This is a genomic window from Hominiventricola filiformis, from assembly GCF_020686965.1.
Classification (GTDB): Bacteria; Bacillota; Clostridia; order Lachnospirales; family Lachnospiraceae; genus Hominiventricola; species Hominiventricola filiformis.
This window is the reverse complement of sequence record NZ_JAJEPS010000008.1, coordinates 57672-115342: the sequence shown is the minus strand read 5'-3', so window position 1 is coordinate 115342 and position 57671 is coordinate 57672. Positions and strand designations below refer to the sequence as shown.

The 57671-nt window shown below is 42.6% G+C and carries 63 protein-coding genes (2 of these 63 cut by a window edge); 4 read left to right on the top strand and 59 right to left on the bottom strand.

Annotated features, from left to right (window positions below):
- The 4 genes from rplC to LKD36_RS09715 form a co-directional block, all read right to left on the bottom strand.
- On the bottom strand, positions 1-314 hold the 5' portion of the coding sequence (rplC, locus tag LKD36_RS09730) for a 50S ribosomal protein L3 (protein WP_118770720.1). 322 nt of this gene lie to the left of the window's left edge; 314 of the gene's 636 nt are visible here — the first part of the coding sequence; it begins with the start codon at positions 312-314; its stop codon lies off the left edge, out of view.
- Positions 315-384: 70 nt separating this feature from the next.
- The gene (gene rpsJ / locus LKD36_RS09725; RefSeq protein ID WP_118770721.1) at positions 385-702 is read right to left on the bottom strand and encodes a 30S ribosomal protein S10; all 318 of its coding nucleotides are present in this window, start codon (positions 700-702) and stop codon (positions 385-387) included.
- 409 nt (positions 703-1111) lie between these two features.
- Complete coding sequence (locus LKD36_RS09720; RefSeq protein WP_308459488.1) at positions 1112-1339, bottom strand: purine biosynthesis protein PurH; 228 nt, start codon at positions 1337-1339, stop codon at positions 1112-1114.
- A gap of 492 nt (positions 1340-1831) precedes the next feature.
- Complete coding sequence (locus LKD36_RS09715; protein WP_308459487.1) at positions 1832-2704, bottom strand: class I SAM-dependent methyltransferase; 873 nt, start codon at positions 2702-2704, stop codon at positions 1832-1834.
- Between the two features lie 230 nt (positions 2705-2934).
- On the opposite strand from LKD36_RS09715, the gene LKD36_RS09710 reads away from it, so the two are divergent.
- Positions 2935-4530, top strand: coding sequence for an MBL fold metallo-hydrolase (locus LKD36_RS09710; protein WP_308459486.1), 1596 nt, complete (start codon positions 2935-2937; stop codon positions 4528-4530).
- A gap of 67 nt (positions 4531-4597) precedes the next feature.
- Here the strand turns inward: LKD36_RS09710 and LKD36_RS09705 are convergent, their stop codons facing one another.
- The 7 genes from LKD36_RS09705 to LKD36_RS09675 form a co-directional block, all read right to left on the bottom strand.
- Positions 4598-5968, bottom strand: coding sequence for a homoserine dehydrogenase (locus LKD36_RS09705; protein ID WP_308459485.1), 1371 nt, complete (start codon positions 5966-5968; stop codon positions 4598-4600).
- Positions 5969-5991: 23 nt separating this feature from the next.
- Positions 5992-6594 (bottom strand): class II aldolase/adducin family protein, encoded by a 603-nt coding sequence (locus LKD36_RS09700; protein ID WP_308459484.1) that lies wholly within the window; start codon positions 6592-6594, stop codon positions 5992-5994.
- A gap of 2 nt (positions 6595-6596) precedes the next feature.
- A complete protein-coding gene (otnK, locus tag LKD36_RS09695; protein WP_308459483.1) occupies positions 6597-7865 on the bottom strand; it encodes a 3-oxo-tetronate kinase in 1269 nt (422 codons plus the stop codon).
- Positions 7866-7988: 123 nt separating this feature from the next.
- Entirely contained in the window at positions 7989-8867 is an 879-nt protein-coding gene (locus LKD36_RS09690) for a hypothetical protein (RefSeq protein WP_117919234.1), read from the bottom strand.
- A 17-nt stretch (positions 8868-8884) separates the two neighbouring features.
- Complete coding sequence (locus tag LKD36_RS09685; RefSeq protein ID WP_118030373.1) at positions 8885-9718, bottom strand: hypothetical protein; 834 nt, start codon at positions 9716-9718, stop codon at positions 8885-8887.
- Positions 9719-9829: 111 nt separating this feature from the next.
- Positions 9830-10276, bottom strand: coding sequence for a recombinase family protein (locus tag LKD36_RS09680; RefSeq protein WP_182382504.1), 447 nt, complete (start codon positions 10274-10276; stop codon positions 9830-9832).
- Positions 10277-10308: 32 nt separating this feature from the next.
- Positions 10309-11937, bottom strand: a complete 1629-nt coding sequence (locus tag LKD36_RS09675; protein WP_118030371.1) for a recombinase family protein — start codon at positions 11935-11937, stop codon at positions 10309-10311.
- A gap of 118 nt (positions 11938-12055) precedes the next feature.
- Between LKD36_RS09675 and LKD36_RS09670 the strand changes: the two genes are divergently transcribed.
- From LKD36_RS09670 to LKD36_RS09660, 3 genes are all read left to right on the top strand, one after another.
- The gene (locus LKD36_RS09670; protein WP_070104501.1) at positions 12056-12811 is read left to right on the top strand and encodes a LytR/AlgR family response regulator transcription factor; all 756 of its coding nucleotides are present in this window, start codon (positions 12056-12058) and stop codon (positions 12809-12811) included.
- Positions 12804-14108, top strand: coding sequence for a sensor histidine kinase (locus LKD36_RS09665; RefSeq protein ID WP_308459482.1), 1305 nt, complete (start codon positions 12804-12806; stop codon positions 14106-14108). The genes LKD36_RS09670 and LKD36_RS09665 overlap by 8 nt, the downstream gene beginning before the upstream one ends.
- Before the next feature lie 99 nt (positions 14109-14207).
- On the top strand, positions 14208-14369 hold the full coding sequence (locus tag LKD36_RS09660; protein WP_118583240.1) for a cyclic lactone autoinducer peptide: 162 nt from the start codon (positions 14208-14210) through the stop codon (positions 14367-14369).
- Between the two features lie 125 nt (positions 14370-14494).
- Here LKD36_RS09660 and LKD36_RS09655 read toward each other — a convergent pair whose 3' ends face one another.
- From LKD36_RS09655 to LKD36_RS09420, 48 genes are all read right to left on the bottom strand, one after another.
- Positions 14495-15079 (bottom strand): helix-turn-helix domain-containing protein, encoded by a 585-nt coding sequence (locus LKD36_RS09655; RefSeq protein WP_055163325.1) that lies wholly within the window; start codon positions 15077-15079, stop codon positions 14495-14497.
- Positions 15080-15125: 46 nt separating this feature from the next.
- Positions 15126-16112: a hypothetical protein gene (locus LKD36_RS09650; RefSeq protein ID WP_055163326.1), complete on the bottom strand. Its 987-nt coding sequence runs from the start codon at positions 16110-16112 to the stop codon at positions 15126-15128.
- A gap of 37 nt (positions 16113-16149) precedes the next feature.
- A complete protein-coding gene (locus tag LKD36_RS09645) occupies positions 16150-16971 on the bottom strand; it encodes a C39 family peptidase (protein ID WP_055163327.1) in 822 nt (273 codons plus the stop codon).
- A 95-nt stretch (positions 16972-17066) separates the two neighbouring features.
- A complete protein-coding gene (locus LKD36_RS09640) occupies positions 17067-17423 on the bottom strand; it encodes a hypothetical protein (protein WP_055163328.1) in 357 nt (118 codons plus the stop codon).
- Complete coding sequence (locus LKD36_RS09635) at positions 17411-17635, bottom strand: hypothetical protein (RefSeq protein WP_118583244.1); 225 nt, start codon at positions 17633-17635, stop codon at positions 17411-17413. Before LKD36_RS09635 ends, LKD36_RS09640 begins: the two co-directional genes overlap by 13 nt.
- 133 nt (positions 17636-17768) lie before the next feature.
- The gene (locus LKD36_RS09630) at positions 17769-19598 is read right to left on the bottom strand and encodes a VirB4 family type IV secretion system protein (RefSeq protein ID WP_308459481.1); all 1830 of its coding nucleotides are present in this window, start codon (positions 19596-19598) and stop codon (positions 17769-17771) included.
- Positions 19599-19601: 3 nt separating this feature from the next.
- Positions 19602-20291: a hypothetical protein gene (locus LKD36_RS09625; protein ID WP_118030288.1), complete on the bottom strand. Its 690-nt coding sequence runs from the start codon at positions 20289-20291 to the stop codon at positions 19602-19604.
- 17 nt (positions 20292-20308) lie between these two features.
- A complete protein-coding gene (locus tag LKD36_RS09620; RefSeq protein ID WP_308459480.1) occupies positions 20309-22072 on the bottom strand; it encodes a hypothetical protein in 1764 nt (587 codons plus the stop codon).
- An 85-nt stretch (positions 22073-22157) separates the two neighbouring features.
- Complete coding sequence (locus LKD36_RS09615) at positions 22158-22712, bottom strand: DUF6550 family protein (protein ID WP_055163333.1); 555 nt, start codon at positions 22710-22712, stop codon at positions 22158-22160.
- A 108-nt stretch (positions 22713-22820) separates the two neighbouring features.
- On the bottom strand, positions 22821-23360 hold the full coding sequence (locus LKD36_RS09610) for a hypothetical protein (protein WP_118030287.1): 540 nt from the start codon (positions 23358-23360) through the stop codon (positions 22821-22823).
- 11 nt (positions 23361-23371) lie between these two features.
- Entirely contained in the window at positions 23372-23782 is a 411-nt protein-coding gene (locus LKD36_RS09605; protein WP_118030286.1) for a DUF4320 family protein, read from the bottom strand.
- 9 nt (positions 23783-23791) lie between these two features.
- The gene (locus LKD36_RS09600) at positions 23792-24667 is read right to left on the bottom strand and encodes a hypothetical protein (RefSeq protein WP_055163335.1); all 876 of its coding nucleotides are present in this window, start codon (positions 24665-24667) and stop codon (positions 23792-23794) included.
- 15 nt (positions 24668-24682) lie between these two features.
- Positions 24683-25615 (bottom strand): type II secretion system F family protein, encoded by a 933-nt coding sequence (locus tag LKD36_RS09595; RefSeq protein WP_308459479.1) that lies wholly within the window; start codon positions 25613-25615, stop codon positions 24683-24685.
- A 13-nt stretch (positions 25616-25628) separates the two neighbouring features.
- A complete protein-coding gene (locus LKD36_RS09590) occupies positions 25629-26996 on the bottom strand; it encodes an ATPase, T2SS/T4P/T4SS family (protein WP_243086206.1) in 1368 nt (455 codons plus the stop codon).
- Between the two features lie 11 nt (positions 26997-27007).
- Positions 27008-27838: a zeta toxin family protein gene (locus LKD36_RS09585; protein WP_055163337.1), complete on the bottom strand. Its 831-nt coding sequence runs from the start codon at positions 27836-27838 to the stop codon at positions 27008-27010.
- 19 nt (positions 27839-27857) lie between these two features.
- On the bottom strand, positions 27858-28664 hold the full coding sequence (gene cpaB / locus LKD36_RS09580) for a Flp pilus assembly protein CpaB (protein WP_055163338.1): 807 nt from the start codon (positions 28662-28664) through the stop codon (positions 27858-27860).
- 23 nt (positions 28665-28687) lie between these two features.
- Positions 28688-29257, bottom strand: coding sequence for a prepilin peptidase (locus LKD36_RS09575; RefSeq protein WP_055163339.1), 570 nt, complete (start codon positions 29255-29257; stop codon positions 28688-28690).
- On the bottom strand, positions 29241-29843 hold the full coding sequence (locus LKD36_RS09570) for an MT-A70 family methyltransferase (RefSeq protein WP_055163340.1): 603 nt from the start codon (positions 29841-29843) through the stop codon (positions 29241-29243). The genes LKD36_RS09575 and LKD36_RS09570 overlap by 17 nt, the downstream gene beginning before the upstream one ends.
- Entirely contained in the window at positions 29833-31326 is a 1494-nt protein-coding gene (gene dcm, locus LKD36_RS09565; protein WP_055163341.1) for a DNA (cytosine-5-)-methyltransferase, read from the bottom strand. Before dcm ends, LKD36_RS09570 begins: the two co-directional genes overlap by 11 nt.
- A gap of 90 nt (positions 31327-31416) precedes the next feature.
- Positions 31417-31761, bottom strand: a complete 345-nt coding sequence (locus tag LKD36_RS09560; protein WP_055163342.1) for a hypothetical protein — start codon at positions 31759-31761, stop codon at positions 31417-31419.
- Positions 31758-31964 carry a hypothetical protein gene (locus LKD36_RS09555; protein ID WP_055163344.1) on the bottom strand — a complete coding sequence of 69 codons (207 nt, stop codon included), beginning with the start codon at positions 31962-31964 and terminating at the stop codon, positions 31758-31760. Before LKD36_RS09555 ends, LKD36_RS09560 begins: the two co-directional genes overlap by 4 nt.
- Before the next feature lie 9 nt (positions 31965-31973).
- On the bottom strand, positions 31974-32810 hold the full coding sequence (locus tag LKD36_RS09550; protein ID WP_330429052.1) for a conjugal transfer protein TrbL family protein: 837 nt from the start codon (positions 32808-32810) through the stop codon (positions 31974-31976).
- A 42-nt stretch (positions 32811-32852) separates the two neighbouring features.
- On the bottom strand, positions 32853-33131 hold the full coding sequence (locus LKD36_RS09545; protein WP_055163348.1) for a SpoVG family protein: 279 nt from the start codon (positions 33129-33131) through the stop codon (positions 32853-32855).
- A gap of 76 nt (positions 33132-33207) precedes the next feature.
- Positions 33208-33396, bottom strand: coding sequence for a DUF6133 family protein (locus LKD36_RS09540; RefSeq protein ID WP_334294492.1), 189 nt, complete (start codon positions 33394-33396; stop codon positions 33208-33210).
- Positions 33397-33503: 107 nt separating this feature from the next.
- Positions 33504-33821, bottom strand: coding sequence for a hypothetical protein (locus tag LKD36_RS09535; RefSeq protein ID WP_055163350.1), 318 nt, complete (start codon positions 33819-33821; stop codon positions 33504-33506).
- Between the two features lie 33 nt (positions 33822-33854).
- Entirely contained in the window at positions 33855-34202 is a 348-nt protein-coding gene (locus tag LKD36_RS09530) for an Mbov_0395 family pilin-like conjugal transfer protein (RefSeq protein WP_118030282.1), read from the bottom strand.
- The gene (locus LKD36_RS09525; protein WP_308459478.1) at positions 34189-36456 is read right to left on the bottom strand and encodes a VirD4-like conjugal transfer protein, CD1115 family; all 2268 of its coding nucleotides are present in this window, start codon (positions 36454-36456) and stop codon (positions 34189-34191) included. Before LKD36_RS09525 ends, LKD36_RS09530 begins: the two co-directional genes overlap by 14 nt.
- A 20-nt stretch (positions 36457-36476) precedes the next feature.
- Positions 36477-37166 (bottom strand): DUF7768 domain-containing protein, encoded by a 690-nt coding sequence (locus LKD36_RS09520; protein WP_118763615.1) that lies wholly within the window; start codon positions 37164-37166, stop codon positions 36477-36479.
- Between the two features lie 17 nt (positions 37167-37183).
- The gene (locus tag LKD36_RS09515) at positions 37184-38026 is read right to left on the bottom strand and encodes a hypothetical protein (protein WP_055163356.1); all 843 of its coding nucleotides are present in this window, start codon (positions 38024-38026) and stop codon (positions 37184-37186) included.
- A 12-nt stretch (positions 38027-38038) separates the two neighbouring features.
- Positions 38039-38740, bottom strand: coding sequence for a hypothetical protein (locus LKD36_RS09510; protein ID WP_055163358.1), 702 nt, complete (start codon positions 38738-38740; stop codon positions 38039-38041).
- A 6-nt stretch (positions 38741-38746) separates the two neighbouring features.
- Entirely contained in the window at positions 38747-39301 is a 555-nt protein-coding gene (locus tag LKD36_RS09505; RefSeq protein ID WP_055163360.1) for a hypothetical protein, read from the bottom strand.
- Positions 39298-39618 (bottom strand): hypothetical protein, encoded by a 321-nt coding sequence (locus tag LKD36_RS09500; RefSeq protein ID WP_308459477.1) that lies wholly within the window; start codon positions 39616-39618, stop codon positions 39298-39300. The genes LKD36_RS09505 and LKD36_RS09500 overlap by 4 nt, the downstream gene beginning before the upstream one ends.
- Complete coding sequence (gene mobP3, locus LKD36_RS09495) at positions 39608-40819, bottom strand: MobP3 family relaxase (protein WP_308459476.1); 1212 nt, start codon at positions 40817-40819, stop codon at positions 39608-39610. The genes LKD36_RS09500 and mobP3 overlap by 11 nt, the downstream gene beginning before the upstream one ends.
- 18 nt (positions 40820-40837) lie before the next feature.
- A complete protein-coding gene (locus tag LKD36_RS09490) occupies positions 40838-41320 on the bottom strand; it encodes a hypothetical protein (protein WP_308459475.1) in 483 nt (160 codons plus the stop codon).
- Positions 41321-41323: 3 nt separating this feature from the next.
- Complete coding sequence (locus tag LKD36_RS09485; RefSeq protein ID WP_055163368.1) at positions 41324-41830, bottom strand: hypothetical protein; 507 nt, start codon at positions 41828-41830, stop codon at positions 41324-41326.
- Complete coding sequence (locus LKD36_RS09480) at positions 41814-42617, bottom strand: DUF5688 family protein (protein WP_055163370.1); 804 nt, start codon at positions 42615-42617, stop codon at positions 41814-41816. The genes LKD36_RS09485 and LKD36_RS09480 overlap by 17 nt, the downstream gene beginning before the upstream one ends.
- A complete protein-coding gene (locus tag LKD36_RS09475) occupies positions 42601-43602 on the bottom strand; it encodes a DUF5688 family protein (protein ID WP_055163372.1) in 1002 nt (333 codons plus the stop codon). The genes LKD36_RS09480 and LKD36_RS09475 overlap by 17 nt, the downstream gene beginning before the upstream one ends.
- Before the next feature lie 29 nt (positions 43603-43631).
- The gene (locus LKD36_RS09470; protein WP_055163374.1) at positions 43632-44102 is read right to left on the bottom strand and encodes a hypothetical protein; all 471 of its coding nucleotides are present in this window, start codon (positions 44100-44102) and stop codon (positions 43632-43634) included.
- Between the two features lie 9 nt (positions 44103-44111).
- Positions 44112-45134 carry a hypothetical protein gene (locus LKD36_RS09465; protein ID WP_055163376.1) on the bottom strand — a complete coding sequence of 341 codons (1023 nt, stop codon included), beginning with the start codon at positions 45132-45134 and terminating at the stop codon, positions 44112-44114.
- A 227-nt stretch (positions 45135-45361) separates the two neighbouring features.
- Positions 45362-45970, bottom strand: a complete 609-nt coding sequence (locus LKD36_RS09460; protein ID WP_055163378.1) for a hypothetical protein — start codon at positions 45968-45970, stop codon at positions 45362-45364.
- A gap of 8 nt (positions 45971-45978) precedes the next feature.
- Positions 45979-46695, bottom strand: a complete 717-nt coding sequence (locus tag LKD36_RS09455; protein ID WP_118583254.1) for a hypothetical protein — start codon at positions 46693-46695, stop codon at positions 45979-45981.
- Positions 46696-46803: 108 nt separating this feature from the next.
- The gene (locus tag LKD36_RS09450) at positions 46804-46980 is read right to left on the bottom strand and encodes a hypothetical protein (RefSeq protein ID WP_182382492.1); all 177 of its coding nucleotides are present in this window, start codon (positions 46978-46980) and stop codon (positions 46804-46806) included.
- A 55-nt stretch (positions 46981-47035) separates the two neighbouring features.
- The gene (locus LKD36_RS09445) at positions 47036-47860 is read right to left on the bottom strand and encodes a HipA domain-containing protein (protein WP_331465209.1); all 825 of its coding nucleotides are present in this window, start codon (positions 47858-47860) and stop codon (positions 47036-47038) included.
- 84 nt (positions 47861-47944) lie between these two features.
- Positions 47945-48229 carry a hypothetical protein gene (locus LKD36_RS09440; protein WP_243086208.1) on the bottom strand — a complete coding sequence of 95 codons (285 nt, stop codon included), beginning with the start codon at positions 48227-48229 and terminating at the stop codon, positions 47945-47947.
- Positions 48230-48371: 142 nt separating this feature from the next.
- Positions 48372-49175, bottom strand: a complete 804-nt coding sequence (locus tag LKD36_RS09435) for a DUF4314 domain-containing protein (protein WP_070104448.1) — start codon at positions 49173-49175, stop codon at positions 48372-48374.
- On the bottom strand, positions 49172-50185 hold the full coding sequence (locus tag LKD36_RS09430; RefSeq protein WP_055163384.1) for a DUF3991 and TOPRIM domain-containing protein: 1014 nt from the start codon (positions 50183-50185) through the stop codon (positions 49172-49174). Before LKD36_RS09430 ends, LKD36_RS09435 begins: the two co-directional genes overlap by 4 nt.
- 24 nt (positions 50186-50209) lie before the next feature.
- Positions 50210-50641 carry a hypothetical protein gene (locus LKD36_RS09425; RefSeq protein ID WP_055163386.1) on the bottom strand — a complete coding sequence of 144 codons (432 nt, stop codon included), beginning with the start codon at positions 50639-50641 and terminating at the stop codon, positions 50210-50212.
- A protein-coding gene (locus LKD36_RS09420; RefSeq protein ID WP_308459473.1) for a DUF6908 domain-containing protein crosses the window boundary here: on the bottom strand, positions 50638-57671 show its 3' portion. 307 nt of this gene lie beyond the right edge of the window; the window shows 7034 of its 7341 coding nt (coding positions 308-7341); the start codon falls outside the window, past its right edge — the gene reads right to left on this strand; it ends in the stop codon at positions 50638-50640. The genes LKD36_RS09425 and LKD36_RS09420 overlap by 4 nt, the downstream gene beginning before the upstream one ends.

Sequence of the window (57671 nt, the reverse complement as noted above, 5' to 3'; positions counted from 1 at the left end):
CCTGCAGCGAAGATGTCTGCTTTGATCTCCTGTGCCGGTGCGTACTCAGCAGCATTCTCTAATCTAAACTCTCTGACAAATTTCTTATAAGCAACGCCTGCTTTGTCAAAGTGTCCTTTCTCTGCTTTGTTCACCAGTTTTTCTCTGGTATCAACGAAGCCAACCTGAACAGCGGCATATCCGTCGTTCTCTACGGTTTTAACCTGAGTTACAACACACGGTCCGGCCTGAAGCACGGTAACCGGAGTGAGCACTCCGTCTTCGTTGAAGATCTGAGTCATTCCGACTTTTGTAGCTAAGATAGCTTTCTTCATTCTTACGTTTCCTCCTGTTCTCTCTACAGCGGAATACCTTCTTTTAAGGAATTCATTCTAGCCGCAGGAATTATTTGTTTTTCATTTTAATATCAACATACACACCTGCAGGCATCTCAAGGCGGGACAGTGCGTCAACCGTCTTCTGCGTCGGTGCGATGATGTCGATCAGTCTCTTGTGAGTTCTCTGCTCGAACTGCTCTCTGGAATCTTTATATTTGTGTACTGCACGAAGGATGGTTACTACTTCCTTCTTAGTCGGCAGCGGCACCGGTCCACTCACCTTAGATCCCGTTTTCTTTACCGTCTCGATAATTTTCTTGGCGGATGCATCGATCAGCTGATGATCATATGCTTTCATTGTGATTCTCATTACTTGACTTGCCATAAAAAAAGTCGCCTCCTTATTCGTACTTTAGACTACCAGTACGACAAGCGGTGACTGTACACTCATCCGTGTGTATCACGTGGATACTCACACGATATTTACCTCTTACTTAAGAAGCTCTTTACTTGTACAGTGACTTGTCGCCAGTTTGCTAACTTGACATTCGCTCCACGGAAAACCCACGCGCTATACCTGCGTGGCAACCTCACGCTTCATTGCTATCATGTCACAACATGAATTAGTATAATGGAAAACACCTGATTTGGCAAGACTTTTTTGAAATTTATGAAGAAAATTTTTTCATGAATATATACGAAGTTTTTCGTCTGTTTTTGTGCAAGTTGTATGCATAAAGAGGCAGTCAAAAGAAAATATGACTGCCTCATCCAGACCAGTTTACTTCATCCCTCTATTTGTAGAAGCAGTTTGTCCGCTCCGGGCGAATGTCTTCTTTTACATATCTGGCATTGAATTCCATGTTGATTTCCCGAAGTTCTTTTTTACCGTCAATGTAGTCCTCATACATTTCTGCCAGTCCGGACATGCATCCGTCACAGTTTGCTTCGATGTTGCCAAGAGACTCTGCCACAATTTTCTCGCGTTCTTCTCGCGTTGTTTCTGCAATTAAATATCCCATCGTTCACTTTCTCCTCGTTATGTCTTCCCTGGTTCTGTGTCCTTTAGCCACTCTTATTCATATTCTTGAGATCAGTCTGGCTATATACGTTTGTTTTTAGCAACAATACCCATTGCGCAATCTTTTTCATCCCCAAATAGTGGTTTCTTCTTATTATATGATATTGTTATGGGCATATAACGCTCTGTCTCTATCCCCCACCCGTTTTCCTATAAATTTCCGGGTGTTATCTTATCAACGGAAGCTCTGCTACCCAAACAGGCGGAAAATCATACGGAACAAATTATTTTCAAAGAGTTTTTATATCATTTCTGGGTGGCAGGATCTGCAATCCTTCCATATACCCAAAGCAGAAGAGCAGCGAAACCTATCATCTCTCCGAAGCCTAAAATACGCAACGCAATAGTATTCTCAGCAAACGAATATGATGCACATCATACAAGTCATATATTCGTTACTGCTGTTTAAATACTGTTGCTGGCCATGTCTCTTCTATGCTTCCCACCGTCCGCTGGCACCACAGGGCAGTACCAGTCCACTCTCGGTTACCGGGAGTCCCACTTCCTGGGAATCTACATGACCGCCAAACTTCCTGAGTTCTGTTCCCAGCATATAGGACAGTACTGCAGGCTGAAGACCGGTTGTGTAGGAATTAATAAGGAAGAAAAGCGGATCATCACTCAGGATCTGGGTACACAGTTTCACCAGCGGATGAATTGCATCCTCAATCTTCCAGATCTCACCTTTCGGTCCTCTTCCATAAGAAGGCGGATCCATGATAATCGCATCGTAGTGATTGCCGCGGCGGATCTCCCGCTCTACAAATTTCTGGCAGTCATCCACCAGCCAGCGGATCGGTGCATCTTCCAGTCCGGAGCTCTTCGCATTCTCCTTCGCCCATGCCACCATTCCTTTGGAGGCATCCACATGAGTAACCGTAGCACCTGCTGCCGCTGCTGCCAATGTCGCACCACCCGTATAGGCAAACAAGTTCAATACTTTGACCGGCCGTCCTGCATTGCGGATTTTCTCAGAAAACCAGTCCCAGTTTGCCGCCTGCTCCGGGAACAGTCCTGTATGCTTAAAACTGAAGGGCTTCAGGTTAAAGGTGAGCTTCTTTCCTGACGGAAGGGTGTATCCAATCTCCCACTGTTTCGGTAAATCAAAGAACTCCCACTCGCCGCCGCCTTTGGCGCTGCGGTGATAATGTCCATTCATTTTTCTCCAACCCTTATGTTTCTTCGGTGTGTCCCAGATGACCTGCGGATCCGGACGCACCAGAAGATAGCCTCCCCAGCTTTCCAGCTTCTCACCCGCGGAACAGTCAATGACTTCATAATCTTTCCAATTATCTGCTATGAACATATATTTAAAACCTTTCTCTTCCTTATATATAATATAAATAATTATATCTGCTTTGCTCTCTCAGCACAAGACAGCACTAAAAATTCCGAGAATTTATGCATATTGTATATTTTTTTCATATTCTTTCGTTCTATATTACATATTTTTACAAATATTTCTCTTCTGTTTGTTGCATCTGCACACATAACTTGATATCATATTGATAAGAAGAATTGTAAGGGGGTTGTTTTATGAGACTAGGTTTTGTAGGCGCAGACCATGAGGTCACCGGAAGCTGTCACTATCTGGAAGTGTGTGGAAAACATATCCTTGTAGACTGTGGTCTGGAACAGGGCAAAGATATCTACGTGAATCAGGATATCCCGGTACCCATCAACCAGATTGACTATGTTCTGCTGACACATGCCCACATTGATCATTCGGGCCGTTTACCGCTTTTATATAAGAACGGATTTCACGGAGATATTATTTCCACCTTCGCCACCAGCGATCTGTGCAGTATCATGCTCCGCGACAGTGCCCACATTCAGGAATTTGAGGCAGAATGGCGTAACCGGAAAGGGAAACGTGCCGGTTTGGAAGAATACGTACCTCTCTACACCATGGCTGATGCTCTCGGTGCCATCGGTCTCTTCCATCCCTGCGATTATGAGCAGAAAATCGAACTTTGCCCAGGTATCCATGTAAGATTTCGCGATGTAGGCCATCTTCTCGGTTCCTCCTCCATCGAGATCTGGATTGAGGAAGATGGAGTATCAAAAAAAATTGTTTTCTCCGGTGATATTGGAAATATCAATCAACCGCTCATCAGAGACCCGATTCCTACGGACACTGCAGACTATGTGGTCATGGAATCCACCTATGGCGACCGTTATCACAATGCACCACCTGACTATGCAGCGGAACTGGCTTCTGTCATCAATACCACACTGAAACGCGGAGGCAATCTGGTCATCCCGGCATTTGCAGTCGGAAGAACCCAGGAGCTCCTGTATTTTATCCGTGACATCAAAGAACGGAAGCTTCTGGACTTTGATTTTCCTGTTTATGTAGACAGTCCGCTGGCCATTGAAGCAACTTCTATTTTTAATAAGAACTTTCAATCCTGCTTTGACGATGACGCCATGGCACTCATCAATGCCGGTATCAGCCCGATCAGGTTCCCGAACCTTCATCTGGCAGTCTCCAGTGATGAGTCCAAGGCCATCAATTTTAATGCTGAGCCGAAGGTCATTATTTCCGCTTCCGGTATGTGCGAAGCCGGCCGTATCAAACACCACCTGAAACATAATCTGTGGCGTCCGGAATGTACCGTCCTGATTGTAGGATATCAGGCATACAATACGCTGGGACGTTCCCTCATTGAAGGAGCTGAATACTGCAAACTCTTCGGTGAGACGATCGAAATCAGAGCTGAGATCAAACAGCTTCAGGGGATCAGCGGCCATGCCGACAAAAACGGCCTCTTAAATTGGGTCAAAGCATTTTCACCTAAACCGGAAATGGTATTCGTTGTACATGGTGAAGATACGGTATGTGATGATTTTACCGCATGCCTCAATGAAGAATACCAGATTCCTGCCTTCGCTCCCTTCTCCGGTGCCCTGTTCGATCTTGCCACCGGCGTATGGATCAAGGAAGGCCTGAAGATTCCAGTATCTGCCGAGAAACCTGCTGCCAAACGCAAATCCGATATGTACACAAGACTTATCGAAGCAGGCAAACGGCTTATGCAGGTCATCTACCACAACGAAGGCGGAGCCAACAAGGATCTCGCCAAATTTATCAGTCAGATCAATTCCCTCTGCGACAAATGGGATCGTTAAACAAAGAGAAAGGAGAAGGCATATCCGCCCTCTCTTTTCTCTAATATACAGGAATCTTGTCCATAAATTATGAAAGTTTCAGTCCATCCTGATACAATTTATAGATTTCCAGTCCGGACAGATCCACATCTTCCAGAGTAATCGGCTGTCCTTTTTTCACATCTCTTAAAAGTGTAGTATTATTCAGCAGATAGAATGGTGCTGCATTTCCTGCCTCTTTTACTTCCAGAAGCTCCGGAACCAGTCCATCGATTGCATGATGATGTCCATGTACTTTCAGCTCTGTTCCCTTCGCCATATCCTCTTCAGCCACACCTGCCAGAACAGATACCTGACGGCACTCCGGATGGCATCCTATTCCCATCAGATCGCCAAGGATGATGGATACCGGAGTCTCCAGTCCCATGAAATGATACGGCAGATAGATACATGCATATTTCTTGTTACGGCTTACTACATGACCTTTACCGATGAGGATTTCCCACATCTTCTCGTTCTCGCATCTGATAACAATGAACTCTCCGCCACAGAAGCTTGCCTCGTCTGTTCCACGCAGATTATAGAATACATCCACAACACCTGTTTTCTTCAGGATTCCTCCATCCTCTTCCGGAATAAAGATATCAGCCAGCTCACTCGGTTTTGCTACCGGATAATCAAGAAATGGAGTTGCCGGTACATATCCGGTAACGTTGGATACCAAGTTCATCTCGCACAGGTCAGCAGAAATAACTTCTGTGTATTTCTCCACCAGTTTTCTTCTCTGTACCAGTGTCTCAGTTCCTTTATATCTCCAGCAGTCCAGCATCTGCGGCATCTGCTCACTTCTTCCGCTTCCGTCCGTATAGGTCATCTCCCCGGTCTCACGATCCCATACAAAATCATATTCACTGGATTTACCAACTGCAATCACATCCAGTCCAAGAAGTTTTGCCCAGGAGTAAAGATCCAGCAGGTTTCTCGGCTGATCACCGTTTACTAATGCATATACTGCATTATTCTCTGCTGCGATCTGGTTCAGGATCGGTCCGCATACACTGTCTGTCTCTTTGGAAACCATGTATACGTTGATTCCTTTTTTCAGCGCAATGATAGCAGCGTCTGTACTGACTGCGGTATTTCCAGTACACTCTACCATCGCGGTAATGCCGCACTCCATAACCAGACGGTAGTCTTTCACTACGATGATCGTATCTTCAGCGGCAGCAGCGATGTCTGCTTTGTTCTCACATACAACAATCTTATCTTCCGGGTATCCGATTTCTTTTAACACCGCCAGACACTCTTCCGGATGACGGGAGCAGATCGCTCTTAACTCCATCAGTTTTACGCTTGGAATCTGAGCAAGAAGAGTATAACCATATCCTTTGGTTGCTCCTACGATTCCAACTCTTGCTTTCTTTCCACTTTTGTCATTCATGATCTTTGTATAATCCATATTTGTTCTCTCCTTTTATTCTGTTAACCGATTTTATCGTATTTTGCATCTGTCTCAATCATGCAGGCGATTTTTGCGCTCTCTTCCAGCTCCTCGATACCAAAAAATGCATCCATGATAGTCTTGCCACCCACGATTCCGCCATGATTTTTCAGGAGATAAGCATCTCCATTCGGCAGACTGTTTTTAAATGCATCAAAGAGGGTATCTGAACCCGGTTTTCCATAGGGAACCAGTCCGATCTTTCCAACCTTCATGCCAAGGTACGGGGTATAGGCCGGAATAATATCACTATCTTTCTCAAAATGTCTGCAAGACCAGAGTACCGCATACGGTCCGTGTGTATGAACCACTGCCTGTACCTTCGAGTCTTTCTCATAATAATATTTATGAAGGGTAAACTCTTTGCTCGCTTTCTTTCCATTCAGGCTCTCGCCATCCATGGAAACAACTGCAAAATCATCTGCTGTCAGTGTTCCAAAGCAGGTTCCGCTTGCCGTAATATATACGTTCCCGTTATGAAGAAAACTCATGTTTGCGGAAGACCCGCTGGTTTTTCCTCTCTCAAACAGGCTGTGTGCCACCCATACAGCATCTTCCAGTTTTTTCTTTAAAATCTCATCCATGTTTATTCTCCTCTTTTACCTTCTGTAGTCATTTTCACAGCGCGTTCAAAGAAATCCGGCTGTCCGAAGTTCCCTGATTTCAGTACCAGTCTCAGTGCCCGGTTACCAGCAGGTGTCATAACCGGCACTCCCGGCGCAACGCTTTCCCCGATCAGATAGGACTGATATCCTAGTCCCTGTGTAACTGCTCCTGAAGTCTCTCCTCCGGCAACAATCACCTGTGTATATCCGTCCTTCACTGCCCTCTGTGCAAGCATGCTCATGGTCTGTTCCAGAAGTTCTGCAACTTTCTCCCGTCCGGCTTCCTGTACTTTCTTGACATTATCAGCTTTGTCCGAACTGTAATACAGCACCTTACTGGCACCTTTTCCCTCTTCCCAGAGGCTGTCCACCGTGACCTCTCCGTTCAGAAGACGAAGCGGATCCACATGTACAGAAAATCCACCGGCTTTCTGATAAGTGTCAATCTGCTCCAGTGTTGCCTTGGAACAACTGCCCGCCAGCAGAAGACTCTTTTCTGCCGGAACCGTCATCTCTTCTTTTGCTTCTCCGGCTGCTTTTTTTCGGAATGCTTCTGCCCCCAGAAGTCCGGATCCCCCGGTCATCAGTGAAAGATCACCAAAGATACCAAGAATCAGCTCCGCATGTGCATCTTCGTAGTAATCCGGCACAATATAAAATCTCGGATGCTCCGCAGCAAACTTCTCCACTTTTGCCAGCACAGCTTCTTTTCCTTCCCGAAGCTCCTGGATAGATAATTTCATACACGGATATTTACTCTGTTCTTTCATCAGCACCGTAATATCAGATGCCCACATAGGAGTCAGCGGATGATTTTTCATATGGCTCTCATGGAGCGGAATTCCGTTCACAAACAGAGATCCTTCTTTAACCGTTCTTCCATTGACCGGAAGTGATGGACATACCAGCGTATACGGAATATCAAATGTTTCCAGCGCTGCATCCAGAATCGGTCCGATATTTCCTTCTTTTGTGGAATCAAAGGTAGAACAGTATTTAATATAGAGCTGTACCGCTCCCTGCGCTTTCATCCACTTCAATGCCTGAATGGAATCATTTACTGCTTCTTTTACCGGTGCTGTACGGGATTTTAATGCAACTACAATTGCATCACAGTTCTCCGGAAGCTTTTCCTCCGGCAGCCCGTTAAACAGTACCGTCTTCATACCCTGCCTTCTGAGAAAAGACGCCGCATCACTTGCCCCTGTAAAATCATCTGCAATACAGCCTACTCTGATTTTTCCTTCCATGTTTCACCTCATCCTCTTTCCTGATTTGCCGAGTTTCTATCTATTTATAATAGTAAGCAATCTTCGTGCCATCTCTCCCCCTTCACAGATTCCCTGATTGTGTCAAGTTAATGACAGATTTTTTCATATATTTTTTTCATCCTTAATACCATTTTCATAATGCATGCACTTTTTTTCAGTATTTCTGCACATTGATATATTTTGAATATAATAAATATCGAGCAAGTATTTTCTATATTCATATAAATATCTTATTGTAAAACCAACAAATAATAAAACCATCGGAAGCCAAAACTCCGTCCATTTCATCAATATACTGTCAAATAAACATTCTAATAGTATACTTCCAATAAATAATAGCAAGCAAATACACATAGTTTTTATGAACTTATGAAAAAATATATTTTCTTTGCCCTTTACCCATTCTATCGCATCATCAAGATTTATACCTGACCTCTCTGGCAAAATAATTGGTAACATCATGATAATAATGGATCCAATAAACATTAAGTTCGATGATATTTTCAGTTCAACTAGATAAATATAGCAATAAACAATTTCTGTAGCCAGCGTCACAAAATATAGTACAATTTTATAAGTATTTCCTTTTATCTCTTCTTTGCTTCTTTCCCAATCCATTTTTAATAGTGTTGATAAATACAAAATCAGTAATTGTTTCGCCTCATCAAAATCATCGTTCTGTTTTTGCAGCCGTTCAATTACTTTCCAAATATGTGAATCCTTCTTTACATCATCTGTATTCTTTCCATACGCATTAATACGCACCTTTAACTCCACCAAAGGTTTTCGAATATCTTCATATCCCGTTGCTGCCTCAATCTCTTCAGCAATTCTACGTATATCGCTTCTCCACGCTTTTCTTTCATTTGTTATGTACACTAATTTATTATTTTTATGAAACTGAAAATATGCAACTAATGATGAAATTACACCTGCAACTACTGAAGATGTTAATACCGTTGCCAAAACATTACTTTCCATACGCATGTCTCTCTTTTCTATAGTTCTTCAATAAACTTTATACTGGATGTATAATCCTCTTCTGGAAGCAAGTTCTCCAGTCCTTTCAGATATTGGCATAATTTTTCTTTATGTTCTCTGAGACTTACAGTTAACTGACTCAAATACTTCCATGTTTCCACACTTGATAAATACATCACTTTTGTAATATACACTTTATTACCAACAAATGTATCTTCCATATATTCATAATATACTTCATCACTTATTGGCTTCAATAATGCTATTTTATTCCCATAATATGTATTTCCTTTGTTCGCACATAAATCAATATTATCAATGGGAACAAAATGTATTCCGCCATATGTTCCAGAATCTTCTATAATTTCATTTTCAACATATTCTCGTTCTAATGTCACATGAAGCGCAAATATATCCTGCTTTTCTATATCATATGTAAATTTACAAAATATCTCATTTGCTATGTCTTCTCCAAGTAATGCCTTATTTTGTACTTCTAAAATGTGTCGATTTCTTTTTTCTTTTTCAGGATCTAGACTATCAAACAATAAATCCTTGCATGTTTTAACAATGCACCCATCTCGTCTTCTTCCTACTATCCATTTACCTTTATATAATCCAACATAGCCATTTATTACTTGGCGCCCTAAACATTCATATCTAACTTCGTCACTATCGTCAATAGGTGCTTTCTCCATCTCTTCTTCAGTATACAATGGTATATTTTTATACTTTCTAACACTTATATCATAATTATCAGTTTCATTCGTTATTGCTCTTTCTGGAATCTCTGTTACTATTTTTTTCTTTTTTACATACCTTCCTAAAATTGTTTTCAATTGTTTTATCATATTGAATTTCCTAAGTACTTTCTGAATTTAATGTTATCCTAATAACATTTTTTATTATTAAAGGCAGTTCCCAGTATCACTGAAAACTGCCCCTCTACTGCATACCCTATTTTACCACATGCCCTTTACTTTTAAAATAATACTTTTTACGAATTTCCTGAAACTCCACTTTCTTCTTGTCAGCATCAGGCAAGTATGTTCATCCGTCTCTACAAAATCATCATAGTCATAACCAAATACCTTCACATTCTGCATACGAAACCATCCATCAAGCTCTTCATAACAGCTCATGTTCACAGTCAAACGATCCAGGCTCTTTACCATCAGAATATCTGCTCTTTTCTTCTTGAAAACTCTTTTTATTTTGTGGATTCCTTTGCGTCTTATTTTCTTTCCTGATGCAATCTCTGTAGTACAACCTACTACTTCAAACCCATGATGTTCAGCAAGTTCCAGCATTTTCTGTTTCTGTTCTTCTAATTTTGCACTGTTATTGCCAAGACTGTCTCTTTGATAAATCCATACTCTTTTTCCATCAATTACGCTAATTTCGTTCATCTTCATTCGTCTCCTATTTGTCTCGTCCTAATTTATACTGCTTTTCTTTCTTCATTTTTTAATGTTTGAAGCAATTTTTTATACTCATCCTGATACTTAAAAACCACTTCTATGTGCTTCTGATCATACACATAAATTGTATCAATCAGCATTTCTGACAGTTCTCTGGTAAGTTTTCCATCCCATTTCACCCCATCGAACAATTTAAGAAATTCATTTTCCTCTGGAGCCGCATCCATGATATCCTGCTCTAATCGTCCGATTTCTTCAAGAAGTTTTTCAACCTTCAAATTATTTGCTTCTTTATAGGACATAAAATCTTCCCTGCTAAGTTCACCACTGCTGTATTTCTCATATGCAGCTACATTTTTCTGTTTTACTGCGTTAATTCTATCTCTGATTTTCTTTCGTTCCCGATCAGACTTTTTGCGGTTATCTGCTTCAATCCTATTACGTTCCTTCTGCACTTCCTGAAGCCTTGCTACGACCTCTATCTGCTGCATCACAACTTTCTCCACCACTTCAACAAGAATCTTTTCATCCAGAGAACCTTTCATGCACTTCATGTCTTTTGCCATGTTCGCATAATAACAATAATACTGGGATTTCTGTGTTTTTTTATTGTAGAACCGTCGATACATTTTGTGTTCACATATACCACAGCGGACCATCCCAGATACTGGTGTAACTCTAAATTCGTCAGTCATCTTATATCTGCCATTCGTTTCTCTGGTTTGTTCCATGCTCTGTACAATGTCAAACAGCTCCTGACTTACAAGTGCTTCATGCGTATTTTCTGTAACGATATATTTTTCTTTCGGTATCCATATCATTTTCTTTGTAGCCGGACCTATTGTACGGCTCTTTCCAGCTACAGTTTTTCCACAATACATAGGATTTCGTAAAATTCTATCAAGCATATCAACCGTCCAAATCCGAATCTTTCCGGCATAATTTTTTACAAGCTTGCCTGCTTTGTTATTCGCATATTCGCTTGGTATAGTAACGCCTTCTTCATTCAATATGTGTACGATCTTGCGTTTTTCATACTTCAAGACACCTCTCATATGAAACAATCTTTGTACTATGGGTGCTGTCTCGTCATCTGGTATGATATGATTCTTAATTTCTGGGTCTTTCTGATATCCAAAAGGTGCCTCTGAGCTATAGTACTCTCCTTGATTCTGCACCGTTTTAATACCTTCTTTTATCTTGATAGAGCACTCTTCACAATAATAATCCGATGCAAGATTTTGAAAAGGCACATCCATATCTGGTGTTCTTCCATCATAATCGTTGCTATCAAAGTGGTCATTTACGGAAATAAACCTTATCTGAAGGAATGGGAATATCTTATCAATAAAATCTCCCATAATGATATGATCTCTTGCCATTCTGGAAAAATCCTTTACCACCACTATGGCTACTTTTCGGTCTCTGATATCCTGCAGCATTCTCTGCATTCCCGGTCTGTCCAGATTCTTTCCTGTATATCCATCGTCTACATATTCGACAACTTCATATTCATCAAGTGGAAATTTTCGAATAAAACTGTGCAGTAAAAATCTCTGATTGGTAATACTGTTACTTTCGTCCTTGTCCTCATCCTTATCTTCGGAAGATAAACGCAGATAGATTGCAATGATCTTTTTCGCTTTCATGCACTTGCCCTCCCTTCACAGAGAGATCCTTTAATGAACTTGTTCTACGTTGCTGTCAGTATGCATTGAGCGAATATGAAGGAGATATAGATATAAAAGAAACGGAGGACTGATGCAGATGATAAATATAGCCATATGTGATGATGATGTACCAATGACAGCTACGATAGAATCATTTCTTTTAAGGATAGGAAAAGAGCAGAATATTAAAATTGACTGTGAGGTGTTTTTTGACGGATCGACCATTGTGGAAAGTATTCGTCAGGGAGCATGCTATGATTTGATATATCTGGATATTGAAATGCCAATGGTCAATGGTATCAGTGCTGCTGAATTAATAAGGCAGATGGAGGTCCCTGCACTGTTCATCTATGTCTCCAGCCATGAGAACTATGCAGTGGAAATGTCTGTCACAGAGCCATTTCGTTTTGTGAGAAAACCTATTGATGAAAGAATCTTCCATGAATTTTTTATGGCTGCTTATGTACGCATCGGCGAAAGATCTGGGTATTTTCCATTCACTTACAACAAAGCTGTCAGGAAGATTCCATTGAATAGAATTTATTACTTTGAGAGCCAGAACAGAATCGTGCATATCCATACACTTAAAAATGGATCTGCTGTTTCAGATGATACAGAGAACAAATTCTATGGGAAAATGAATGATGTGGAAAGGCAGCTTTCAGAACGTAATGGAAATTTTATCAGGATACACCAGTCCTATCTTGTGAATTTTGACTATATTAAGAGTATGAACTTCGATAGAGTCTGTATGTCTGATGGTACTGTACTCCAGATCAGTGAGGACAGACAGAAGGCAGTACGCACCCTGTTCTGCACCATGGCAGGAATGGAGGGACGTTGGAATGGATGAGTACAGAGTGTTGAATGTCCTTATGATACTTTTTTCTTCTCAAATCGTAAATACCTATCTGCATGCATTTCACAATACAAAGAAGAAAAATTATCTGAAATGGTTCGCCTGGGGAGCTTATGGACTTTTCCAGTACCAGGTAATGGTATCTACTGCTGGAATGCCACTTCTTATTCTCATAATAAACATTGTGCTGGTGTTCTCCATCTATAAATTTTCATATCATGTGAACACTAAAACAGCCCTGTTTCTCTCTGGTATCCTTTATTCTGTCTGGATGCTGGTTGAAGTAGTGACCAATAATCTTCTTCTGCTTACTGATATTAAAGATAATCTATATTTCTTTGTGGTGGGCAGTACCGTTTCAAAAGTAGCCATGTACATAGCTGTTCATATGGTAAAATCATATAGAAAATCTAATCTTTATACAGATATGCCTTTTCATTACTGGTTAAGGCTTTTTTTGATTCCGCTTGCAACATTTTACATCATACATAACACCTACCTCATCACATCATCCGGTGCCGACCACCTGTTTTTTACGGTTACCACAATACTGATGCTGATGATCAATTATATTACATTCGATATTTATGACAGGCTTGGAAATCACGCAGAAATGGAAAAAAGGAATCTTGCTTACGAACAGCAGATCGTTCTCTGCAACAGGCAGGCAATGGAACGAGAAGAAGCTTACCAGAATACAAGAAGGATACGGCATGACCTTAACAGCTATCTGGTCGATCTGAAAGCAGCGATCCAGTATGGAAAGCTTGATGAGGCATCCTCTAAGATAGATGATATCCTCGACAGCAACAAAATCTATAAAAATGAAATATCACGTACCGGAAATCTTGTCATAGATTCCCTCATCAATTACAAGTTTTCTCTTGCACAGAAAGAGGGTATCGACATGAAGTGCTATGTGTTCGTTCCGGATCGTCTGCCCTTTGACGGTGCAGACCTATGCATTATACTTGGAAATCTTCTTGATAATGCCATGGAAGCTGTCGGATGTTTTCCAACAGGGCATAGATACATGAGTGTATCAGTTACGCTGGTCAAGGGAAGTCTCAGTATTATGGTAGAAAATCCATATCAAGGAGAAGTCATGGAAGACTCAGCAAGCCATATCGTGACCAGCAAACAGGACAAAAAGAATCATGGGATAGGTCTGGACTCTGTGCAGCGTACTGTAAAAAAATATAATGGAGAACTGCTTCTGGATTATAAAAATGGGTTGTTCAAGGCAACGGTCCTATTGTATCCACCGGAAAAATTACATGGAGACTCCTAATTTCTACATGATAGATTAATCAGAAATTTTTTGATTTATCATGACACTGATTTTATAAATAAATCAGATGCATTATCATTCGCACAAAGGAGGTCCCACATGAAATCATTTAAAACTTTACTAAGCAAGAAAAATCTTGTACTTCAATCTTTATGTAGCCTTGCAATTGTATCCGCTACCATGGCTTCTAATAGTCGTTGCGCCTATATTTTCCATGATCCGAAAAAACCGGATTCTCTCAAGCAATTAAGAAAATTTTAACCTTGTAAAAGGGTGTAGCTATATTTGATAATAGCTGCACCCTTTTACTGTCTTATCTTTCAATATATTTTTAGTATTCTATAATATTTTCTTTCCGCTTTTATTTTTTTAGTTAATTTGAAGGTTCAAGGTGGTATCAAACTGACCTCCTCCCCCGTCCACATAGAATAAAATACTTTTGTTGTAAGCCCATTATGACGCAAAATGGGATTTAACTTCCTTTTGCATTCTCTTTTTTTCAAACTCCCCACAATCAGATTTTCTTTTTTACTTTGGATATTTTGTTCTGCCCCACTGCGCTCTATTTCATTTTGATTCTTACAGTCTACATTTTCATCTACAATCATTTTCTGTGTATTTTCCTCATATTTTTTTGTAATAGTTTTATTCTTTTCTGCCTTTGATACTGCTTTATCCAGATTACCACATTCCTCTTGTTCTGGAAAATACAACGTATACAAATTAGATGTCTGTCCCCTATTCCCAGCACGAAAACGGCTCTCTTTTGTCACATAACCAGCATCCACCAATTCCTTCATAGCTCTCTTTACCGTTGAAATGCTGATATGTAATTCCTTCCCAATGGTAGGAACAGCAGGAAAGCAGGTCTGTTCCTTATTAGAACGATCAATTAAATATAATAGGACCTGTAATGCTCTGCTTTTCAAATTGGACTGGTATGCTCTCTGCTTCATTTCGTACTGGTTCATGCTCTTATCCTCACTTTTCTCATTTTTATGTTGGTACCGGGGCAGATCATACCCCGGCTATATATGTTTCAATCATTGACGTAAATACTTTCTCGTTTGGTTTTCCATTCATGCAGTCAGGCTGGTATTCTGCAAACAATACTTTATGGTAATCACTCTGAAATGCATCTGCATAGGTGTCATACAACGTCTTATCTACAAAAGGGCATAACACAAATGCTGGTGTGGTCTCATATCGCTGTAGCAGCTTCATGGTATGCGCAATCTCATAAGGCTTTGTTCCGCATACCAATACCACGACTTCCCCCACTTCTTCTGGCAGATTTGTTCCATAATCTTCTACAATAAAGTGAAATCCTGCATCCGGGTTCTGTGTTCCATACCACATCTTCTCCAACCGAAAACCTCCTGCTTCCTCGTCCATTTCATATGCTTCTGACAGATAAGGAATCATTCCGCTGCTGTTATGCTCCACATATGCCACACTCGCACCCACACTCCCAAGCCATGCCGTAAGGCCAAGTGCCATCGTGGTTGTTCCGATTCGACTCTGTGAGCTTACCATGGTAATCCTTACTCCTTCTGTAGCAAATTGATACAGTTTTTCCTTTTCCTGCGGTTTTGTACGTTCTTTCGGTTTGTAACGTGTCATGCCTTGTCCGCTCAAAGACTGCCTGATTTCATTCTGGATTGCTCCAATTTCCTCTGCTGTAACAATATTTCCAACACCTGCCTCTAACAAATCGTGACATAGTGGAGCACTTTCCTGCAAGCCTTCACAGATCACCGTTATTCTGGCATTATACATGGTCAGAAATTCTTCAATTGCTTCTGCAAAGTGTATATCATCATCCCCAAATGCGTCCCGATCCAATACTAATTCCGTACAATGTGAGAAATTCCTCATATCATATATGACAAATTGTTTCAGCATAAAATTACCGGTCATTTTCTTGATTGGCAGTGCATCTGTCTGCTCTGTCAGAAAATCCAGCAGATTCGTATGCTGTTGTGATGTCAGATATAAAATCATCTTCGCCTCTTTTCTGCCACCTAAGTGGTCTTACTCCTTATCTTGATATTGCCCAGAACGGGCCTCCCGCTCCAGCTCCTCTTCTTGCCTCATCTAAAATAATGGATAACTCCCATTCCTGATTGCTCCTGTCTATACTTGCCGGGTCTGCAACCAGTATCTTTCCTTCTGCTGTCACACCTCGTAACACTATAAAGTGACCACCAGATGTAAAATGTCCCTTTGCCATGATTGCCACCACAAGTTTTCCAGAAGAAAGTGCATCCACCAGCCCCTGCGCCGATAAATTGCTTTCTACCTGTAATCCCCAGTTTGCCGCTGCGGATGGAATCAATGTATGATAAGAACCATTCCCCGGACAGCAATATCCATTATCATATGCCCACTGTGCCATTGCTGGTGTCTCTACACTCTCACCAGTCAGTGTAGAGACAACTATGCTCATGCTGGTGGGACCGCAGCCATGCGTACCAATCTTATCTGGTCCATAGTTCTGATCTCTCCATCTTTCATCGAACTGACTGAAATAAACAACCTGTGTTTCACCTTCACTTCCTAGCGTGACACCTTCATAACTTTGTCCACTGCCAGCCACATAGTCAGCATCATAAATACCTATACTCTGGTTAAAACCATAATCCCTCTGAAATTCTTCTACCACACTGATTTCATCCCCTACCAGCCACCCTGTCAGCATAGACAGGGGACTGGTAACCAGATAGAGAATAAAAGCAATCAGAATCAAGAGGAAAATGGTCGGCGCAAGGATAATGGCAAGCAGACGTTTCCTGCTCTCTTCATCCTTTGCCACCTGTATTGCTGCCTCTACAGCAATTTTAATAAGTGCCGGATCAGCCATGTTTCCACCTCCTGAAATTCATACTGATATACAAAAAGAGCCATCTGACTCAGCTTTTACACTGTATCAAATGGCTCTCATTATTTTTTATGTATTTACATACAATAGCTTTCTACTAACTCTATGATTTCCTGATTTGTAGGTATCCTGTTATCATCCTTTTTGTAATAAATGGTAAGCAGATATACTTCCTCATCATCACGGATTGCATAATATATAATACGGTATCCATTGGACTGTCCCATTTTGGTATCTGAATTTGCAGATCTTACCTTAAATGTATGTCCTTCTGTTGCAATCTTCAAACCGGGAATCTCTGTTCCTACAAGATTTCCTTTCTCCAATTCATCCGTTATTGCTTTGATGTCCGTACCTATATGCACAAACCCTTTTTTCTTCACATAATACTTAACGTCCTTCTCGAACCGCTCGGTTGGGATTACTTCGTACATTTATTTTTTTCCTCTTTGCTCCATTTTTCAATATTCGTAAATAGATCGTTCAAAGAACGTTTTGGAGTCTTGCCTTCACGCATATTTTTTACTTCTTTACATGACTGCATAATAGATTCGGAAATAGTACACGGTCTCACTTGATTCATAGCTGCGCTCATTGCCTGTTCCTCCTTTTTGGTATGCTTCACTTCATCTTCATTCCTACACATATTATACCACCTTTCACTGTACCTGTATAGACAGTATAATGTCCAGTAGGAAGAAAAATAACCTATTTGTCTTGTCATTATAACCGTTTTTCCTTCATTCAGCAAGTCATTATATGATAAATTTTTTGAATATCTATCGTCCTCCTGCCGCTCCCATGTATTTGAACTTATACTCTGGAATGTCAAACTGAATATGCAGTCGTTTTGCTCCTACCATGAACAGGGCGTGGCCTCTCTTTCGGGACAGCAATAATTCCTGCTCGGCTTCCGTCAGATCATAAAGGTCTGCGGTCTCTTTTAGGTTCTTTCCGTCTGTTCCCATCAGTATCTTGTAACATGGGATATCAAGCAATGCCTGTCCATACTGCTTGATTGCATCTCCAAGAAAATCCACCAGACTGTGGGAAATGATACCAAGTGCTGCCTCATATTTTCTTGCCCGTTTCATTACATTACGAAGATACACTAAAGACTGTGGGACTTTCTGATCGATCATCAGATATGCTTCATCACAGATCAGCAGTACTCTTTCATTACGGTCACGGCTCATCTGTTCCCAGTCATACGTCAGGATATTAAAATACTGGGTTCGTTTTACATTGTCCCCAGTCTCCTGCAATGCATGGGTATCCATAACGGTAATCTGTGCGTCACTGGATACACTGGTATATCCGTTCCATATAAAACTGTCAGCACCTTCCGCAATGTCATAGAGAAGCAATGCAAGGTCAGCATAAGTCTTTCCTTCCCGTTCTGACTTCGCTTTTTCCTGCACCAGCTTGTATAGATCCGAAAAGATTGGAAAATCAGTGGAGCTTAATGCTGCGATATCTGTATCCCACGATATATGAAACTTCTGATACAGCTCTACCAGACATTTTTTCAAGACAGCCTTCTGCATATCCGTAAGGGATGGAATATAAAGGCTAAAGAATATCTCCAGATTCTTCATGTGTAATGCCAAATCGTTCATTCCATACCCTTCATCATGGTACAGACGATTTTCTTCTGCTTCGTTTTCATCATCTTTGGGTGATGGACGGACTTGAAGGGGATTGATCATGCCCTTGGAACCGCCTACTGCATTGATCCAGTCTCCTTTCAGATTCAGGCACATATCCTTATATTCTGATTCAGGATCTATAACGATGATCTTGGTTCCCTTCATGTATTCTGCCAGCAGGATATGTTTGATGGCTGTTGATTTTCCGACCCCCGAATTACCCATGACACAGAAATTGCTGTTGGTCCTGTCTCCACCACGCTTCCAGGTGTCAACAATCACAAGTCCGCCACTGGTATCTTTTGCAAAATAATACCCCTCTCCATCATTAAAACCACTGCTGGAAAAGGGAAATCCTCCCACAAAAGTGGAAAATGGAACTACTTTCTGCAAGATGCTTTCCATTTTCGGGTTATTGGGAAACGTTGGGGATAAGTGCATGAATGCTTCTTTTTGCAGATTCGGTATGACTCGCATTTTGCACTTCATTACACTTGCCACGCTCTCTGCTCTGCGGCAGGCTTTCTTGAACTCCTTTTCATCTTTTGCCACTGGCATGACCTCAACACTCATCAGGCCTACTGTCTCACCCTCTCTGTCGATCTGCATGATGACCTTCTCTCCATCTTCGGCGGCCTTTTCCGCACGCTGTCTGGAAAGTGGATCCTTTGCCCCATCTGCAAGTCCTCTCTGTTGGACCACACTTTTGGATATGGCATTGATCAGTGTACCATTATCTACCGGATGAAATCCGATTGACACTAAGGTACTTGGTATATTCGTCAGCTTTGAAAGCCATTCTACATCTACCTTCTGTGGATAGCGTATGATCCCATAAATCTTTCCAAGATTCTCCCCTACAGAAAGCCGGTTCTTCTGAAATTCCAGCCCCATGGGCGTGACTACATTTAATAAAGCAGAATTAACGGGTATCTGTTCTTCTGTCTGTCCTCTTCGCATGGGCTACATCACTCCTTTCAATGTTGGAATACTTGCACTGGTCTCTGCATCCTCTAAATGGGTATAGGATGGGTTGTTGACAAGATTGACCAGCCTTACGATTTCTTTTTTTGTCAAAATATCTGTTACCACTCCCCCTGCAGCAAACTTCTCGCATAAAAGGGATGCTTTTTTTAACATATCCCGTTCACTTCCTTCGTCCTGCTTATCCCATATTGCGATATAGAACTGCCGCTCCACGATTTCGCCTGACAAAGCATAACTTCCCATCTGCAATATTTCCTGACGTAATATTTCTTTCCGCTTTTCTTCTGCCTCCTTTAACATATCCCCCATTTCTGTGATCAGTGGGGAGATATCCACCGGTCTTGATAGTGCAAGGAATTTGAATGGATACTGAATGTCTGATAATTCAGCGGTCAATGTCTTGATCAGTACGTTCTTTTCCGATTTACTGAACAAGTCGATGCTAATGGCATGAATACGAAGATATACAAATATCATGCCGTCACGGGTATAAAGGTATTTATCCTGACTGTCCTTGATATTGATGAACTGTTGTGCTGTTACCATAGCTGCGTTCTCGTTCTCTGTAAGTGGACGCTTTGTTCCGCTCTTTAAGAATAGCATCAAAATACCGCCACCAATTAAGGTGACGGCAAGCATGATAATGGGAAACATGAAATTTTCCATTTGAACCTCCTATAAAATTAATTTACCGGCCTTACATGCCAGTCTGAAAACAGGTTGTCCCTGATTGCCATACTGTCTGTCCTTCCGGCCTGCAGCATTCCTCCCGGTGTCCATGCATCCATGATGATGCCATAGACGGTATAGTTTCCATTCGGATACCACACCGGTGTAAAATGTACCCTTCTGTTATATGTGCTGTACTCATTCTGCTGGAACTGAAAATCTGCTGAATAACCGCCACTTGTCCGTTCCAACAATCTCCAGTAGTAATCGTATTGAAATTCAGGGAAATAGGCCACACAGGTCTGTGCGCCAGTGATATGGCTGGAAGGTGCTCCAGAGTTAAGACGTGTACTTGCGGTCATGTTGATTCCATAACCGGATTTCATGACATTACCGGATGCAGTTGGGTTCTTCGCATCTGCTGAAATATCCATGCTTGTGGAAAGAGATGCCGAATAAGAATGCCATGTGTAATCATACCATCCCTGATCTTCGTACTCTCCGTTATCTACCCAATGTCCATGGCTGGAACTACAGTTTGCCGGACAACTTGCACTGTGGCTTCCGCTCTCCCAGTCCCAGTCAGGCACCCATACCCAGTTTGCGTGCCATCTACAGCTCCAAACGCCCCACGACAGGCTTGTCACATTCTGTCTGTTCGGTATGGATGGAGTACGGAAACTGTCGTTTCTGTCATCTGCCGTAGGGTCTGGTGGCGGATTACCATTCATATCTACCACATTTGCATGAATGCTGGTATTGCTTAATGTTCCTTTATTTGTTGATATGCTTATGTTCACTTCGCCCGGACTGCTTGGTGTGTGCCACTTTACCCAAACAAGCTGGCTTCGATTTGCTGGTATTACAATACCCGTCATATGATAGGTCCTGCCATTGATGGAAAAAGATACCGTTGCTGTACTATCACTGTTAATCTCATTGGTGGTAGATAAAGTCACTGCTGTAATCACATCCGTATCAATCCGGTATTCTGCATCATACACCACATCCGTGACCGGCGCACCCTGGTAACTGATAATTCCTATTCCAAGGATATTGATCATTTCATCCGTGGTTCGTGCTGTTGTCTTTGATCCCGTCCATGCCTGAAATCCCAGATCTGCATTTTCCAGAAATAAAGCAAGAGCCAGATTCTTCATGACTACCGTAGGAAAATGCGCCCCTAAGTCACCGCCTAACATACGGTTGTAAAGTCCTGCTTCTGTGGTTGTCATTGCATAGTATAAATGATTGTAGATCAGATAAATCACTGGCTCAATGACCAGTTTATACGTTCCATCTGTAAGACTTGTTACATTAATTCCAGTACGGTTTGCTACCATGGATGCTGCACCTTCAGAACAAAAATATCGTTTTATCGCTGCAATACTCGCTGGATTGCTGTTGCTGGATACTACTGGCGGCATGGCATTTGTTGGCGCATAATATACATATCCTGAACTTTGCGGTGTAAGTGATGCACCATTTCTATACTGTATCTTACTCACTTTTCCAAAATGAATGATTCTACCTGCAATAGATGCGATATTTTTATTCGTAAAGTCAACCGGATTGCAGATAATTGCTCCACTTGTTGCATCCACTACCGTTACACGGACTCCCTGATAAGAACTGCCCGGCCAGTTATAGGCTTCTGTTCCCTGATTCAAATTTCCTCCGCCGCCATCTACGTTTCCATTTCCATCTGCAAATGCAGTCATGGTCGTAGAACAAAGTAATATCAGACATAAGAAAAGGCTGCTTAATACTTTTCTCAAATTTACTCCTCTCTGGCTTTGATGCCGAAAAAAAGAGCATGGCCTGCGCCATGCTCTTGCTTACATTCATTAATACATCCCATATTTAATTCATATCGCCGATCTGCTTATCCCAATCTCCATCAGAATCCGCTACACCACCCTGTGCCTGTCCCGGATCATCAATATATCCAAATCCCGGTACATAGACCTGACCAGCTTCATTGGTCGAACCGCCTTGTGGCTGTTCCGGCTGCGTCTGTGGCTGTGTCACTTCTGCTTCATACTGTGGCTCCTGCTCTGGATTGGTAAGTGCTTCCTCATTTGATACCTCTGGTTTCTCTACCGGAGCTTCTGCTTCGCTCTTAGATGTATTATCCTGCCCTGGAGTGATGGTATCCGCTTCTGTTTCTGGTTCAGACTGCATTTCTGTATCATGGATCTGTTCTGTCACAGGCTGTTCTTCTGTTGCTTCTGGAACAACGATCTCCGGCACGCTTATCTCTGTGGTCTCTGTCACCGTTTCCGTAGGTTCTGCTTCTACCGGCTCTGGTTTTCCCATCTTTGAAAGATAGATGCACACACCAACGAACAGGCACACTGCAACCACTGCAAGCCCCATAATCACTAATTTCTTTGTCTTATTATAATCTTTTTTCATCTTAAAAGACCTCACTTTCCATTCTTTTTTTATGGCAAATGTCGGCCTATTTTTTATCCAATTTCATCATACAAGATTTCTTACTACGCGTCCAGTTATTTTTTGTAATCAGAATTTTGGCATATAGGCCGCTTTGGTATGTATCGTCATTCTCACAGGCGGCAGCATTTCCCACCCGAAAGATAATGGTATCTCTAATAACACGGATACCTGTGCTTCAAAATTTTGATTCGCATTTCCCGGTGCAAAAGGTGTATTCACAATCGTAACATTCAAATCTGACACTCGGTATTCATATCCACTACTTTGTGGCTTTACATGATAATTTCCCTGTATCTGTGTCCCCAAGATGCCATCCAGACTGTTATACACATCTCCATAATCAAGATTCTGCTCCCACCCGCTTCCATTCATCGCATAGCCACCGCTGTATCCTTCCCTGATTCCGTCATAGACTTCATTATAATTGGTGGTCGCTACGGATATGACAGATGCCTGAAGGGATTCCCTCACTCCATAGGCAATCACATTCAGTCGAAAGAACTCCGCCATGACACATAACAGGATCAGAAGTGCAAGCACAAGCGAAACGGTAAGCGGATAAGACATTCCTCTTTTATCCTTTATGACTTTTTGGATTTTCTTCACAATTACCTCCATCACTTATAGTACACTTCGCTTTTTCCACTGGCTCTTGCTCTAAGGTCTATGGGAAAAGAACCGAATACGAAAAATCCGATATCCACACGCTGGGTCAGTGTCACTTTAATATCTCCGTTCAGCTGTACCTTTGTTCCATTAAAGTAATCACAGTCCCATGATATCTGCGGATCTAATCCCGTCTGGGCCTTCAGCTCATTGATGCGGCCTGATACGTTGCTGTTGCCAGTAATCTCTGCCTGTCTCACAATCTCGGATGCAAAATTGTCTAACTGCTGTTTTTTCATGAACACTGGCAGTATGACCATGCAAAGCTCCACTACCAGCATAAGGCACAGAACACCTACCGCCACATCAATATAGCCCTCTCCTTTTTGGCAGTGCCATACTTTCTTTATCTTTTTCCTCATTGGCTCCTCCTAAAACATTCCCGACATCGTGCCAAGTATCTGATACCCCATGACTCCCATGTAGATCATCAGCATACATCCAAGCAGTACAAAGGAATATCTTCTGATCTTCGGTGGACGCTCCATGGCAAGTCTTTTCAGACGCTGGACTTCCAGCTGCTTCATATCATGGGACAGCATACGAAAGAAAGTTACTCCATCATCTCCACGGATACACCCGATCAGTCCACGTACCACATCTGATAACATGGCACTCGATACACGGCCTTCCAACCTTGTCAATGCCGCTTCGTAGTTTCCCGTCCTCATATCTGCTGTCGTTATCATCAATTCATTCTTGAGTGCCGGGCCTGCATTCTTCTGATAGCTTTCCAGCATGGATAAGATATCCCTGCTTGCCATCAGTTCCTGTGTGATGGTCGCTACAAATCTCGGAAGTTCGAACTCGATTTCTTCCCTTCTTTGTTTTATCAGCTTTTCTGCACTCCCACTCTCGGAAAAATAAACTCCGATTCCCAATACAAGGAATACTGGAAACAGGAGTGGAATGAATATCAGGCATGGAATGATACCTGACAGTACCAGTCCTGCTTTCACATAAGCCTGCGCCACATATACTTCTGGTGTCATGGATATCTCTGCCGACTTCAGCACGCCTGCGATCTTTCTTCTTTTGTATTCTTCCATTGGAAGGATCTTCGCCAGTTTTTCTGCAAGTTCCAGAATGAATGCGTCCGAATCTTTGACCTGTTTCTTTCGTTTCCTTCCTGCATTTAAGATAACTTTACTTGCCCTGTAACTTGGCACTTTACAAAGTTCTGCCAGCAGAAAGTAGCTTCCTGTGGCAAAAAAAATGGTAAAGAGCAATAAAATGATATTCTGCATCTCTTCTCCTCTCCGTTATCTCTTGTACTCAATGGGGCGCGTATGTTTTACGATCGCTGCCACTGAAACGAACAATACTCCACCACTGATTGCAAGCAGTGCCTTTCCAAATCCGGTAAACATCAGTGTTTCGTACCAGTCTTTATTCAAAAAATACAATAATGGAATACTGCCAAATAAGAGGAATACCATGGTAATGTATTCTTTTACCGGTTCATAGATCAGCAGATCCAGTTCGGAAGATACCACACGCATATCAGACAGCTTTGACACGATCGACGGCAGAGTATTCTTCAAATTGTAATCTTCCTGACACGCTACCACTGCATCCACCCATTCATGGAATACTGCATTATCCATTCCTTTTTTCAGTCCTTCTAATGCTTCTGCCGTGTTGGAATTGATCAGCTTTGCTTCCATCAAAAAGTTGCGGAACACTTCCGATACTGGTGGATTCAGATAGGGCAGGTTCTCTTCGATTGCCCGGATGATGGTATTCTTATTTCTCAGATAGCTTGTGGTAATCATGGAAAGTGCTGTTTCCAGTTCCGTGTTGATCTGCTTCTTATGCCTGGATGCCGTGAATTTCACATAGTAGAACGGCATCAGCGCAAATCCGATTGCAAGTACCGGAACTAAAAGCACATTGTTCATAGTCAGTGCCATCAGTACACCTAATACAAATAGAATCATAGCCAGCACACAAAGAATCGAAAACTGACTGCTCTTTCCTGTCAGGCGCAGAATCTCGTTTACATCCTCAAAGAGCAGCTGCAATCCCTTTACTTCTTTCTTTTTCCGGCTGTCCTTTACTTTGCTCCTGATACTGTCATTCTTTGGTTTCAGATAGCCCGACAGGCCATCTAAGAACGCAAAGGGTGACAGTTCAAGCATGATAAAGCATCCTGCCACCGCCATAAAAAAGGCAATGGTTACAAGTAAGACCATATGTTATACCCCCTTATCCTTTTGCCATGAGCTGCTCCTGAAGCTTTAATGGCAGCCCATTTTCTCTTAATCGTTTCTGTAATCCTTCTGACAGATTTTCCACCTTTTCATAATGACCGATGATCTTTGGCCTGCCATCCACTATGATGTTGTCTGTGATGTTAAAGCGGTACAAGGTACGCATTTTCCGTCTGCCATCTGGAAGTATCTCACATTCTGTAATCTCCATGACTCTTCTGGAATTATCCTCAAGCCTTTTTGCAAATGCCACCAATGGGAAGGCCTTTGTTGCCAGTCCCTGCAAGGTCGCATCATCCATGCTCGGCTGTTCCTGTTTGCACAGTGTGACCATTCGATAGTAAGTATCTTCACAGGAATTGGCGTGGGTCGTTGTAATAACTGCATGGCCGGTATTGGCAGCATTGATGGCCTGCATACTTTCCCCGCCCTTCATCTCTGCCACTGCAATACAGTCCGGGTTAATGGTCAAGGTCGTTTCCAGCAGCTTTACCATGTTGATGTTCTGCTTTGGATCATCGGAGAATCGTGTAACGAGGTGTACTACGTTGTTTAATACAGTTCCCTCTTCATCCTCTGCGGTCAGGTCAAATTCGCGGCATCCCTGTTCAATGGTCACAATTCGCTTATTATATGGAACTTCCCCCAATATCCAGCTCATGAGTGTCGTCTTTCCGGAAGAAGTCGCACCGGTAATACACATAGACACCCCATGGTTAAAGCACATGGAGAGCATTTCCAGCATCTCCGCTGTTGCTGTTCCAAACTCCACGAACTGCATTTTTGTCAGCTTTCTTGGGTTGACGATTCGAATGGAAACTGCAAGTCCCTTATCCTTATCAATCACACCGTCACCCATAACTGTGATACGGATCTTATTATTCAGATGCCCTACCACAATCGTCTGTGCATTATCAAAGATCATGCCCGATTTATGTAACAATCTTCGGATGACATCCACTGCATGACCGGCACAGCTGAACTTTTCTTTTGCTGGCAGGATTTCTCCTGTGGAATAAGTAATCTTTACATCTTTCCACTGGTTGATATTGATTTCTTCTACATCACTTCGATACAGATACTTTGTCAGAAAAGAGAATCCTGTCATCTCTCCATACAAAAGTTCGCATAGTTCCTCCTGCTCCATTCCAGCCACACCTACACTGCTCTGCTCTAAGTATTTGCCAATGTAGGACTTGATCAGTTCCCGGTTCTCATCGGGATTATCTCTTAATACCACTGCAAAGTTTTTCGATATGTACTCCTGCACATCCCTAAGAACTTCGGGAAAAGTGCGTAGTACACTGCTTGCCCTTGCAAGCTCTGTCGTTTCATGTATATTTAGTATTTCTGTTTCCTGCACACTGCTCCCTCCTAAAATTCTCCTTTATTCCAGACAAACGGACTTCTGACTGTCAGTTTCTTTTTTCCTGCTCCGCCAGACTTTGCCTTGACCGGAACACTTTCATGCAGTCCAAAGACTTCCGCTATCAGTTTCTTGATCTCAGTCTGAAAGGCTACTGCATCCTTAGTACCCAGCTTTTCAAATAAGACTGCCTCATCGTACTGCCTTTCCAGCTCTGCCACATAAGGAAAAACAAACGACACGCCGCCATACTGTTCCGCTGCCGCTTCCCATACCTGACCTGTCTTGTAGTTTCCAATCGCACTGATATATTTTTCCTGACTGGTTCCTGAAATCATTCCCGAATGGGATTGATAGTAAGAAATGCCTCTTAGATTGGATGTTCCCATCCGCAATACCTTATCTGCCATCTCCATGGAAAGGATAGAAAAAACATCCGCTTCTAAAATGGATGTACAGTCCAAGATCACATAATCTGCAAGGTGTCTTAGATTTACAAGAAAATCAATGGCTCGTTCCCTTGTGACTTTCGGATAGGATAAGAGGCTTTCGCCCATACAATACCCGATCACACTGATATACTCACTATCCGGTATCGTGACACAGGATTTTAAGATCTGGTTCTGTGTCAGTGTCGGCAGTGTCAGCAGTTCTCCCAAAGATATCTTCTGTTCTTCATCCATGGGCAGTACAAACGGAAGTACTGGAACAAAAGGATCTGCGAACACCACAATGACGTTTTTATGATGCTTTGCTATCTCCTGTGCTGTTTTGATACTAATCGTTGTCTTTCCGCTTCCGGGGCTGCCCACTACTGCAAGCATATTTCCGTATTCCATATCTCACTGCCTCCTTCTGCTACATCTCTTCCGGATCATCATTCACGATTTCTTCCTCTGCTCCGGCCTCCTGTTCTGTTTCCGCTGCCTCTTTCGCAAGCAGTTCTTCTAATACCTTATTCTGCTCGTCTAAGAACTTTTGTGCTGTGGTACTGTCTCCACGAAAGACCAGTGCTGCATGGATACTTCCAGTCTGCTCTAATTCTGCTAAAAGTGTTGCCTGTTCCTGCGTTGCAAGCACTGTAATGGCAGATGCAAGCTCCTGTTCTTCCCCATCCTCTGTTTCTTCCTGCACGTTTTGGTCTGCCCCTGTACTGGTGGTAGTCGCAATAATCTCTACATATTGCAGTTCTGGCGGTACTAACGTTTCCCGATTCTCTCCTACATCCGATGCGATCAAAGTCACAATATCCCCAGCTTCCAACTTCCCGGACAATCCAGCCGCAAAGGATTTGATACTGATAGAAATCGCCCTGTTTTCTCCGTTCAGCTTGCTTAAATAGGCATTTTTTAACATGGGAGTATCGGACAGCTTGCTTGTTAGGATGCTGTCTCCCGGATATAGATCTGTATTTGCATATTTGCCGATTACATCCTCTTCCAAATACACAACATTGCCTGGCAGATTATAACCGCCTGCCTCTACTGTGGTGACCATTTCCTTTGTGATCTGGTCGCCTTCCTTAATATCTTTGCTGACTCTCACAATGGATACTTTGGATTTCAATGCATTGTTGAACATCGGGGTAAGTCCAAAACAAATGATAAGTGACAGGATGATACAGGTCAGTCCAATCACGATACGGTTCTGTAATATTTTTTTCAATTTGATTTCCTCCACTTTTGATTTTATAAAAGCATGGCCAGCAGACACCCGATACTTAAATATGGCACTAAGGCAAATCCTTTTTCTGATTCCCTTACATATACTTTCTGTATCATGACTGCCAGGGTAAGACCTGCAATCATTGCCATATATCCTTTCTGCACGCCCATAATAAATCCACAGGCTGCCATGAGCTTGATGTCTGCGCCTCCCATGCTTCCTTCTTTGAAAAGGGCCGCTGCCAAGAATGGCAGCGGCACAAGTACAAGTCCCAGCAATGCCGGAACGAACTGTATTTCCAATAATCCAATCAGCAACAAAAGCACATGGACATAATCCGGTACAGTATGCGTGGTCAGGTCATATTCTGACGCATACAAAAGCATCTGTCCGAATAAGGTACAGACAAGCGCATGTTCATTTGTTCCATATGTTCCAAGAAAAACTGCCGTGATACAGACGGATAGAAAAGCTGTATACTTCGTTTCTCCCTGCTTTGTTACTTTCTTTAAGATCATATCCATCAGCAGGCCAGCTAAAAAGCTGGCTGCCAATATGACTGCATATTCCTTACTTTCAAACATCCATAACATTGTCCCTTCCTTTCTCTTCTCGTTCCCTTAACTGAATCAGGCTGTCTCTGATATCCATTCCATCTATCTCATTTCCTACGCATACCCAGCCCGGATAGCTCTGCCTTGCAAATAATTCCACTCTCGGCAGATTCCCGGCAAGCTCCACGATCCGTTCTCTTACAATGTCCGGCTTTTTGCTGTGTGCTTCCACCGGTGTATCTACGACACAATGTACACCTTTACTGAACCTCTTCGGGTGTCCTTTCGTTGCAATCAGGCAGAGTTCTGGGTTGGCTCTTGTCCAAAAGCCAAGTCCCCAGAACCATTTTTCGGTCTGCTTTTTGCACCGTTTTACCCAGCAGAATCCCAGTGTCTTATACTGAAATCCCCATCTGCGGATGGTCTCGAATCCCTGTTCCAAGCATGGGAATGTTACCCACAGGAACAATATGGAATCCTCTGCTGCAATCGAAGCTATATCCAGATCATAGATATCTTCAATATTCATGGTATGATAATGATTTTCGGCTGACCTACCCTGTCCTTTCCTGCTATACACCTTATAAGCCCATGGTGGGTCAACGTAGAGAATGTTAAATTTCATGGATGCAGCCCTCCATCTTCTTCAGGCGCACACCGATTTCATATACAATGTTCACTGTGACTGAATTTCCAGCCTGCTTATAGAGCTGTGCATCACTGACACCGGCTGCCTTTGCCCTGTCAAACAGAAAATCATCAAAGGCCTGCAATCTGAAACACTCTTTCGGTGTCAGCTTTCGGATTCGGCAGTACACTAAAACTCCCATATTAGCTCCAGTGAGAAGTGTCTGTGAACACTGTTTTCCCACTCTGCCTCTGCGGTAATCGCTGTCTGGATAGGACAGGTTGATTCCATCCCCATGACGCGCCATGACATACCCTTTCTTTGTAGCCTCTTTGATAGGCAGTCCCGTATAATACGGACACTGCAGCATCATTACTCCATGCCGGTCAATGGTCGTTAATGTAAACTCTGGTTCTCCATCCTCTTTGAACCGTCTGCCATTCTGTCTTTTATTCAGGCGGTCTGGTGTAAGTGCTGCCCTTGCCTCGACACATTTCTGTGTACACTTTTCATCACAGGCTTTGCAGTACATCACCCCAGAACTTTCCCCGAACCGGGTAATGCCCGAATTATAATTTGCTACGATACATCTGGCAATTCTGGTCATGTCCGGTTCCTTTTTATAAGATAAGAATCCTGCATAGTTCTTTGCTCCGCATTCTTCCTCTCCATTTTCTTTCAGGCACTCCATCCACTCCTCTGGCTTTTTTGTGTCACAAAGATACAGTCCTGTCTTTCCACCAGCACCGCCACCGGATGCAGTCAAAGTGACAGACAATCCGTTTCCATCATAGACGCGCTCGCCCTGGTATCCGCCTATAACTTTTTTAATAACCGCTCTGTTTGATCCGCTGATAGGAAATACTTTTCGTCCACGGATTCCTCCAAGATATCCAACAAGGTACACTCGTTCTCTGTGCTGTGGCACTCTGAAATCTTTTGAGTTGACACACTGCCATTCAACATCATACCCTGCTTCCCATAGGTTAGTGAGAACGGCGGTAAAATCCCCGCCTCTCTTGCTTGACAGCAGATGCTTAACATTCTCAATGATAAGGATGCCGGGTTTATTTTCGGTATCTGTGCTTTTGAGCAGGCCAACGACTGTAAAAAAAAGTCCACTTCGCTCTCCTTCAAGACCTGCCCGCTTTCCTGACAGGGAAATGTCTGTGCAAGGAAATCCAAAAGTCCAGATTTCAGCTTTTGGAATCTCTCCTGCTCTGATTTGCTTAATATCTTTTGCGAACCACTCGCCTTCACATTTGTTTCCATCACAGTGTTCCATCACCTCCGTTTTGCAGATCTTACAGCAGTTATCTTTGTCACATTGTCCATATTTACAATGCGACAGTCCATACATAGCCATATAGCTTTTGTTTGCATATTTATCAATTTCCACATGTCCAATACATTTATGTCCGCTTCGTTCCAATCCTCGTCTAAAGCCGCCTATTCCACTAAATAAGTCTAAAAATTCCAAACAGACCTCCTGTTATGGTTTGAGAGGTATTCACATTTCTTTTTCTGTCTGCCTTAGTCTAGCTTCCACACAAGATTGCATGTATTCGGATCATTCTCCCCACTCGCTAAGTGCGCGGTAAGGGTATATCTGCTGGCTCTTTGCAAAACGTATCATGTTGCCTATCTGATCTACTACGCTCTGGTTGTTCTGATCTTTTGTACACATCATGACTGAACCAAAGATCGCAGTTAATACCATGACCACTGTAAATGCTACGTTCCTGCTAAAAAGCCATATGACGGCTGCAAGTGCTCCGCCAAAAAGGGAACCGATGACACTCTGCATCAGTTCCCTTTTTCCAAACCCATTGAATAACTCATTATCCGTCTTTACTCCACTTGGGATATAAAGCGCCCAGCCTTCCCGTTCCGTAGTTCCTCCTTTCTGCCTCACGAATAGTAGTACAGAATAATATCTTTGATCTGCCAGATACTTTCCGCTATGATATAGAACAGCACTGTATTCTTTGCTCTTTTCCTGTACTGTGTGGCTTCCTCTTCTGCACTTTCCAGTCGCACCATACAATAAACGAAGCGGAAGCCTGCACCCACCCTGATTAGGGCGATGATTGCATTTGAAATATCATCAAGTGTCATAGCCGCCTCCTACTTCGCCAGATTCTTTGCCATACCTACCAGCCTTACAGAATGATAAATATTGTTGATTGCGCCACCGCCTCCGGTCGTCGGTATCAGGAAATCTCTTAGGAATGCCGGTGTCTTAATGGCAAGCACCATACAGGCCAGTCCCCAGAACACATTCATATTGATCCCGATATTTAGCATCATTCCGACACCCAGCTTGCAAAGGCATATCTGAATGACCACTGCAAGGGTGCTCTGAAAGAACTTATTGATGTAAGTCTTAAATACACCTTTATCATTATCCAGAAGTCCTACACAGGCCATGGGCATACCGATACGAAGGATCATGATTTCCAATCCTCTCATCAGGAACTGAAAGTACAGCATGAAATAGCAGATAATAAAGATAAGCCCAAAGATCGCTGTTGTCAGTCCAAGCGTAGAAATGCCATTGACCCAGGTCTGCCAGTCATACTCTGTGGATGCTCCGATTGCCGTCATCAGCTGGTCGATCAGATCTTCTGCGATTTCTCCCATCCAGCCATACATCACTGGAAAACAGACTGCCACCACCATTGCCTGCATGAACCGCACGACAAGTCCTACCGGTTCTGAATCCGGGTCACCATCCGTCCACATGACATAGCACTCAAACCCTTTTTTCAAGAATTTCAGGATAATGAGCGAAATACCAAAGCCAAGCATAATGTCAAACAGCACATCCACCATGCTTCCACCATTTGCTGCCAGCATATACTGGTCAGCATACAGTGTCATTGGCACAAGTTCCTGAAGCATTTCATCAATGTAAACGATTGCTCCATTTAATACTGCAACAATCAGCAGTACCAGTATCACTTCCAAACAATCTCACCTCCCGGTACGCCTTTTACACAGTGCTTATTCCTCATCCGCTTCATTTTCTTTTAAGCTCGCATCATAGGCATTCAGCACCGTGTTATTGATCTGGGTTCGCATTTCTGCCTTGATTGGGAAACAAACATCTCTGTACTCATCCTCTTTATCCTTCATGCTCGGCATAAATACCGTAAGTCCCTTTTCACACTCTACGATTCTTACCCCTGTCACAAGGAACGCATCTGCAAGGCAAATCGTAGCAAAGGCTTTCAGCTTTCCAGCATCTTCAAATGTCTTTGTGATCTTTGCTGTAATCTTCAAATTGTAATCTCCCTTCTTTTACATGAATACTGCCGGATGCATATGCAATCCGGCAGACTGTGTATCTTGGTCCTAACTATCCACGGTAGTTGAACAGGTTCGTGATTCTCTGGGTAAGGGTAGGAAGGATGTTGTCTTTGAATAAGGTATAAAGACCTGCTAAGAGTAACGCTCCAACCACAACAGAAATCAGGATTTTTAATGCGGTATCCACAAATCCTTCCCCTTCTTTTCTGCGAAGGATATCTGCTACTTTGTTCTTCATCTGGTTTCCTTTTACATAAGCGGTTACTGTCATGTGGTTCATGGTTTCATTAATTTTTTTCATCATAATTTTTTCCTTTCAGATTTGGTTTCGTTAATAGGTTTACTCTAACGTTCTTCTCCTGCATTCAGAGATTCTTCCGCCAGATTGGTTTCACAGTTCACATATTCTTCAATATACTGACTGCCATCTTTGCAGGTAACAACTGCTGGATATCTAACCTTCATCCCAGAGAGTGTTAGTGCATTTGAAGCATAATCTGCAATATCCCCGATATACTCCATGTCCCACTCTAATTCCTGATTTTCTGTTAGGACTTTGCACAACTCAAATACCGCATTACATACCTCATCATTTCTGGCAATCTGGTCATCGTTTAGTTCTAATTCTGCCTGTCCCTGCGCTTCATTTTGGTTCTTATCCATTCTTTTCCTTTCCCATGATTGGATAGTGTTATTTTACTGGTAATATCCAATAATGATATTGAGTGTGGCACTTCCAATGACTGCTCCGATACAGGACACAATGGCAACCACGATTCTGTTGTTCCACTTCTTCTGGTCCATCTCATCCGCAGCACTTCTTCGAATACAGAAATAGATAATCAGAAGTCCTGCAACGACTGGTGCTAAGATCATGAGCCATGAGGTCGCATCTCCGATGAGTTTCTGTGTTCCTGTTGCCAGCTTGCTTTGACTGATTCCGCTGGCATACACGGTATTCGCTTTCAGGAAGAACATAGTAAGAGCGGCAATCGCCATACGGCCTGCCGCCCTGCATTTCTTTTTCCAGTTAATCTTCTTCACTTTCTGTCTTTACTCCTCTCCGCATAAATTTTTCTGAGAACAGGGAACCTGGCTGTACGGGCATAGGCATTCCCTGTTGTTTCTGCTGTTCCTTCATCATCAGGTCCTTCATGTAATACACCCATATATTCCAAAGAGGTATCTCACCTTTAAAATCACTGATAATAGGACGCTTTCTTTCCCGTTCTTCCCTGACTTTTCGATTATGTTCCTTATCCCCAAGTCCAAGCATCTGATTAAAATACCATTTTGACAGATCTGGTGAAAGCATCATGGCAGGGTGGGAACGGGACACCACGATCTGATAAGGCCTTGATACACGTCTTATCTCATCTGTTGTTAGCAAATCTCTTGCCACTAGGCTGATAGAGCTGCTTGACGATGGATTGACATACTTTCCGTGCTGGCTGGAAAGCTGATATGCAGAACAGGTATATTTGCCAAGTTTTTCACAGATTTCTGACAGCGTTTCCTTATCATCTGCCTGCAAATAGACCCAGCTTTGGCAGTTGGATTTGACAATGGCTGCTGTCTCCTTACTGTACTTCTCTGTAAGCTGTTCAAAACTTTGCAGGAAGAAATGAAACCGCATACCTCGTCCGCCTGCAACGGTCAGTTTATTCGTCAGGTCATTGATCTTTGTGAAGTTACCAAATTCTTCCAGTACAAAATTCACACGATTTAACAACCTTCCGCCTCTTTCATCTGACTGGTGAACCAACAGCTCATAGAGCTGTGATACCATAAGGCTTGCAATCGGATAATAGGTCGTTTTTTCATCTGGCAGGATAAAGAACAATGCCTGCTTCCTCTTTCCAATATCTGCAATATCATAATCACTGTGGCTGGTAATGGAATAAACTGCCCTCGATGTAAATAACCGGAGCGTGGTAAGTGCAGAAGTATAAAAACTTCCTTTGGTACGGCTTGGTGCAACATCCGAAATGGATAACAACGCTCTGGCCGGATGCCCCGGTTTCAGTTTCTTCACATACTCCTGCATTGGGGCCTTATTCCCTACTGCTTTACACATCTCTGCAACGAACCAGTAAACATTTGTCAGGTTCTGATACTCTGGCCGCTTTGCATTATCCACCACGACACATAGAATCGCTGCCGCAATCGTGGACTTTTCTCCATTTTCCCAGATCTTCTCATTGCTGGTGTTATCACCGACCAGAATATTGGTAATGTCCCACGCATACATTTCTGCCTTATCCATCTCATTTCGGTTCACTGCATCAATGATCGGCTGCAACAGATTATATCTGGTACTCTTTTCTGGATTTTTAAAGTCGATACAGATGACATCATATCCCAGCTTTTCCAATAAGATGGCGGCATACTGATAGAGTTCTGCCTTTGGATCACTGATCACCATACTTTCTCCTGCAAGCGCCATCAGACAGATGGACTGCAATACCAGTGTCCTTGTCTTTCCGGAACGTGTCGCACCGATTGTAATGGTATGGGTATCGTCTGCAATGTAATAGATCTTTTCCTTTTTCCCACACTTCTCCATGCCGATCACGATACCACCCTCTTTTATCAGGCGGTATGGGTCTGGACCACCAGACAATTCCTTCTTTTGGGTCTTGGTCTGTACTGAAAGATCCTCTGGTACAGCTGTCTCGTCCTGTATCTCCTTCGTTTCCTGCTCTGTGGAATCTCTATGGTATTCATACTCTACCATTTCAAATCCCTCTTCTTCTGGTCTTGTCATTTTCTCCTTTTGCTTCGTCTCTCTTGTCGTTTCCTCATGTATAGGAACGGGGATATCGGAAAGCTCTCTGTACTCCTGCTCTCCAACATCCCCGGTATCCGCATGATCTGCGTTATTTATGAAATCCAGTCCATCATACCCTGTTGCTATCAATTCTTTGATAACCGGGTTGGATGGATCTAAGTTATACGCTTCAAATACTTTCTCTTTTTCTTCCTCTTTTAACCAGCGTGAGGAACCATGCTGATACTGTCCCACCGGTACCGGTATCTCAATATCGTCCGTTACCTTCATCAAATCAGACTGGTAAGACCTGCTGTTCTGTACAAAGAACAACACACAGCACAGTATTACAAAACATTCAAAGGATAAGAACAGCATTCCCTGTCTCTGTTCTGTAAAAAGTCCGCTTATGCACTCCCACAAGGGGACCAGCGTAAAAGTGACTGCTTCCCTCGATAACATCTTATGCATGGCAGCACTGAAGAACAGATTCAACAGCGTTCCCAGTCCTGCCAGAATACTTCCCAAAATCAGTTTTTCTTTCTTCTTTATGGCTCTATCCCTTCCTCTTCTGTTTCACTGGTGCTCTGCGATTCCTGATTGGTATATCCGAACTGATACTGTTTCTGTACTTCTTCCAAAACTTCCTTTCTTACGATTCCTGCAAAATCCTGCCGGTAAAAGCTGGTCTGTTCCCCATCATACATATTAGTTGCGAACACTCTTCTGCCTCTGGCACTTGGACTGCACCCAAAACCGCCTGTTGCAAGCCATAACTGAAATGGTCTGCTTCGGTATTCTTCTTTTAGGGCATCATAATTCATGACCAAGATCTTGCCTTCATAATTCTGTTCCTGACTATCCGGCTCACAGGAATGACGCCCCAGCAGTTGGTTCTCATCTGCACTGATTGGATAAAACTCCTTTTCCTCTGGATGCTCTATCTCAAAGATAGGGATATGATGCTCCTTTGCATATGCAATTTCAGAAGCCATTCCCTGTGTGATTCTATTTCCCATGACCCATAGTTCCTCACACTTATCCAGCATGGCAAGCCCTAACTGCAATCCTTTTTCCCTTTCCTCTGGAATGGTATCACGATAGAACTGTGTGAAATACAGATGGGGCGCAAATGCGATCACGCCCAATTCACTTGCCGTTTTACAATATTCTGTGGCACGTTTCATGTTCTCTTCATAGTTCCCACGAAGGGGACTGCACAAATATACAAGCTTCAATCTGCCTTCCTTTCCCTTCAGTAGCCAAACTCAATCTGTTCTCCATACTCATCATCCTCTTCATATCCCTGACTTTCTTCTTGTGTCATGTTTTCCTCAAATTCCTGTAGTTTCTCTTCCTGCTCTGTGTTCTGCATCTGTGACTTCTCTTGATCAAGCTGTTCCTGTAGAAATAGATTGATGGGTGCTTTCACATCTGGTATCTGCTCCTGCTCTGACACGATCGCATTGTAATCCGTCCGATAGGTTGGATAACACTGGCATATCGTAGCATTCAGACTTTCTTCTGATATGATCCATTCTTTGCATTCTGGAAACACAGTCTTTAATTCATGTAAAGCAATCGCTCCTGCCTGTAGGGGAAAATGGTAATATCCGTTCTCATTTCTGGCAAATTCACAGGCATAAGGTGTCAGAAAATGTTCTGCAAGCTGTTCTGCCACAAGCAGCTGCATTTCATTCCCACCAGTCAGATAAATGCCATCCCGCGCACAACAGATAACATACTCTGTCTCTGCTGGCGGTGCAATCTTTGCAAAAAGGCTGTCCGCTGCGCCTGAACCATTTCCTCTGATCTGCTCCATCTGTTTTGCGGCTGCAATCTCCATTTTTCTGGCTAGGGCTGCTCTTTTCTGCATCATTTCATACAATGGCATTTCCATGGTGTCCCCTTTGGGATAATACAGACAGCCGTCTGCTTCCTTTCCTGCCTCGACTGTCTTTTCTGAAAAGACTTCCTCTGCACGTTCCTTGGGCACAACAATCCCTTCCCCGTTCTCCCCGATCATAAAGTAAATATCCAGCGCAATTTCAATACAGAGATTGATATTGCCCCAGATACTTTCGCCCTGTGGCTGCATACTGACCGCCTCCTATCTTTCCATGCCGTTTCCCATATTTCCAAAGGAAATGGCATCTAATAGCTTCGACATATCAAATCTTTTTTCTTCTTTATGCAGTTCCGGCAATAACTCTTCCATACGGTTCACCAGTTTTCCTACCTCTTCCAACTGGTCCTGGGATAAAGACTCATCCTGTGTGCTGACCTTTATCAAGCCGTCATAAAGAATCTTTAATTCACTCTCCGTAAATAACTTCTTTTCGTCAACAAGACCGCTCCGCACTGCAAAACTCTCAAATGCTTCCTCTTTGTTATAAAAATACTGTCTCTGAATTGGTCTGTTATTGTTCTGTGTATCCTGTTTATAGGTTGAAAGCACATATCCTAGAAGGGGATGCTGCTTGCAGGCAAGAATCACACCGTTATGCTCGTTGAGCTTCATCACGTTATTGTTTAGTTTTTCTGTCTTTTGATCATCATAAGGCTTGTCATTACAGATACCGCATAAGCTGACCGTAGCCTTTGCAATACTCCATAAACGTTCCATCTGTTTCTCCGGGATATCCTCAAAGGGATTTTTCTCGATCATGTCATTCTTGGTATAAAATGCAACCGTTTTCCCTTTAAAAAGAATATCCACCACATAATCCGGGGATGATGGCTTATCTACACCAAACCCTTTTTTCTCCAATTCTTCAAAAAATGCTTTATAAAACTCTACCTTTGATTTCATGTAATCTTACCTCTCCATTTCTTCATCTTCCCAGCTTGCGTTCAAGACTTCTTCACTTTCTTTCATCTGTTCATATCTGGTAAATTCAGTCACATTCAACAGCTTATAACCAAAGGGCAGGATATGTTCTCTCTCCAATAATTTCATTTTAGCTGTTTCCAGCTGGGAACAGTATGCGCCCTGGTTCAGCCCCTTCCTGTTCGCATCATAGTTCCACACCACATACTCCATGCGGTTGTCCTGCATCAGCTTTGCTGCAAGTACCGCATCACCAAAACCCCCGATTTTCCGATATCCATTTACTCCTAGCGAATCCAAGCTTTCAGACCTTTCAAACTGTACCCGAAAACCATAGGCTCGCTGTATCGCATCCTGGATCTGGTATTCTTTTTCCAACGGAACACTGTCATTGATGTGATAACCGCCATCCCTGACCCTTGCATACGCAATCCCCTCTGCATCACAGATAATTGAATACTCCGATTCCTTATCATCCATTCTCAAATCAAGTCCGATATACTCCAGCAATTCTTTCAGGTAATTCTTTTCTACTGGGTTCATACATATCCTTTCTCTCTAAGTTCAGCGGCATATTTCGCTCCATATTTCATTTCTGCTGTCACGAGCAACATTTCCATTCCTTTTTCTAACTGTTTTCCTGCATCTGACTTCTTCCTTACAGATTCCCTATACTGTTTCTGTATCTCCTCGACTGGACGGAACGCATCACTATGCCCCATCAGTCTTTTATAGAAATACCATGCACAGTCACCGGGAACTGCTCCCATGATGCAGCCTTTCCTTTTCCCTGCAAAGATATAAGGACACCCAGTACATGGATGTCCCTGCTTTGCAGATACCTTTTTATCAATGTTCATATCCTTTATCCTGATTCTTTATAAACAATTCCTTTTTTGCCTCCTTCGACAATTCACCTGCTATATTCTGTTGCCTGTTAAATGCTTCTTCCTGTTCCGATGCAGCCTGCGCCAGCATATCCATAGCCTCCATTATGATCCTTGATGCCAAATACTCCCGATGTTTTGCAAGATAAGCGGCGCCCTTCTCTTCCTTTTCCAAACGACAGATAGTCTTTACCCCTGATAAGATACGGTTCGCCAGTATCTTTTTAGCCTCTTTCCCATATTTTTCCTTTTGGGATTTCAGCCATTTGTTATCTGTAGCATACAGTTCTGAAAGCTTATATTTTGCATCTACATAGCAGTCAAAACATTTCCTGATTTCTGGAACTTCTGACAAAAGAAACTCTACCAATTGATCTGTCATTTCTTTGCAGTCCTGTGGCAATAGCTGGTAGGCGATTCTTCCCTGCTCCGGGATCAGGTCTCTTAATGCGAACAGCTTATCTGCCAACTGCTCCAGCACTTTCGTATCAAAGGATATTCCCATCTCAAGCTCATCCTCTAATACTTTTCCAGCCATCTTATATCTGCCCGGATTTCTGCACCGTAAGTCATTTTCAAACTCTGCCACCAGCTCATTTGTGATCTGACGCATATTTTTTATGGCTTCATCCTTCTGTTTTGCAAAAGCAAGTATCTTCTCCGAAAATGTGTCCTTGATCATCTGTTTTCGGATCGCATCCGGTATCTTTGGACTGGTAAAAGGATTCTTTGCACAGACTGTGTTATCCCAGAACACGATATGCACATGTGGGTGGCTCTTTTCCCCATGGACGGATGCTGCCCATTGCAGATGTTCCCGTTTGATGCCATTTTTTTCTGCAATGGTCATGATGTGATTTTCTACATACCTCTGCCAGCTTTTTTGATCCTTCAGCAGTAATTCTTTTGCGGTCTCTTCTGTGAAGGATACGACACTGCGGTACATCACGATTCCTTTTTTTGAGTTGGCATATACCTTTTTGGCAACTTCTTTCCAGTCCTCAAACTCTGTCAGTGTTCCCGGTTCCAGTTTTCCAAAAAGGCCATGACTGCCGGCTTCATTCTTCATAACCCTTGGCCTGGTGGCAATGTAGCGGATATGTGCATAATTCGCACCTGCCGTATCCTTAAAATTCGGATTGCGGTGCCTCTGCTTATAAAACAGAATTGACATACGGATGTACTCCTTATCCTATCGTTCCCATTCATCGTCAAGATTCTGCGATTCTGCCTCTTCTTCCTCGTTGCATACTCTGGTATATTCAGACATTGCTGCACTATAGCGCACGACTTCTTCTATCAACCCTGGTATTCCTTCTTTACTGCTTGCTCCCATATGATCATACTTCTGATAAAAATGAAATGCTCCGTTCTCTTCCGGGTGCAGCATATCTAAAAATTCAGAATATCCATAAGGGCAGGCTCTTCTAACTGCATGGCAGGCTCGGACCACGTCTGCAAGGTTATCTTCTGCTCCAACTCGTGAAACAATCTCATTGCCAATATCTTCCAGACCTTCCATCTCAATTTTAAGTGTATCCGTGCCTTTTGCTGTAATCTGTGCAACAGACTGACGGACACCAATTGATGCAAGCTGTTCTGCAAGGTCGTCCATTCTAAGTGGGAACTGGGTGTGCAGGGTGTTGCGTCCATTTTCTATAAAAACATCAATCATACGTTACTGCTCCATTTCTTCATCAAATTCATCGTCTAAGTCATTCTGCATTTGTTGAAATCTTTCGTGAAACTGCTTTGTCTTTTCATAAGAGGACACATCTAGCAACAGCTCTGGTATGCCCTTCTCATTTTTCTGTATCTGCACCTTCATGTTGCCACCTGATATGAAGATCGCATTTAAGGCAACTTCCAACCACGGATAGCCTAATCTGGAAAGTTCGTGTGGTGTAGGGCTTGTCCTGCTGTTCCATGCAAAGACATTATGTGCAAGGGATAAAAGGTGCATCTGACTTTCTTCCAGTTTTCCCTTGCAAAGTCTCTTGATCTTATCAAACGTGATTCCTTCATGGTCCACGCACTTTGCAGCTGCTTCGAACATTTCCGGTACACTGGATAAAATATAAAAGGCTGCCCGATAGTCTGCGTCTAACTGCTTTCCTTCGGTCAGCCCTATAAGATACTGGTATCTCTCTGCCTGATTTAGTGGTTGGTTACTGTTCTTCTCCATAATCTTCTTCCTCATACTCCTGCGTATTTGCTCCTGTTGCATCCACACAACAACACATTTGCTGCAACTGTGCTCTCAATTCCTTTGTCTGCTCTGGATCTGTTACCATCTTTAGCATATGTTCCTGATAATCATAGCAATACACCTCGTCCGACAAAATATCCTGTGAAAACAATTGCTGATTCGCTTGAATCACTACGCTCTGCCAATCCCTGGCACTGATTTCTCCGGTATCTTTCGTTAATAGTGTTTCATGCTCACTGCTTGGTAAGATGAAAATATTGCTCTGCATGTTTGATGCCAGTTTCTCCAGTAATCCCGGATAGAGGATTGCTGCTGCGCCGTCTGTTTTTGTATCATTTGACAAAACATACATTTTGTATGGTTCAAATTCGATTTCAAGACTTTCACTATCCTGTTCCACATCATCTAATCCAAATATCAGCCGTCCTATCATCTCATCCATTTCCATGATCCTGAGTGGAAAAAGCCGGGGCATATTTTGAAGTGCCTGTTGGTATACTTCCTCAAGTGTCTTTCCCCATGTTTCCAGGTAACGTGGTTCAATTCCAAAATACCCATTCTCATTATCTTTTTTTCCAGTGAATATCCGAATAGCTGCCGTGAGATCTGTTCCTTCAATATCCATAGACAGATTGCCTTTGAGCTGCTCTATTCTCTGTTCTTTGCTGTGAAGGGTAATACAAAGCCTGTCCTTTATCTCTTCATAGTCCAACTTATCATAATCTGCTGGCAGCATTTTCTCCCCATTAGCGCTCTTCTCCATAATCTTCTTTCTTTCCCGGTGAACATTCCATTGCCTGCTGAAGAATTTTGATAATGACATCCTGTGTATTTTCCGGATTTGTTGACATGGAAAGTTCCCCTTTTTCTTTGCTGTAGTAATATACCTGATCTGAGAGATAATTTTCTGGCTCTAAGCACTGAATATTATGTATCAGGACCATACTATGTATGGATTCTAAATTTTTCATCATTCCTTCCGGATAGACCACAATATTATCTACATCCATTGGTAAAAGATAGAAACCTTCCTGTAATCGCTCTGCGATACTATGAAGCATACCTTCTTCCATAATTGTGGCAGCCCCATAAAATGCTTCCTTGTTGGTAAATACATAACTGCTGTATTTATTCATTTTCTCTGGCAGTTCCGAAAATGTCTCCTCCGGCATAGCAAAATCACTGTTTAACTCAACAATCTGAAGCGTACTCAACTGATTCATATTGTGAAAAGCAAATTCATGTATGCGGTTCTCGTCCACTCCCCACGTTTCCATCATCTGCTTACTTACCTTGATACTGCCAACGATATTTGCAACCTGCTGTTTGACACGATAAATAATTGCAAGGTCTGTTCCTTCCACATTACGATAGATAAGATCTTCTAAATTCTCTCCTGCACGTCTGGTACACACCAATTCAGGGACAATGATTTCCTTTACCTCTTCCCAATTCATTATTTTTTGAATATCAATCTCATCATCTCTTTTCAGGTAAGGAATCAGAGACTGTAAACATCTAATCATTGTTTTCTCAAAAGAATTGCTTTTCACATAATCTGCATATAGATCTTTACAATTTAATGATGCACCACTATTCCTATCCGGCATACGCATAATGATTGCATCTACATTTCCCTCTGCCTTTGGAACACCCATGATATCGACTATGGCATTCTTATATTTCTCCGGTGCATATACGGTCACTTCCGTTACCAGTTTTTCCTTAAATTCTTCATAGGATAACATTTCAATCCTCCAATCTTTACTCTTCTGTTTTATAATTTATCTGCTGTATTTCTTAAATTACCGGTATCCTCTAAAAAGCTGTTGATCTGAAAATCCTTTTTCTGCATATAATCGACTCCCAGTTTTACTGCTTCGGAAAGCATCTGGTCAAAGTCGTCCTCACTGCCTTCATTGGCAAGGTTCATCAATACCTTGATCAGTAAGAAGAACATTGCACCGTTGATTTTTCCTACCTTCATTAGCATTTTTGCTAATCGGTCAGCATCATGATCCACAATAGCTTTGATTTCATCCACATGATACACTGCTGTCAGTTCCTGTCGGATTATCTGTGCTATGAAGTCTATGTCCTCCCGATTTCCTTCAATAGAAAGACCCTTATCAACATATCCCCTTACCAGTTCCGATGCTGTCGTATGCTTCTTGGCTGCCAGCTTATCCAAGGATTCCAGTGTCTCTGTACTGAAATTGATGGAGCGTTTTTGTGTATTCTTTGCCATAGATACCTCTTATTCTTCCAGATCACGTTCGATACAGGTTTCATAATATGCCGATGACAGCAGACTGGTCTCATAAAGATTTATTACATCCTGAAAGTTCTCTTCAATCAGTCTGGCTTCTTCTTTACTGCACTCTCGTATGTTTCCTTTTCCTACTTTATAAGTACTGACTTCTACTTTCAGTTCCAGATAATCTTCATTTGATTCATATGCCTCAAATAATTCCGATGCCCTAAGTGCTTCTTCTTTTCCAAACCCAGACAGAATGATTTGATTGCTGCCATAATCGCTATGAACATCTGCCATAGAATAAATAAGGCACTGCCTATCCAGATGCAGCGGTCTTAAAATCTCCTCTGCCCTCTGATTATGCAGTGCCGTATAAACAAGATACACTTCTGAATAATTCCGGATGGATGTCTTATCTGATATAGACAAATTCGGCATACTTTCCACAAATCCATACTGTAACAGCTCAAGTCTGATCTGCTGCTTTCCATAGTCCTGTTGAAAAAGTTCCCATCCTTTTTCTTTATCCTCACAGCCATACTCCATATCTCCTGCTTTAATGCTTTCCCCTATCAAGGCATACAATACTTCTGGATTCGTAGTAGCACACACAATTTTCATACTGGAATGTTCTTTCCATTCATTACAGCTATATAAAATCTGTATCTGCATTCTGTTCCCATCACGGTTGTTGTTTTCCTGCCGTTCTGACAACATGGTTTTCCTCAGGACACTTTCATCCTGATCCAATATTATGACCTGTGCTTTAATCTGAGTCTCCAATAATGTTTTTTCATAAGGAGACAGATCGTTATACTCCAATTCCACTTTCCCATCCTGTACCCAGAAAAATATTCCATCTTTATTCTCATGTTTTTTTTCTGACTCTTCGGAGAAATAAAAGCAGGTATGAAAGTCTGCTCTCTTTGCTTCTTCTAACGTATGTGTCTCCCTGATTGTTCCAGATGCAACATCCGCAATTCCAATCCACATCTCCTGTCCATGAAACACTGCCTGTTTCAAATTGCAAACCTCCTTCCGGTTCTCTATGTTTCTCATGGGTTCTCTTTGGAATACCCTATCTTACCTAAGAACCCCGTTACAGGCTTTGCCTGTAAGCTGTTTTCTCGGTGGGTGGAACCCACCTATTCCTGCCTTAACCACCAAGCTGAGCTTGGTGTCAAGTCCGGGGCGTGCCTGCGGCATCCCCCGGACGCAGAGCGTCCTTTCTCAAAAAAGCGGAAAAGAAATCATCTCTCCTGCTCCATATCCAGACTGTTCCCTGCCAAATGCTCCTCTGTCAACACACTTTTCTCCTGTGGTTCCAGCTTTCCCATAATGCTGCCAACTGCCTCAATATCCTGTTCCTCAGATATTTGATGTAGATTCTCCTGCAAAAACCCAGTCAAAAACGTTGCCTCATTCTCACTTAGTTCAACAGTGCGATTATTCTTTTCATAGCTGCATCCTCTGCCATTTAGCATAAGTAAACACTCTGCACCAATCTGTGACATTCTGAAGAACGCATCTGCACTTTCTTCTAAAGTCTTACCTGTGGCGAACCGATCTCTGTGGACTTTACCTTTTTCAACATATATCAGTGTGATATCAAGATAAATTCCCTCGCTGCCTCCAAAGTTAGGCACACATTCGGCAATATCATAGTCTGGCAGTTCATCTTCTAACTTTCCATCCATGCCTGGCAGAAAATACTCATCCGGCAGCAATCCCTTACTCTCCAGATGTGCTTTTAACTGTTCAAATGCTTCTCCTCTGGTAATCATCCCCAGATGCTTTACTCTGTGGTTTTCATCCGGTTCACTCCATTTATCAACCTCAATACTTTTTATCTTTTCCATTTTCGCCCTTACCTTTCCTGTTCTGATTCCTCTGTTTCAGTATTGCTTTGCTCTCCTGGATTGAATATCCATCTAAGATCCTTTTCAATATCTTCACGGGGGCCTCTTACGGAAGTGCCTCTGTGGTTATATTCATCAAAGAACTGTTCTCCCATTTCCATGGAACATCTTGCAAATCCATCTCCCCTTGGGAACAGAAAATGAAAGGTTGTTCCTTCCGGATCGGGTCCTCTAGGCAGTCTGTCAAGGATATCCGCCATGGTTCCAGTATCGTTTTCCGCACTATTTAGGATGTTCCTTACCATATACAAGGGAATCGTGACCTGCCAGAAAGAAAAGTCGTTCTCTCCATAGCAATGTACGGCATGGACCGTTTCATACATTTGTCCTTCATCTGATTTTTGTTTTGCTGCATAGAGGAATGTATCATCGACATCCAATGTTCTGGATTCTTTGATCAGCATCAGTAACCGCAAAGCATCATTCTGTACTTCCACCGGTGCATCAGATGCAAGTTCTCCACCACTCCAAAGGGAATCAATCACACAATCCACATCTACGATTTTGGAATCCATCCCATTCTGTACTGCCTCTTCCAAACTCGTACCAAAATATTCCTCCGCTTTTTCCACACTTCCACAATGATATAACAGGATTCGTTCTAAAATGCCTCTTAGCTCTTCCTGCATCTTGTCAGGTAACTGACACACATATACTGGCCGCATTCTTCTCCCTTCCTAATATGCACTGATTTTCATGTTTGCAGTAATTATGGGCAAAAGAAAGCACCTGTAGAAGTCTCCCCTCCACAGGTGCGCTTGTCTGCATTTCGTCTAAACATGCATCAATGTTTTTCTTTTTTCAATTTCTTTTGCCGCTTCTTTACCCAGACCATTGTAATAAGCTATTTTTTCTGCCATGGTCATGTTTTTGGTCTTCTCATAATTTTCTTCACGAATTTTATGGATATCCTCAATGGTAAATTTCGGGCTAATCACTGCATTTGCCATAATCATCCCCCGCTTTCCAATAATATAGATGGGTTGACAATCTTACTTCAAATATTTATCGCTCCATATCGTCATCCAAACCACTATAAGCAATATCCTCTTTCACATCGCCCTGACAATCATCTACTGCATAGCTTGTTCTTTGTTCATTTACAACATCTGTCAGCATGTCTACCCTGCTTTTTAATGCCCTGCAAAGTGCGTCACACCGCTTCTCATCTATGAACATAGAACCTCTGACCAGTTCCCGTAGTTCTTCATCAATCCCATAGAGTGCATTTAAATCAAGCCAGTCAAAAGAACTTACCAGCTTAATCTGCTCTTCGTGGTCCGTCTTAAATGGCTTACATCCTACCTTTGCCCTTGCTCCAATCATCATGGTGGGTTTGTCAAACCAGAGTGATGTGCCACTGTCAAAAATAGGTGCAGCCCCAATATATTCCAGTGTTTCTGCATTGCGGACTACTCCAAAATTATTTTGATGCCTGTCCTCGTTCACAATCAGATAATCCAGAATCATCATACGGTCAAGTGATTCTTTGATTCCCGGAATTCCAAATGCCTTACAACAGTCAAGATAGTGCTGATAAACAGATACATGATTTGGCTTTTTCACTGTCTGCATCAAATGCCATGCAGAAATAAGATCTGTGTCAGGTGTGATAAAATCCTCGCACACACTGTATGGATAATCGTCCTCTATCAGTAATGAATATTCCACATGAGGGATATCCAAGCGTTTCATAATGCTGCTTGCCAGCACCTCATTATGTGGTTCCTGCTGTGTCGCACCACTTCCACCTTTGATTAAACAGCGTTTCCCATCCATGATTTTCCACTTTTTCTTCAGCCATCCATCCGATGTATTATCTGGGGACATCAAACTCATATTATCATTAGATGAACCTTTACCAAATAAGATATTACCAACATCATCGGAAAATGCGTGTTCCAAAAAGTTGACCTATGACCACTCTATTCCAGAACCGGCAGGACATATCCAGTACTGATCCGAAAGGCTGAGTCCAAGACACTTTTCTAACAGCTTCTGTGTTGTGGAAAGATTAAGTTGCTCCAGCGCATTTCGGATACCGGCACGACTGGCAGGAATGGCTCTTCCTTTCCACCATTCATTTAATGCTGCCCGGTTAATCACACCTTTCTTCACTGGTATTCCTACTGGAACATGACTTTCTGAATATACATGACTGACAGCAGAAACTGCACAGGTTGCTTCATCAAGTTCCATATCTGCTACCTAAATGTTTTTATGCATCAGAATGTATTTTTTCATGCCTTCTGCCATCTTATCATCTCCTCGCTTATAATGCCTAATTATAACAGAGATAAACTCTGCTTTCAATCAGGCATTCTCGCATTTTATAAGTCTTCTATCGCTCTAAATCTTCCACTTCCGACATTTCCTCTTCATTTAAAAGTTCCACTTCATAATTTCGGAAGGTACTTACGATTTCCTTGACTGCTGGTGGAAATGTCTCTGGTGAAACATGGATATCATTTGGTATCGTAGCAGTGTATCCATAATCGTATGGTCCATACATCTCCTTTATAAAGTTACGTGCTTCCTTTGAAAGTTCTGGATTTCCATAGGACAACACACCCATTTTAGTCAGATAACCAGTATGAAAATGCTCTCCTGATGATTGAAGATCCAGTTCCAATAAAGCAAGGCATACATTTCCTGTATTACGTGATTGTATCACACCCGGTATCAGTGCATATTCCACCACATCACTGTTCAAATTTTCTGTTCCATAGGCATGTACCATTGCCCGATGAAGTGCATTCAAAATTCTTTTTGCATATGCCTTATCCTCTGTATCATAAGATTCCTGCAATCGTCCATAATCAATACGATTCAAGATATTGCTGTTCAGATATTCAATATAACTATCTGTTGGATCTTTCTTTTCACTTTTATTGTCCTGTTTCTCTGATAATACATGAAAAACATCTTCGCCGGGCACAAGTGCAAGGGATCGTCCATTTTCCCAGTTCATGTGCAGCTGCCCCTGATCATCTACATAATCCACTGTACCTCTCAGTCCTGGTAACATTCCTTCCTCATCCATAAAGTCAAGTTCCAGCTTTGTTCCTTTTGGATATTTATGTTTGATTGCTTCAACCTCTTTCTCAGATTTCCACACTGCTATTTCTGCCCCTTTCCTGTTCACCGTTCCATTTCGTCCGCTTCTTCCTCAACGTAAACTGCTGGTCTATCATAGAGTGAAGTCAGCATTTTATTAAAATCTTTCTGTGTGGGTGTCTGGATATATACCCGATACCCCTGTGCTTCAAAATTCCTTTTTTCTTCTTCTGCCCTGACCTGACCATGATTATGCGGTGTACCATCTGCCAGCTTGCCATCCACATCATTGTCATAGCACAGCACAATTTCTTTGATTTCTGGATGATGTTCCAGAAAGTGCCTTAAAGCTCTGCTGGACAGACATCCCTCTGACACACGATAATCTTTTCTCCAGTCTATTCCCTGCATCTTACACAAGGTAGCATGGCTCATTGCATCTATGGGTGCTTCAAATTCATATACACGCTGGCTTCGTCCTGTCATGGTAAACCCATATGTCTTATCCGAATTTTCCATGTCCTGTCGAAAACTGCTGTCAGCACTTGGCCCCCGAAGTGCACAATATCTTGGTACTTCCTTTTCATCATATCCTATAAATGCACAGTTGACACGAATTTTTCCATTTATTTCCTGTCTTGACTGATATACTCTGCCTTGTTTCATCATATCCTGCACAATCTCTGGGTCTATCTTTCTGGTCTTAGTCAGATAGGCAAACACTCTTCTGTCATTCTGATCTCTGGGCGGTAACTGCAATTCTCCCCTTTCAGGTTTTTCCTGTGGCGCTACCACATGGGTCGTCTGCTCATAAGCCTTACTGCCCAATATCAGTTCCATAGCCTCCAGCTTCTCCATATTCAGATATTTCATGGCAAATTCTACGATGTTCCCACCTTTTTCTTCTGTAAAACAGTAAAAGCCACGCCCATGCTTGAACAGATATAATCCTCCGCTGTTCTTCACATGAAGCGTGGCCTTATCGCCCTTTTCCACTTCAAATCCATGTTCTCTTGCAAAATCAATAATGTTCGTGTTATAAATCTTCTGCATCTGTTCTTCGGTAAAGGGCATTTTCCGTGTCACCTGACTCCTCATTGCTTTTACCTCCTTCTGCCACTCTTATGGTTCTATCCCTTCATCCTCCATATTTTCTTCCTCGGGCCATTCCTCTGCCGCACTCCACTCATGGTCTGGTTTTGGGATATCAAGGTTCCAGATTCCATGTCCCTTATCACAGTCCCAGTCTGGTACTGGTGCTGCATTTTCTGGTAATAAATCCCATGACTTCAGATAATCAATTTCTGCTGGTGGTATCTGCTCCTGTTGTATGGGAATCAGACAGGGCAAAAGCTGTTTTGCAAGATACTCCTGGTCAAAACAACGATCTACAAATCCTCCACGAGTATTCAGCAATGGATATCTGTGCATCGTCATAATTGCAATATCTTCAAGTTCTCCATATTCTTTAATAAATGACGCCACATTCATTCCATCAGCCCTGATGCAAAACGCATCATCATCTACCAATGCCATTACATATTTCTGGTTCATTCTCTTTCTTCTCCTTCCTCTATATCCGATGCATTACGATACTGTGTGTCTGCTCCATGAGCCTCATACAGTTCAAATCCCTGCTCACTGATATTCTTTAGCCACTGACTCCAGAAATCTACTAAATCGTCCACACGTTCCTTTGGTTGGTCACACGTCCTGTAATAGATTCCCATATTATCCTGTTGAAAGGAAAGTGGCTTTACCAGTCTGTTTTCATCATCCATGTCAAATGTGATCTCTGGGTCTCTCATTGCATCGCCATTTTGACTGTAATAATGTGCCATGCTGTATCCACCCGGAATCTTCTCTAAGACAAGATCATCAAAACCATACGACTTGAACTTCATGTAGGTATAGGTATTATTGAATATCTCCGGGAACTGTTTATGCAGCCCTCGGTATAGCTTGCCTTCTTTCCGTACACTTTCATTCTCTGTTGATTCTCCTCCATCCTCTGCAAATTCCAATTCCAGATTCAGCTGTACCTGTTCCTGCAATAGCTCTGCTAATCGTTCCTCTTCGGAAAATGGTCTCTCCACCTGTATTTTGGCAGCTTCGAACTGCTGTCTGGTCTCTTCCAGATCATTTTCATCTATCTTCATCTCCGACTCAATTCGGTCTGCAAGGTTCTCAAGCCTTGTAATATTTCCAATAGCAGAATCTCCAGCTTCTACACTGTATTTTCCTTCTCCCTGTATGCAGAGCCATACCTTTTTAAATGCCGTGTCACGCTCTGCAAATAGTTGAAATCCAGCATAACTGCCAAGCTGCAAAATGTCTCCGGCATTCCCTCCCAGCTTAGGCAGCATCATCTTCAAATACTCCCCGGCTGCCACTCTTTCCTCAAATGTGCGATGATTTAATATCATGGAAAAACTTGCAGGCTTCTCTCTTTTGAATAGTTCCACATCCATTTTTGCTTTCTCAATTCGGTTCATATAGCGTTTGATTGCATTCGGATAATGGCTTACAATCTTTTCCTGTAAGCTGGTATGTTCTGTTTTCCATGCGGATTTTACTGTCTGCAAACGATAGATTTCATTATCTATTTCCATCTTCCGCTTGATCTTTGGGTCAGATACCGCAAGTGCTTTGAACTCTGCATACTGAAGGACTACCTCATCCACATCCTCACAGCTTCTGGCTGCGGACCTTCCCGTCATGATCTGGCTGATATATTTCTGTTTCTGCTCTAAGATCTGCCATAAGTACGCATCAAAGGTCTTTTCTGTAATGTAATTGAAAATAGAGACTTCTTCGTTCTCATTGCCCTGTCTTAGAATACGTCCGTTTCGCTGGGTGAGGTCAGCAGGCCTCCATGGTGCATCCAGATTATGCAGTGCCAACAGCTTATCCTGCACATTCAATCCAGTCCCCATCTTCTCAGTACTTCCCATCAGTACACGGATCGTACCATTTCTGACCTTCTCCAATAGTTCTGCCTTTTTGGTATCTGTATCTGCATCATGTATAAAGAATATTTCTTCTTCCTTCACTCCCTGTGCAATCATTTCGTCTTTCAATGCATGATAGAAATCAAAGGAACCGTCTTTCTTTGGTGTTCCCTTATCACAAAAGATGAGCTGTGTAGATGCCTGTGGTGTGGATTCCTTATAAATCTCCCCTACAATTCTTGCACAGGTATTTAGTTTGGTATCCGGATCACTGGGCAGTCTCTCATCCAAAATGCGGGGATCAACGGACAAAAGTCTTGCCTCATTGGTAAGTTTTAAGAAGTTGTCCTCTGTGCTGTCCACCTCATGATTACGGATTGCCTCTGCACGCTCTACCAGTTCATCCATCATATCCTGCTGATCTGGTGTGATACGTGTCTTTACTACCTGAAACTTTCCTGTTTTCAATCTTGGGATAGGAAGGTTCAGCATATCGGATGTCTTGATATCTGCGACCATAAAAAGCATTCCTAACAGTTCTGGAATATTATGGAACTTTGCAAAACGTGTCTTCATCTGATAACCAGATCCTTCGGGTCTGATTTCAAGTGCTGATTCCACTCTGCCAAAGGTACTCGCCCATGCATCGAACATCAGAAGTCCTCTGCGTTCCATTTCTGTAGGCTGCAGCGTTTTCTGAATGACATATAATTCTGCCATGGAGTTTGTTACCGGGGTTCCTGTCAGATAGGTCACTCCATGTTCCTTGGTGATCTCATTGATATACTGACACTTCATATGCATATCCATGGCTCGCTGGCTGTTCTTTCCACCAACACCTGCCACACGCTGCATCTTTGTGTAGCTGAAATTGTTCTTGTAGGTATGGGATTCATCTACGAAAAGATTATCCACGCCCAATTCCTCGAAAATGATGGTATCGTCTTTCTTTTCAGCGTTATACAGATTATCAAATCTGGTCTGAAGATTGTGACGGAATATCTCCATCTGCTTTAGTGACCATTTCTTCCCTTCCATCGCCTTAGTCGCGCCGATCTGTACCGTGACCTCATCTATCTCGCGCTGCATGGCTGATAGCTGACGTTCTCTTGACAATCCCACTAATTCAAAGGAACTATGCGGCATGATGATACAGTCATAATCTCCTGTTGCTATCCTGCTGACAAAACGCCTTCTGTTCTTCTTTTCAAAGTCTTTCTTTCCTGCCACCAGAATATTTGCACTGGGATACAGACGCATGTACTCGGTTGCCCATTGTCCCAATGTATGATTTGGCACAGCAATCATCGGTTTATTACAGATACCAAGCCTTTTTCTTTCATACGCAATGGCACAGGCCGTCATGGTCTTACCTGCGCCTACCTCATGTGCTACTAATAAATTACCGTCATCATAGATTCCTCTTGCGACCACATCCCTTTGATGTTTTCTTAATGTAATGCTCTCATTCATGTCTGGAAGTATCAGGTCATCTCCATTAAAGGTACGGGGACGGATATTGTTGAAACGGTCATTATAGAGCTGCGTCAAAGCCGTACCTCGTTCTGGATCAGCGAACAGCCAGCTATCAAACTCCATCTTTATCTGCGCCTGTTTCTCTCTTGCCAGAAGCGTTTCCTGCCTGTTCAGCACATATTTTATCTTTTTCTCTCCGCTGTCAGGGTCATAATATTCGTCTTTATCTCTGACTTCCACTGAACGAAGATTCAGGGTATTCTCCAAAATCTCATAGGCATTCATGCGTTTTGTTCCATATGTCGTGTTCGCTGCTATGGAACCTTTTTCAAATCCTTTTTCCGTAATAAAATAGGTTCCCGTGCATTCTGCAAATTCAATATGGATATATCTTTTCTTATTGGATGTACTGGTCTGGAATTTCTCATACATAAAGTCCTGGTAATACTCGACCGGTATCCATGTAGAACCAAGTACAAAACTGATATCCTCTGGTTTTAATGGTTCCGGCTGTACCTGCTTTAACGCTTCCACATTCCTCTGAAATAAGTCTGGAGCATTGTCAGCAGCGATGATTGCAGATGCAAGCTTGTCCTTTACATGACCGCTTAAATACTCCTCTGCAAGCACCCATCCCGTATCTGAGTTTCCCGGTTCCCATTTATCCGGGTCCTGGTATATCTTATCCCCAAGTTCCTCGATGATTGTCGATTTCGTAGTGATCCCGCCATTCTTCCGATACAGATACTGCATATAATCCAAGTCAAAACGTCCTTTGACATTCATCGTGATGCGAAGGGCATCTTCAATATTATCTGCCGTCTGTGGTATCTCTTTTGGCTTGATCGTTGCTTTAAAGAATACCGCAGTTTTTTTGTATTCGCCCTTTATCTTCTTACCGGTCTCATCTTTCACTTCATCCTCTATGGACCGGAGCAGTGGAGCATCGCAGTCTTTTGCAAAGGCAATGACATTTCCCTGACTGTTCAGATATCCGTTTTTCTTTGTGTAGGAATCATATTTCTGATTCAGATTTTCCAGCAATTCAGCCAGATGTTCATCATATCCTTTCGTCTCTTCTGCTTCATCCTTTTCTGGTTCTCCATAAAGCTGAAAGTCCATCAGTTCTCTTAACGCAGTCTTGATTTCCAAAATGCCCTTGATACGTTCCGCTTTTTTCCCTGTGATATCCTGGCGGTACATTCTGGAATCTTCACGATAATAGATTGCATCATTTACCTTTGCATAACTGTAATTCTTGACATCTGGTGTCGCAGGCAGCCACTCTTTTATAATGGTATCTTTATCATCTGCCAGATCTGTGTCCGGTTCTTCATATACTGCATGAAGATTTCCAATGGCATCTTCTAATAGTTCTCCCAATTCCTTATCTGGAAATGGCTTACAGCTTACAAAATCACTGCTTCCATACATGCCTGATTCCTGTACCATCGTTCCCAGTACCATTTCTGGATGGTCGATAAAATAACTGTTATAAGGTACGTTGTTCTCATCCTTTTCTACGGACAGCCATGGTGTGTTCCATTCATCCGGTATGATCTCCTGTGAACGCTTTTTCAAGAAAAGGATATCTGTTACTGCATCCGTTCCAGCAATCGATCGGAACGCATTCTCCGGCAGGCGGATAGCTCCAACCAGTTCTGCTCTCTGTGCTATATATTTCCTCACAGACTGATTTTCCTTATCCAAGGTAAACTTGCTCGTGATCACTGCAATGATACCGCCTGCCCTGACCTTATCCAGACTTTTTGCTATGAAATAATCGTGGATGCGGAAGTTGTGACGGTCATAACGCTTGTCACTGACCTTGATTCTGCTGAATGGAATGTTTCCTACCACTACATCGAAAAAGCTATCGGAGAATTGGGTATCTTCAAACCCTTTTACCAAAATATCTGCCTTGGGATATAGCTGTCTTGCGATCTCCCCGGCAATCGGTTCCAGTTCCACACCATACAATCTTGACTGTTTCATGCTCTCTGGAAGTGCGGAAAAGAAATTTCCAGTTCCCATTGCTGGGTCAAGAATATTTCCTGACTGAAAGCCAAAGTTCTGCAAGGCTTTATAAATATAATTGATCACGTTCTGGTCTGTATAATAGGAAGTCAGGGTGGATGCGGATGCCGACTGCATTTCTTCTTCGGATAGCAGGCTTTCGATTTCCTCATACTCCTTTTCCCAGCCTTCCTTCTCTGGTGTGAGTGCATTTGCAAGACCGCCCCAGCCCACAAATTTTGCAAGCACAAGCTGTTCCTCTCTGGTTGCCATTCTCTTTTCTTCCTGAAGGCTTTTCAGTAATCGGATGGCTTCTACATTGTTCCGAAACTTCGCTTTGGGCCCGCCATCATATAAATGATGTTCCGGAAGAAAGTGATAATTCTCTGCTTCATTTTGACTTGTATTCTGTAATATTTCTGTGGCATGGTCATTTTCTTTTTCTTCTGTCTGAGCTTCTTTCAATACCTCTGCTGATCTGATGAAATCTACAGGAATGCGCTCCCGTATCTTATAACTGTCCAGTCCCTGTCTCTGCTCGATATCCCCTAATTCAACAGTGTGGTTGTCATCCAGATACCCAAGGATTTCAAAATTTCGGTCATCATAGCTGATATGTGTACCTACTGGAAATGGAAGATAACCTGACTTGATTTCTTCTCTGTCCAGCTCGTCTGTTATGATCTGCGTGCCGTCTGTCTCATCGGTATCATATTGGGCAGGATAGGCTTCAAACAGATTGAGCTGTCCCATTCTTGTACGCTGGCTGTCTGAAGGCTGCATTTGGGCAACTTCATCTGGGATATTAAAATCTCCAATCTCATCGACCTCTTCTGTGACCGCCTCATAAGGCACATATTCCTCTGCCTCTCTGAGCATATCAATGACATTGGCTGCCTCATACCATGTAAGCTGGGTAAAACCGCCTTCTCCAAAATGAAACAGAATCGCTTCCGGCTTTAACACCGTCCAACTGTTATTTGCTGTATTTCTTCTGTCCCCATACTCTTCATAAACTGCTTTGACCTCTTCCGCTTTTTCTTTCAGCGATGTGTTCTCAGCAAAAATGATGTTAATTGCATCGTACAGTCCTATCGGATACAGTTCTGTATCTGTCAGCATACTTTCATAAAATAATCTGATTTCTCTGTCACTGTACTTATGTGGCTGACCAGCTGTTACGCTTTCGGATGGCTCTGTATAATCCAATGCGGGGGCATTTTGTTCGTCTTGGGAAACAGAAAGGGAACCCTCTACAGCATCTGCCGTATCGGGTTCCCTCTCTGTTTCCTTATTCGATTGACTTAACGGACCTGATAGATCACTTCTTCCAGTATGATTTCTTCCGCCTGTCTGGTTATCAGTTCCATGTGTCCTGCTCTGGCCAATGTGTCCTCTGTCTCTGGCATAGGCTGTAGATTCAATAACTGCTGGATCAGGGCTTCTTTCTTCTGTTCCGCTTCCTCGTCCACCTTGCAGATCATCTCGTTTATCATCCCCGTGGCTATCAGTTCTGACAGTCTCTGTGGATGTTTCTCCTTCATGTACTCCTTCCACTGGCTTCCGAACCGGCCTGTCTCCTTCTTGTCGAACTTCTCGTCTGCCGATATCTGGAGATTCGGATACTGCATTCCGTCTGCTCCTGTCATATATTCCATCTTCACTAATGGTTCTCTGTTCATATCGCCTGCTCCTCTCTTCTTTGATTTCCTCAATCTGTCTGTTGATCTCCATCAGCACAGGTTTCGCAATCGCTGTTGCATGATACCCCAGTGCCATGAACATTTCAGTGCTATTAAAATGACTGATATTCTGAAATGCTCCCGTTTCCTCAAAAACATCTGGCTGGATACCACATTTTCTGAATACAATATAGGCTGCACTGTCCGATACAAGCCTTGCGAACTCTTCCTGTACCGCTTTTTCAGGCAGTCCATACAAGACACTGTTCTCATCCTTTACTTCCAGCTTAGGATTGTATTTTGCCATATATGCCTTGCCCTGCATCTGCACCAGCTGGCACAGACAATTCTCAATACTTGTCGTGTCTGTACGAAACTGTATATGAAAACGATGCATGATTTCTGGCTGATACTGTCTTTCCAGTTCCCATACTGCGTTCATTGCGGCACGGAACCCAT

Bases quoted from the DNA above. Each gene is read 5' to 3' on its own strand.
- LKD36_RS09570 (WP_055163340.1), bottom strand. From the start codon at position 29,843: ATGAAATTTAACATTCTCTACGTTGACCCACCATGGGCTTATAAGGTG.
- LKD36_RS09575 (WP_055163339.1), bottom strand. From the start codon at position 29,257: ATGTTATGGATGTTTGAAAGTAAGGAATATGCAGTCATATTGGCAGCC.
- LKD36_RS09660 (WP_118583240.1), top strand. From the start codon at position 14,208: ATGAAATCATTTAAAACTTTACTAAGCAAGAAAAATCTTGTACTTCAA.
- LKD36_RS09450 (WP_182382492.1), bottom strand. From the start codon at position 46,980: ATGGCAAATGCAGTGATTAGCCCGAAATTTACCATTGAGGATATCCAT.
- LKD36_RS09665 (WP_308459482.1), top strand. From the start codon at position 12,804: ATGGATGAGTACAGAGTGTTGAATGTCCTTATGATACTTTTTTCTTCT.
- LKD36_RS09720 (WP_308459488.1), bottom strand. From the start codon at position 1,339: ATGGGATATTTAATTGCAGAAACAACGCGAGAAGAACGCGAGAAAATT.
- LKD36_RS09705 (WP_308459485.1), bottom strand. From the start codon at position 5,968: ATGGATTATACAAAGATCATGAATGACAAAAGTGGAAAGAAAGCAAGA.
- LKD36_RS09615 (WP_055163333.1), bottom strand. From the start codon at position 22,712: ATGAAAAAAGATTATAATAAGACAAAGAAATTAGTGATTATGGGGCTT.
- LKD36_RS09515 (WP_055163356.1), bottom strand. From the start codon at position 38,026: ATGCAGCCACAGGGCGAAAGTATCTGGGGCAATATCAATCTCTGTATT.
- LKD36_RS09595 (WP_308459479.1), bottom strand. From the start codon at position 25,615: ATGGTCTTACTTGTAACCATTGCCTTTTTTATGGCGGTGGCAGGATGC.
- LKD36_RS09640 (WP_055163328.1), bottom strand. From the start codon at position 17,423: ATGTACGAAGTAATCCCAACCGAGCGGTTCGAGAAGGACGTTAAGTAT.
- LKD36_RS09470 (WP_055163374.1), bottom strand. From the start codon at position 44,102: ATGGCAAAGAATACACAAAAACGCTCCATCAATTTCAGTACAGAGACA.
- LKD36_RS09650 (WP_055163326.1), bottom strand. From the start codon at position 16,112: ATGATTTTATATCTGACATCACAACAGCATACGAATCTGCTGGATTTT.
- LKD36_RS09600 (WP_055163335.1), bottom strand. From the start codon at position 24,667: ATGCAGAATATCATTTTATTGCTCTTTACCATTTTTTTTGCCACAGGA.
- mobP3 (WP_308459476.1), bottom strand. From the start codon at position 40,819: ATGTCAATTCTGTTTTATAAGCAGAGGCACCGCAATCCGAATTTTAAG.
- LKD36_RS09485 (WP_055163368.1), bottom strand. From the start codon at position 41,830: ATGGAGAAGAACAGTAACCAACCACTAAATCAGGCAGAGAGATACCAG.
- LKD36_RS09425 (WP_055163386.1), bottom strand. From the start codon at position 50,641: ATGAACCAGAAATATGTAATGGCATTGGTAGATGATGATGCGTTTTGC.
- LKD36_RS09690 (WP_117919234.1), bottom strand. From the start codon at position 8,867: ATGGAAAGTAATGTTTTGGCAACGGTATTAACATCTTCAGTAGTTGCA.
- LKD36_RS09510 (WP_055163358.1), bottom strand. From the start codon at position 38,740: ATGAAATCAAAGGTAGAGTTTTATAAAGCATTTTTTGAAGAATTGGAG.
- LKD36_RS09500 (WP_308459477.1), bottom strand. From the start codon at position 39,618: ATGAACATTGATAAAAAGGTATCTGCAAAGCAGGGACATCCATGTACT.
- LKD36_RS09460 (WP_055163378.1), bottom strand. From the start codon at position 45,970: ATGGAAAAGATAAAAAGTATTGAGGTTGATAAATGGAGTGAACCGGAT.
- LKD36_RS09645 (WP_055163327.1), bottom strand. From the start codon at position 16,971: ATGGCTGATCCGGCACTTATTAAAATTGCTGTAGAGGCAGCAATACAG.
- LKD36_RS09635 (WP_118583244.1), bottom strand. From the start codon at position 17,635: ATGTGTAGGAATGAAGATGAAGTGAAGCATACCAAAAAGGAGGAACAG.
- otnK (WP_308459483.1), bottom strand. From the start codon at position 7,865: ATGGAAGGAAAAATCAGAGTAGGCTGTATTGCAGATGATTTTACAGGG.
- LKD36_RS09605 (WP_118030286.1), bottom strand. From the start codon at position 23,782: ATGAGGAAAAAGATAAAGAAAGTATGGCACTGCCAAAAAGGAGAGGGC.
- LKD36_RS09535 (WP_055163350.1), bottom strand. From the start codon at position 33,821: ATGGATAAGAACCAAAATGAAGCGCAGGGACAGGCAGAATTAGAACTA.
- LKD36_RS09555 (WP_055163344.1), bottom strand. From the start codon at position 31,964: ATGACACTTGATGATATTTCAAATGCAATCATCGCCCTAATCAGGGTG.
- LKD36_RS09445 (WP_331465209.1), bottom strand. From the start codon at position 47,860: ATGTCCCCAGATAATACATCGGATGGATGGCTGAAGAAAAAGTGGAAA.
- LKD36_RS09490 (WP_308459475.1), bottom strand. From the start codon at position 41,320: ATGATTGATGTTTTTATAGAAAATGGACGCAACACCCTGCACACCCAG.
- LKD36_RS09455 (WP_118583254.1), bottom strand. From the start codon at position 46,695: ATGCGGCCAGTATATGTGTGTCAGTTACCTGACAAGATGCAGGAAGAG.
- LKD36_RS09670 (WP_070104501.1), top strand. From the start codon at position 12,056: ATGATAAATATAGCCATATGTGATGATGATGTACCAATGACAGCTACG.
- LKD36_RS09675 (WP_118030371.1), bottom strand. From the start codon at position 11,937: ATGAAAGCGAAAAAGATCATTGCAATCTATCTGCGTTTATCTTCCGAA.
- LKD36_RS09505 (WP_055163360.1), bottom strand. From the start codon at position 39,301: ATGAACCCAGTAGAAAAGAATTACCTGAAAGAATTGCTGGAGTATATC.
- LKD36_RS09585 (WP_055163337.1), bottom strand. From the start codon at position 27,838: ATGGAATACGGAAATATGCTTGCAGTAGTGGGCAGCCCCGGAAGCGGA.
- LKD36_RS09710 (WP_308459486.1), top strand. From the start codon at position 2,935: ATGAGACTAGGTTTTGTAGGCGCAGACCATGAGGTCACCGGAAGCTGT.
- LKD36_RS09700 (WP_308459484.1), bottom strand. From the start codon at position 6,594: ATGGATGAGATTTTAAAGAAAAAACTGGAAGATGCTGTATGGGTGGCA.
- LKD36_RS09625 (WP_118030288.1), bottom strand. From the start codon at position 20,291: ATGGAAAATTTCATGTTTCCCATTATCATGCTTGCCGTCACCTTAATT.
- LKD36_RS09430 (WP_055163384.1), bottom strand. From the start codon at position 50,185: ATGAGGAGTCAGGTGACACGGAAAATGCCCTTTACCGAAGAACAGATG.
- LKD36_RS09540 (WP_334294492.1), bottom strand. From the start codon at position 33,396: ATGAAGAACAAAGTAGCAGATATCCTTCGCAGAAAAGAAGGGGAAGGA.
- LKD36_RS09680 (WP_182382504.1), bottom strand. From the start codon at position 10,276: ATGAACGAAATTAGCGTAATTGATGGAAAAAGAGTATGGATTTATCAA.
- LKD36_RS09475 (WP_055163372.1), bottom strand. From the start codon at position 43,602: ATGTTATCCTATGAAGAATTTAAGGAAAAACTGGTAACGGAAGTGACC.
- LKD36_RS09440 (WP_243086208.1), bottom strand. From the start codon at position 48,229: ATGGAACTTGATGAAGCAACCTGTGCAGTTTCTGCTGTCAGTCATGTA.
- LKD36_RS09685 (WP_118030373.1), bottom strand. From the start codon at position 9,718: ATGATAAAACAATTGAAAACAATTTTAGGAAGGTATGTAAAAAAGAAA.
- LKD36_RS09480 (WP_055163370.1), bottom strand. From the start codon at position 42,617: ATGGAGAAGAGCGCTAATGGGGAGAAAATGCTGCCAGCAGATTATGAT.
- rpsJ (WP_118770721.1), bottom strand. From the start codon at position 702: ATGGCAAGTCAAGTAATGAGAATCACAATGAAAGCATATGATCATCAG.
- LKD36_RS09655 (WP_055163325.1), bottom strand. From the start codon at position 15,079: ATGAACCAGTACGAAATGAAGCAGAGAGCATACCAGTCCAATTTGAAA.
- LKD36_RS09630 (WP_308459481.1), bottom strand. From the start codon at position 19,598: ATGCGAAGAGGACAGACAGAAGAACAGATACCCGTTAATTCTGCTTTA.
- LKD36_RS09715 (WP_308459487.1), bottom strand. From the start codon at position 2,704: ATGTTCATAGCAGATAATTGGAAAGATTATGAAGTCATTGACTGTTCC.